This window comes from Bacillus sp. SYZHCR11 (assembly GCF_057196865.1).
This window is the reverse complement of record NZ_JBXUND010000004.1, coordinates 1-55,562: the sequence shown is the minus strand read 5'-3', so window position 1 is coordinate 55,562 and position 55,562 is coordinate 1. Positions and strand designations below refer to the sequence as shown.

The window sequence follows — 55,562 nt, the reverse complement described above, 5'->3', positions numbered from 1 at the left end:
ACAAGCGGATTGAATGCTCTTTCCTGCCACGCTGTTGTTAACGATCAGCTGACCATTTCTGAAAGTGAAAGTATTTTACGCAAAATTGAACATGAACTTGGAGATCAAGGCATTACACATGTAACCATTCAAATGGAAACGGCAGCGCATAATCACGACAATACGATTCTTTGTCAGGCCCAAACTGAGAATCCGCGTGACCATCATCATCATTAAAGGAGGAGATAGGGACTCACTTTGTCTGCTGACAATTAAGATAAAACCGGAGGGGGGATTCATATGTACGACACGATAGTAATCGGAGCCGGTCAGGCAGGAATCTCAGTAGGATATTATCTAAGAAAGTCGAAACAAAAGTTTATCATTTTAGATAAAAGTCATGAAGTGGGGGAAAGCTGGAAAAACCGGTATGACTCATTGGTCTTATTTACTTCTCGAATGTACAGCTCTTTGCCGGGAATGCAGCTTGAAGGAGACCAGCATGGACTCCCTTCAAAAAATGAAATTGCTGCTTATCTGAAAAAATATGTTGAAAGATTTGAAATCCCGATCCAATTACGGACAGAAGTAATAAGTGTCCAAAAATTAAACAACTATTTCTTAATTAAAACAAACCGGGAAGAATATCAAACGAAGAATCTGGTGGTGGCCGCAGGTCCTTTTCATACCCCTAACATTCCATCAATATCAAAGGATGTAGCCGGTCATATTCGTCAATTACATTCTTCACAATATAAACATTCAAAAAAACTGGCGCCTGGGAATGTACTGGTAGTCGGCGGCGGGAATAGCGGGGCTCAGATAGCTGTTGAGTTATCCAAAGAAAGAGTTACATATTTGGCTTGCAGTAAAAAACCGGTTTATTTCCCTTTATGGATTGGAAAAAGAAGCATCTTTTGGTGGTTTGATAAATTAGGAGTTTTACAAGCAAGTCATACATCAATATTAGGCAAGTTCATTCAAAAGAAAGGCGACCCCATATTTGGGTATGAATTAAAACATGCAATAAGACAGAAGAAGATCATCTTAAAACAAAGAGTCATAGCCGGAAAGCAAAATGAAGTCATTTTTAAAGATTCATCTTCATTAGAAGTAAACAATGTTATTTGGGCAACTGGTTTTAAGAATCCGCTTTGGTGGATGAAAATAGAAGGTGTTTTGGATAAGGAAGGCCGAATTATACATCACCGGGGTGTTTCAGCTGCGGAGGGATTGTACTTTATTGGTTTGCCTTGGCAGCATAGGCGAGGTTCAGCGCTGCTTCAAGGTGTAGGAAATGATGCTGAATACATTGTAAAACAAATGAACGGCGGATAGACTGTGGAGAGCAGTAACTTACGGGTTTACTGCTCTTTTTTGTGTTGAATAAGTCCATCAGTGCAACTATTTTAGTCCGCGCATATTCAGTTTGAACTAAATGGATTCACATGGAGCGCGTGCTTCACTCCTCGTTCAGACTCTCTAATTTAATTCTTCAAGTAAAAGTCGAAATAGCTCAAATAACAAGAAGTTAAAAAACTGCAAACCCCGCCGTATACGTATCCGCCCACTATAGAGTTCATTAATTACTTGGGACCATAGAAGAATTGTCAATGTCACTTCCGATAGTTGTAACCAGCCAAAAAAAGAAAATGGGGAGGGTGTGCTTAATTTGCACAATCTTTTATGTAGAAGTGGCCCAAGGAGCCATCCTGCATTTTGCATTCGATTGAACCTGTCGTAAAAAATTGAGAGCAGACTTAAATATCTGCTCAACTCGCTGTTATTTCTCAATGTTGAATCGGTCTTTGATCTTTTCAGGCAGTTTCTCGGCCTTAATAGCTTCAGATTCTCCGGTATAACCCTCATAGCTCCTCGGAACGCGTACAATGTCACCTTCTTGATAAGGCTTTTCAACAAAGAAAGAAACCATCTTTTTCTTACCTTTCTCGTTATACCCTTCTAAATTGTAAACGTAGTTGCTATTATTTTTGTTTTTTTCCGCTTTTCCGTGAATTTGTACGTAATAATCGCTTTCCAGCACGGCGCCTTGATCAGCGCAGCCTCCTAATATGAAAACCGATAGGCAGCCTAATATAATAATGAAAATGCTCATGTTTTTCATTCTTCATCACTCCTTTTATATTTCTTATTCTAATGAACACTGCATATCGAATAAATGCGGATACCTTACACTTACCTTACTTTTTTGTAAGAATTCCTGATATAAAAGATAATGATTCAGTTGCAGAATAACAAATAATGGGTAAATGCAATCTCGTTTGGAAGGAGACTGATATGATCATTAAAATGACTCCATTTTTTAATATGAAAGAATTCAATAAACCAAACAACCATTTGCTGTTTCAAGGAGAATTGCACCTGCATTTGAAAGCAATGTGTGGAATATACCGAGGAACGATTTGCTGAACCTTATGTTAAGAAAAATGAAGATGATGATGTCAGTTACGTTGAAGAAGAGGGGAAAGCGGTCTTTTTTTTATTACAACTGCGCCGGCCGGATTAAGATACGTTGCAAATGTAATAGCGATTTTTTGTCTGACCATTTTAATTGATTGGCAGTCAGTGAAAATAGACATTTGTAATGAATTTATCGTTGCTCCTCCTAATAAGCGGCTTTAACTGCCAAGTTTCTGTTTCTCTTCATACCATTTGCGAAGCTGATGAATATGAGCTTGATGATATCTATTATGGTCTGCCATATGCCATATTCCCCATTGAATGGTTGATGATTTGGTCCTTTATAATCAATCTCCTGCTGTGACATGTCTGACACAATGGATATTAAGCGGCTGTCATTTTCATTAACGGCAGAATACAGCGTTCCCACAAGATGATCCATGTGCGTTTCACCTTTTAAATCTAAAATCATTAACCCCACCTCATTAGCACAATTTTTATATCAGTTTGCCTTATTACTCATATTTGTCAAGCCATCCGGGGAATGGGCCGCTGTAAGACGAAGCTATGAAGCAGGCTCTCTTTGCCTGCTTTTTTTGTGTGTCGGCTTTACATCTGACATGTTGCGTTATCTGAAACTGTACCTTTTTAAATGTCAGACAGTGTTATATGATACTCTGCAGATATTCAAGAATATGTACTTGGAGGACATTCTCATGCGAAATTTTAATGTTGCTATCCCTACGCCTTTTCATGAAGATGAAAGTTTATATTTAGAAGGATTTGATGCTATTGTCGAACATTTGAAAAACAGCGGTATCCATTCGTTACTCATATGCGGCACGACTGGTGAACAGCATTCACTCAGCATAGATGAGCGTCTTCAGATCATTGAGTATGTTAATCAGCGAAAATTTGAAGATGTTGAACTGATGTTCGGTGTTTCAGCCGTAAGAACCAGTGATGCCGTCAAACTGATGAAACACATCGAGAAAACCAATATTGATTCTGTACTGATTGGTTTTCCTCCTTATATAAGACCGACACAGCAGCAAGCCGTTTATTACGTTGACGAACTTCTCAGTCATACCTCTAAAGAGGCTGTGCTTTATAATAACCCCGGCCGGACCGGTTTTAATCTGAGTGAGAAAGCGCTTAAAGACTTAATAAGCCGGCATCCCGGGATAAGGGGGCTGAAAGAAGGAGGAGACGTTCTGCGTCATAAACAAACAGAGTTCCCTGATCACTTTATTTTGTTTGCGGCAGGAGACGTTGAATTTCCGAAGATGCTGAGTAACGGGTGTAACGGCCTGTCAAGCATGGCCGGAAATGTCTATCCTGAAGAAATCAGAGAAAGCTTCAGCAGCTTATCAGAAAATAAACCGATTAATCTGGATCGAATAAACGATCTGATTGCTGAAGTGACAAATCATCATACTGTCATGAATATAAAAAATCACTATAAGAAGATTGGGATTCAAGCAGGCAGCTGCCGGTCACCCATTATATAAGAAATGTTCCGTCGCGGATAAGTGAAACATGTGATCAGCGCGCTTTCTGTACTTGGATTAGGCTTAATAAGCAAGTTTTATAATACTGTCATTAGCGGGGGCGTAAGCATTTGTTTAACTTTACATAAGGGAACCCTTATGATATGGTGATTATTGTTAATATTGACAAGAAAGAGGTGAAAGCGATGATAACGATTTATGGAATTTTGTATGGTGAAAATGCAAAAATTGGAAACATCTTGGCGGATAAAGGGAGCAGTCTGTCCTTTTTTAAGCCAAATCATCATACAAAAACAGTTATCGGTGCTTTTTCTCTATGTCAAATAAACGATAATCCAATGACATAATGTCCTTGTTTATTTGTGCATGATGTTATTTAAGCGTAACACCGATAATTGTGTCGGTGTTTTTTTGTGCCTGATTTTAAAAAAAGGTTAGATGATCACTCCCTTCTATTTACTCAAACAAACCAGAGTTTTATGGAAGGATGAGAAAACATGCAACAAAAAAACAAGTATATAAGAATTCAAGAGTTCCTGAAACAAAATAAGTTTCCTGATTTTAGAATGAATCAAATCAAAAATGCTGTGTTCAAAGGGAGAATAAATCATTTTAATGAAATAACGGTTCTTCCTAAATCCTTGAGAAAATTGTTAATGAATGAGTTTGGAGAGTCAATTTTAAATATTGCTGCTTTAAAAGTGCAGCATTCTGAGCAAGTAACAAAAGTCTTATTTGAAATTTCAGGAGACGAAAAAATAGAAACGGTCAATATGAAATATAAAGCTGGCTGGGAGTCATTTTGTATATCCTCGCAGTGCGGCTGTCATTTTGGCTGTGCATTTTGTGCAACAGGAGATATTGGTTTAAAACGCAGCTTAACATCAGATGAAATGACTGACCAAATTTTGTACTTTCACTTAAAAGGACATTCAATTGATAGTATTTCTTTTATGGGAATGGGAGAAGCATTAGCGAATGTACAAGTTTTTGATGCTTTACATGTGCTTACAAATCCGGAGTTGTTTGCTTTAAGCCCTCGTCGGTTATCTATTTCGACCATAGGTATTATTCCGGGCATTAAAAAAATCACTCAGGATTATCCGCAGGTCAACCTGACGTTTTCATTACATTCTCCTTTTAATGAACAGCGAAGCAAGTTAATGCCGATAAATGAACGCTTCCCGTTATTGGAGGTAATGGACACATTAGATGAGCATATACGTGTGACCTCAAGAAAAGTTTATATTGCTTATATTATGCTGCCGGGAGTTAATGATTCTATTGATCATGCGAATGAAGTAGTACGTCTTTTAAGAAGCAGATATAAGAGAGGGAACTTGTTCCATGTAAACATCATTAGATATAACCCGACTGTTAGTTCACCTATGAGATTTGAAGAAGTAAATGAGAAACAAGTTGTAAACTTCTATAAAAAATTAAAGTCAGCAGGAATTAACGTGACCGTCAGAAGTCAATTTGGCATTGATATAGATGCTGCTTGCGGACAATTATATGGAAATTATCAAAAAAATAAGAACCGATAAATCAGGTGCAGAACTCGGTTTGACTTCATATTATTTCATTTGATAACATAAAATGGTTATCGTGATTAAAAAAAAGATACCCGTTTTTATAAAAAAGGAGTCATAACGTTGCTGAAAAGGTTTTTTCTTGTTTTTCTTACGCTGATAATGTCTATATTTGCTGTATTCGCGGCTGCTGAAGAGTCTCCCGGCGATCGTGTCATTTCTTTTGACGAGCCTATGATTTTATTGATCTCGCTCGGAATCATCTTATGTTTGTTCATTCCGCCAATCGTCATGTCCTTTTTTGGCAGCTTGGTTGTGAGAATCATATCCGGAGTCTATCAATGTTTTATCGTCCTCACGTTTGCGGGGCTCATTCCGATTGGATTTCTGATCCCCAATGGCTTTTTGACAATTCTTGCTGCCGTCCTGGGAACTTTGGTCAGTTCAGCCAGTGTTGCGGTCACCTTATTCGTTGGCAGGACAGAGAACACAAGTAAGCTTTCGTAAGCGGTTTTGACAACAATAACACGTCCTGAAAACACCAAGTGTCACAGACCCTTGGTGTTTTTTAATTCCGGCAGAAAAGAAGGTATAATGGGCGGGGAAGAGGTGTCAGCCAATGAAAATAACCAGAGAGACATTAGAAAAACAGCAAATTTGGATATATGGTGCAACTCTTGTGATCGGCGGATTAGCGGGGATCGCCGGGAAAGATTCAGGACTTCGCTGGGGATGGACGATATCACCGCTTATCGCTGTTCTCATGTATGCCATGTTTGCCCAAATCCCATTCTTAAAGCTGAGGGAAGCCATGTCAAACCTCAAGTTTATGGCGGCTTTACTGATCGGTAATTTCTTAGCTGTACCTGTCGTTGTATGGGTGTTAACCGCCATTTTTCCTCAATCTCCTCCTATATTATCAGGGGTTTGTTTGGTATTGCTTACACCTTGTATTGATTACGTCATCGTCTTTACTCAGCTCGGCAAAGGAAATGAGAGATTAATATTGGCTTCCACGCCGGTTTTGTTCGCCGTTCAGATGGTATTGCTTCCGTTATACCTGTGGCTGTTTATCGGGAAAGAAGTGATAGGGGCTGTTCATGCGGGACCGTTTCTGGAAGCATTCTCATTGTTAATAGCGGTGCCGCTGCTGGCGGCGGTGATGACTCAATTATGGGCTGATAAGAAACCGGCGGGAGAAAAGGTGTTGGAATGGACGGCGTGGCTGCCTGTTCCTTTTATGGCTCTGGTTTTATTGGCGGTCGTCGCCACACAAATCGGCAAAGTCATCAATGATGCTGACATCATTATACGTGTGATTCCGATCTATCTGCTATTCCTGCTCATTATGCCGTTTGTCTCCCGTTTTATCGCATATGCGTTCCGTCTGGATACAGGTGAAGGAAGAGCATTGATCTTCAGCACGGGCACAAGGAATTCACTCGCAGTCCTTCCGCTAGCGCTGGCTCTGCCGGATGCTTGGGCCTCATTAGCCGCTGCTGTTATCGTCACACAGACGATCGTTGAATTGATAGGCGAATTGGTTTATATCAAAGCGGTGCCCGGATGGCTGCTGAAATAAAAAATAATCTGAACAGAAAAAAACATACCAACAAATATTGGTATGTTTTTTATGAGAATTATAAAGTTGCAATATCAATGACGAAACGGTAGCGGACATCGCTTTGGAGAACCCGTTCGTACGCTTCGTCGACTTGATCGGCCGGTATCACTTCAATTTTAGGAGCAATGCCGTGCTCGGCGGCGAAATCAAGCATCTCCTGAGTCTGCGGAATACCGCCGACGAGTGAACCCGCAATGCTGCGGCGGCCCGTGATTAAGGAGAACACACTGTATGAGTCCGGCTTAGCGGGCGCTCCCACATTTACCAATGTACCGTCAATGCGAAGCAGGGATAAGTAGGCATCTACGTCAAGGTTCGCGGATACTGTATTTAAAATAAGATCAAATCGTCCGGCCAGCTCAGTAAATGTATCCGGATCGCTTGTCGCAAAGTAATGATCGGCTCCAAATTCAAGCGCTTCGTCTTTTTTGTTCATTGAGCGGCTGAGGACGGTGACCTCTGCGCCCAAAGCGTGCGCGAATTGAACGGCTAAATGTCCGAGCCCGCCCATTCCGACAATCGCCACTTTTTTGCCGTGACCGGCATTCCAGTGTTTCAGCGGAGAATAGGTGGTAATGCCCGCGCACAATAGCGGACTGGCAGCATCCAAATCCAGCTGATCGGGAATACGGACAACGAATCTGTCAGTGACAACTATTTTCTGGCTGTAGCCTCCGTACGTAGGGTTTCCGTCGTAGTCCAGGTTATTATAGGTCTGAACAACGCCTTTTGTGCAATATTGTTCGTCTCCGTTCAGGCAGTATTCACATTCCCCGCAGGAGTCTACAAAACAGCCGACACCCACACGGTCGCCGGCGGCAAATGTGGTGACTTCTTCACCCACGGCTTCCACAACTCCGGCAATTTCGTGCCCGGGAACCATCGGAAAGATTCCGCCGCCCCATTCATCGAATGCACTGTGGATGTCTGAGTGACAAATCCCGCTGTACTTAATATCAATCAGGATATCGTGCGGCCGTAATGCTCTTCTCTCAATCGTCGTCCGCTCAAATTTAGCTTTGGCATGCGGAGCGCTTAATACACGAGTCGGATGATTATTGCACATGGTTATCTTCCTTTCCAAGATAAAGTGATGAATCCTCTGTTCGGTTTTACTTTAAATGTTAAAGCGGACTTTAAGTCAAGGGGTTTGGTTTATTTTTTTATGAAATGATATTCTATAATGGCACGCTTATGAAAGGTATGAAGGATGGGTGGTAAGAATATGAAGATTGCGCAGGCTGCAAAGCAGGTTGAGTTATCAGCCGCGACGCTTAGGTATTATGAAAGTATAGGACTGATTCCTCCGGTAAAACGCGATGAAAGCGGCATCCGCGATTATGACGAAGGTGATGTGAATTGGATTCAATTTATAAAATGCATGAGAAGTGCCGGGCTGTCGATTGAGGCTCTGATTGAATATACCGCTTTATTTATTGAAGGAGCCGATCATACGATCGAACCCCGAAAAAACATCCTTATAAATGAAAGGAAAAGGCTGACGGAGAAACAGAGGGAAATTGATGAAACCATAAAACGATTAAACAGGAAGATTGAGGATTACGAAGATATCCTGGAAAATGAAGCGAAACTTAAAAACAGATTGAAAGCTGAATGTATTTCTGAATGAAGAGAAGGTGTCCCGGGCGCCGGGCCGCATGAAATGTACCAAGGGAAACGAGCCTTGGTTTTTTTATTTTCTAAAGAGAGGAAACAAAACAGCTTTTTCTATCTTATCAATCATTACTTATCCTTTTTTCAGCTTGACTTTTTTACTGCAGACTTTTAAAGTGTGAAATGTTGCTTAGACTGTGATAGCGACTTTAATGCTGAAAAGAGGTGGTTTACCCAGATGAACAATCATAAGAATCCTTGGGCGTTATTGCCTTTAGTCTTATTCGTAGGGCTTTTTGTCGGCTCTGGTCTGGTGACCGGAGATTTTTATAAATTGCCGATCTTGATTGCCGCGATCATTGCGTCAGCTTTTGCGCTGTTATTTAACCGGAAGAAATCGCTCAATCAAAAAATAGAATGGTTCGCTTCCGGTGCGGGACATCCTGATATTATCATTATGGTTATGATTTTTATATTGGCAGGTGCCTTTGCTTCAGCGGCTGAGGCGATGGGAGCGGTGCATTCAACTGTCAATCTTGCTTTGAGCATTATTCCGCAGCAGTTTTTGCTGCCGGGGCTGTTTATCATTGCTTGTTTCATTTCTATATCGATGGGAACATCAATGGGCACGATTGCGGCGGTTGCGCCGATCAGCGCGGGTTTGAGCGGAGAGCTTGGCATCTCCAGCGCGATACCGATTGCGGCTGTGGTCGGCGGAGCTATGTTCGGAGATAATCTTTCTTTTATTTCAGATACGACCATTGCGGCAGTCCGGACGCAAAAAACACAAATGAGGGATAAATTCAAAACGAACTTTCTGATTGTTTTGCCCGCTGCCATTGTGACTGTTATTATCTTATTTTTTATTCCGGCAGGCCACGCCCTCCATACGGATGCTGCATCTTACAGCTGGATTAAGGTGCTTCCTTATGTCGCCGTGTTAGTTTTTGCGTTAATCGGTATTAATGTGATGGCTGTCATATTCGGCGGATTGGTTTTGACGGGAATCATCGGATTGGCGGGCGGGAGCCTGACGTTTGATTCTTATTTTAAAGCGATTACGGATGGAGTTGCCGGAATGAGCGACCTTATCATCCTGTCCATGCTGATCGGCGGAATGGTCGGTGTGATGAAACAAAACGGCGGGATCGACTTTTTACTGGAGTTCATCACGAAACGAATCCGTTCCAAAAAAGGCGCCGAAGCCGGCATTGCCGGATTGGTCAGCGTGACGAATCTGGCTGCGGCCAATAATACGATCTCGATTATCGCAGCCGGGCCGATTGCAAAGAATATTGCTGATAAATTCAACATCGACAACAGAAAATCGGCAAGTATTCTGGATATCTTTTCGTGTATGATACAAGGATTGATTCCTTACGGCGCGCAGCTGTTATCAGCCGGGAAATTCGGGAATATTTCACCCGTCAGCATCCTGCCATACTCTTTCTATCCCGTTTTAATCGGAATCTGCGGCATCGCCGCCATTATATTTGGACTGCCGAAATTCACAAGAAATACGAAATAAAAGATAAAAAAAGGCGCCGTTCGGCGCCTTTTTTCTTTCATGACAGCCAAGCTTTTCTCAAAAGCTGTACGCCCTGTGTGATCTGATCCGTATCAAGGTGGGCGAAACCTAACTTTATGATCGGCGGTTCGGGTTTTCCGGCAACGAAATAAACAGCGGTAGGATATACCTTCACTCCGTACTGAAAAGCGCGTTCGATTAATGTTTCTTCTGTATAGTTCAGGTGAACTCTCACCAATATATACAATCCCGACTGCTCGCCGATGATCGTCACTTGCTCGCCGAACTGCTGCTTAATATGTGAAGTCAAGTGCTGCATCTTACGCTTGTAGACAGTGCGCATGCGCTTAATATGGCGGGTCCATTCACCGGCCTTCATCAATTCAGCCATGGTCAGCTGGTTAAGCGAAGAAGCGGTGCTTTCGAAATGAATAAACCGTTTTTTATACCGGTGCAAAAGGCGCTGCGGCAAAACCATATAGCTTATGCGGATGCCCGGTAGAAAGGATTTTGAGAAATTCCCTAAATAAATCACCCGGTCTGATTGAATGGAAGCAAGAGCGGGAAACGGCTGCTGTGTATAACGGAATTCACTGTCATAATCATCTTCAAGAATATAACCCTCTCTATGATTCACCCAATTGATCAGTGTTTGGCGCTGCTGAATGGACATGCTTACGCCGTAAGGGCTGTGATGGGATGGGGTCACATAGATTAATTTTTCTTTCATTGCATGCAATTGAGAAAAATCAGCTCCGTTTTCACAGACAGGCATCGTTTCCAGAGATAGCCCGTGAAATTGAAATGCCGCTCTGGCCCCGTCAAACCCAGGGTCTTCAACGATAATTCCGGAAAAATCCTCTTTCAGAATCCGGCTGAGATATATCAGCATCTGCTGGGTGCTGCTGCCGATGATAACCGAATCCGCATCTGTTTTCACTCCGCGTGATTCCAAGAGATAAGCGGCAATTTGTTCACGCAGGTCTCTCTCGCCGAACGGTTCACCGTAAAGGAAGCTTTTCTCTGATGCCAAAACTTGATTGTATAATTTTCTCCATGTTTTCAGAGGAAAATGCTTTTGATCGACGGCTCCGGCGCGAAAATCAATCAGGGCCGGCTGAGTTGATTCGGTTTTCTCAGCGTAAACAACATCATGTTCTTGTTGAAATAAAGAGGGTTCTATTTCATTAGCAAAATATCCTTTGCGTGTTTCTCCGCGAATGTATCCCTCCGCTAAAAGAAGATCATAGGCCATCAGCGTTGTATTGCGGCTTACCCGCAGGGAATCTGCCAGCTCCCGAATTGAAGGCAGCCGCTCATCTGCCTGAATATTTCCCTGCTCAATCAATGTTTTAAATTGCTCGTAAATTTGTTTGTATTTCGGGGTGCCGCTTCTGAAAGCGAAAATCAAATTTTTCATCAGATGTTCTCCTCTGACATGTGTATTTATTTGAAACTGTATCTTTTTAAATGTCAGTTGATATTTTATTATAGCGGAAAGCGCTTTATCAATCCATGTTCAGAGAGGAGAGTTTTGTATGTATATTCCGGCTCCATTTCAGCTGAGTGAAGCTGAAGCGTGCGATGTAATCAAAGAGTATGGTTTCGCAGCATTGTTTTCAACGGCGGGGGGCATGCCGTATGCAACCCACCTGCCATTGATGATGAGTAAGGGTAACGAATGCTTATACGGTCATTTTGCATTGCCGAACCCCCAATGGAAAGAGATTGATGGCCAAAACGTATTAGCCGTTTTTCAAGGGCCTCATTGTTATATCTCGCCTAAATGGTATGAGACGAATCAGGCTGTTCCCACATGGAATTATGTGGCGGTTCATGTTTACGGAGAGGCGGAGCTTTTGGATGAGGAAGAAACCGTGCAGTCGATGAGTGATCTCGTATTGAAATACGAAAGCCCCGACAGCCCGTACAAATTAGAGGATGTCGATGCGAAATTGCTGGCAGGCATGAACAAAGGGGTAAAAGGTTTTAAAATCAAAATCAGCAAAATAGAGGGGCAGGCGAAGCTTAGTCAAAATCATTCAGCCGCAAGACAAGGGCTGGTTGTACAACAGCTCAAACAGATTCCTCATACAAACGAACAGCTCATTTCCGGCTTGATGGAAGAAAACATCAAACGGATCACCGCAAAAAACTGATAAGCATGTTAAAAACATACCGGCAGCATGCGGTATGTTTTTTTCTGATTATGAAGCTTTTCTCAGGATGAATAACGACTCGAACAGCACATAAATCAAAGGCGCCATTAAAATGAAGAAAGAATGAAAAATAGCATACGGTATGAGTAAGTAAACGATAAGTTTTAATAGAATGGAAGACGTTTTATTCAATGTCCAGCGGTTTTTCAAGATATCAGTCATACAGGCTGAAACAAGGCCGACCGTCAAATATCCGGCTGCTATGTAAAGATAAATAAAAAGGTAAAACGGGTAAGAAGACAACGGGGGTGTGTCTTCCTGTGTCATTTTTAAACCCACATAAAAGACCAATAAAAAGCAAACGGACGAAACGAGAGCTAAAAAAAGGTGTTTATATAAATACTTCTTCATGTGTTTCACCTGCCTATGGACAATTATTTCTAAACATATTATGACATGGTTTTACCGCTGCTGAAAGAATCGGCAGCGGGCATGCGCCCGTCTATATGAGCGGGGCGTAAAGAATCAATATCATCTTTTCATGAATCCGGATGTTTTGTTCGGATGGATGTAAAGAAGAATACACCCCAAAAAAAGCTGTCAGCTTGGCCCTGACGGCTTATTTTTGGTGAAAGGCTTATTTCTCCGTGGTGAAATAAAGCAATGCTATGACCGGAAAAGCGATTCCAATCCATAATGTGATACTCCACCCGCCTGAGGCGTATGCCCATCCTCCGATTGATGATCCTATAGCGCCGCCCAGAAAGAAGATTGCCATAAATAATCCGTTTAATCGGCTGCGGAATTCAGGTGCCAACGAAAAAATGGCACGCTGACTGAGTACGAGATTGGCAGATACCCCCATATCCAACAGGATAGCTGCGGCCACCAGAACTGCTATTCCGACGGGGGAACTGCTCTGAATCATGAGCGGGAGTAATAAAGAAACGATGACAACACCGAGAGCGATTCCGGTGGCAAGCCGGGTCAAGCCGCGATCAGCCAGACGGCCGCCTATCGGTGCAGCCGCTGCACCCGCAATGCCAGCTAATGCATACAGCGCGATTGCCTTTTGAGAAAAATGAAAAGCAGGACCGGACAATAGTAAAGGTACAGTCGTCCAGAATAAGCTGAAAGCTCCAAATACAAACGCATGATAAATGGCACGGCGGCGTAAGACCGGAGTCGTGCGCAGCAGCTTCCACATTGAACCGAGTAAGACGGTGTAGCTTGTGTTTGCTGTTGGTTTTCTGGCAGGAAGCACTTTTGATAAGACGATTGCCAGGACAACACTTAACGCGGCGGATAAAGCAAATATGGCATTCCACCCCCATATATCAGCGACCAGACTGGATATCGGACGGGAAAGCATAATACCGAGAAGCAGGCCGCTCATCACATTGCCGACAACCCGGCCGCGTGCGGCATCTGGTGCAAGGTATGATGCGAACGGAACTAGCACTTGGGCCGCGATGGATCCCAGTCCGATGAAAAACGCAGCGGCTAAAAACAGTGTTCCATGCTTCACACATGCTGTCAGAGTTAGAGCGGCTGCGCTTAGTAGGAGCGATACCACGACAAGTTTTCTGTTTTCGATAATATCTCCCAAAGGGACGAGAAACAGTAGGCCGGCAACGTATCCGATTTGAGTCAGCGTGACAATCAATCCGGCACTGCTTGGAGAAAGCCCGATTGCCGCACTAATGAATCCTGCCAAGGGCTGTGCATAATAAAGATTAGCGACAATGATACCGCATGCCGTTGCGAGAAGAAGGGTTAAACCAGTTGAAATCCCCTGATCCGCTGTTTGTTTATTTTCTTTAGCCATATGAATGAACTCCTTTTTAATGATTTTATGAGGTTTGATACATATTTTGCTGATTCATCTCCTTTACGCAGAGGCTTTTGGAGTCTGCATTTCATCAAGACTTCCCTCAAGTTATTTTATAAACTAAACGTTCAGTTTTGTTTATAAGTGAATAATATACTAAACGTTCAGTTTTGTAAATGGGTTTCTGTTTTCTTTTTTTATACAGGTTAAGTATACTGAACGTATCGTTTATAATTCGGGAAGGAATGATTCATGTGCAGAGTAAACGAGGACGGCCGCGTGATGAAGGAACACATAAGGCGATTCTTTCTGCTGCCTATGACCTATTGTTGGAAAATGGCTTTGACGCGGTGACAGTCGATAAAATTGCAGAGCGTGCCAAAGTGAGTAAGGCAACGATTTATAAATGGTGGTCAAACAAGGCTGCCGTTATCATGGACAGCTTTCTTTCGACCGCTACGGACAGACTGCCTGTGCCCGATACAGGATCAACAGTGCAAGATATATTGACCCACGCCGCGAATTTAGCAAGGTTTTTGACGAGCCGGGAAGGAACCGTTATTAAGGAATTAATCGGTGCGGGACAGCTGGATGCAAAATTGGCGGAAGAATATCGCACGCGATTTTTCCAGCCCCGCCGCCTCCAAGCGAAAGGCCTTCTGGAAAAGGGAATTCAGAAAGGTGAATTAAGAGAGAATCTTGATATTGACGTAAGCATCGATCTCATTTACGGACCGATTTTCTATCGCCTGTTGATCACAGGTGATGAGGTGAATGATTCCTATGTGCATGATCTTGTGATGAGTGCGTTTAAGGGAGTTCAAGCTACGTGAATAACCGCCGCTCGAATCGGGTGAAAAGTATTTGTGCCTATGGGGCAGAAAATAATGAAAAGGCAGAACAAATTGTTCTGCCTTCTTCGCTCTATTTGCGAACCGCCCGGCGGCCGCCACGCACGTAATCACCGCCGCAAGCCCCAATAACAGCCCGAAGAAAGGCTGGAGAAGCTGCAGAGCTGATTCGCGGGAGTTTCGTTGCCTGGGCGCTGTAAAGGCAGTTCTCAGTTTGACATACTGAAGATTGAGCCAGAGGTGCTGTCTCAGCAGGAAAACATTTATAGGACGGGCAGGCGGAGCGCCGTATCAATATTTTGCAAATTAAACCGGACTTGTTCATCTGTGTTCCACGGATGATACCAGCCTTTTTCCATCATATAGCGTGAGATTTGCTCATGCATGTCGATGGCTTCTTCTAAGTGACGGGTGAGGATCGCTTTCACTTCAGGCGTTCCGGCTTCCGTCGCCGCCATCGCATAGTTTCTGACTCCGCTTTTTGCCGAATTCAATAAATCCATAGCGACAATTTGGTCTGTCAGTGCATCCATCCCCGTCAGGTATTCAATAATCGGATTCATTCGTCATTCATCTCCTATTCGTGCTTTGCATCAGATAAAATCGAGGCAAATTCCTGCAATTGCCTTGTTGATGTATCCGCATCCTGCTGCATGATTTCTTTCAGCTGCGGATCGGATACGAGCGCTTTCATGGTTTTGGATTTCGTCAGGCAAAGTGACTTAAAAGAAGCCATCTCCTGAATTTCGAGTAATTCATGTAAGGCGCTGGCCATTTCTGTAGCCTCCGTTCTCTAAGGTTTGAGTACAACTTTAATACAATCATCTGTTTTCGTGTCAAACATCTCATAGCCGTTCTTCGCTTCACTGAGCGGAATGACATGGCTTACAACATCACCCGGGTCAATTTTGCCGGTTGACACCAGTTCAAACATATACGGCATATAATGGATAACCGGAGCTTGTCCTGATCGGATATTGACGTTCCGCTGCATGATATCGCCAAGGGGAAACCCGTTGTATCTGCCGCCGTACACACCCGTAATCTGGATCGTTCCGCCTTTTCGCACCGCTTGGGACGCGATGACCAATGCGCTCATGGCCCCGCCTTGAAGTTTTAATCCGCTGGCGAGGAACTCCAGGTCCGTCATTTTTCCGTCCATGCCGACGGCGTCAATGACAACGTCGGCGCCGCCTTTGGTGATTTCCTTCAGGTAGCTGCCCGTATTTTCGTGGTCTTCGAAGTTCACGATTTCCACTTTATTCGTCCGTTTCGCATGCTGGAGACGGTAGTTGACATAGTCTACGGCTATGACGCGTTTCGCTCCCTTTAACCAGCAGAATTTTTGAGCGAAAAGGCCCACGGGCCCGCAGCCGAGAACGATGACCGTATCGCCTGCTTTTACGCCGGCATTGTCAACGCTCCAAAAACCGGTTGTCATCGCATCGGCAATAACACTCAATTTCTCATCCGGTTCTTCGCATGTTTCGGGGACTTTAAAATGGGTAAAGTTCGCAAAAGGGACGCGCAAATATTCGGCCTGGCCGCCCGGATAGCCGCCGGTACTCCCTGAATAGCCGAAATAAGCGCCCATATCGCCGTTTTCATTTGATTGATCACATTGGCTTTCCAGGTGATTTTTACAATAAGTGCATTCTCCGCAGGCGATATTAAAAGGAATAATGACGCGGTCGCCTTTTTTGACTTTCGTCACGCCGGGACCGGTTTCTTCCACAATGCCCATCGGTTCATGCCCGATAATATAGTCTTCCTGCAAGTTCGGAATGAGTCCGTGGATTAAATGTAAATCTGATCCGCAAATTGCCGTACTTGTGACTTTTATAATCATGTCATCGTGTTTTTCAATCTTCGGATCAGGCACGTCTTTGACGACGACGTTTTTCACTCCTTGATACGTTACGGCCTTCATGCTGTAATACCTCCAGTGTTAGTGTTCATCAGGTGTGCGGTCAAACATCCCTTTTCTGTTCGTTTCAACGGGAAACAGATTCATGTTTCCGACCATGAGGGTATTTTTCGCAGAGAGCTGGTCCAGTTTATACTGTTCGCTCAGATCATGCGGGTGAAACCACTTTTTGCTGACCATCAAGTCTGTAATTTCCTGATGCATCGCGATTCCTTGCATGAGCTGTTTGCGCAGCAAAGCTCTTACATCTGGCGAGGCGGTTTCTGTTAAAGCAACGGCGGTATTTCTGACGCCTTCTTTTGCGCGTATGAGAAAATCCATTGCGAATGTCATATCTGCGAGTTCAGGGACGTGTAATGAATTGATTGGATCTAAATGGTCATGGTTCAATGATGCTTACCTTCCTTTCAATTGATGATCGAAGTCGGCCGATTTTGAGGAACAGGAGCCTGAAACGTTGCCCGTTCATAAACCGTCTGCAGATCAGCAAGGTTTTGCGAGGCTTGCTGAACGTCTTTTTCCATTAACGTTTTCAGATCCTGATCAAACACAAGCCCTTGCATGAGCTTGGATTTCGCTACACAAAGCGTCTTGAAGTTAATGATTTCATGTAAGTCCAGCGACTCGTGAGCCGCTAATTCACGCTTTTCCATAATCGTTTTTTAAACCTCCTCTTCTCAATTACATAATTAATTTCCCCTGAGAAAAGAGCTCTAGTCTTACAAATTTTGTTTATAAAAAAGAGAGAAAAAACCTGACGGTACATTAAAAAAGAGGAAGCACAATCGCTTCCTCTTGTTCACATGGAATGGCTGTCGGTGTCCTGAACGTTTTTCTGATGCGCGGGCGGTTTTGCCGCGCGGGAGACAGACCGCTGAAACCCGGGAAAGGTCATAAAAAAGATATGAACAAAAGCAGCTTGCGAACAATCCCGCAGGCTGTTTTTTCTTTCACCCGTCATGCAGGACAGAAGGGGAAGGTGAGAAGCAGGCGATTATGGTATGATGACAAATAGAATAAAACATCGTGAGGCCGGTCGGCTAAAAGGAAGTGGACAGAGATTGTTTGGTACAAAACATCAAGAAGACTATGTCTCCCGTGACAGACGCTCATTGCATATGCTTGCGCTTCGGGTGCCCGGTCTGGCGTTTATTTTTATGGTATATGCCGCATCAGTCTCTTTGCAGTACATTTATGAAAGCTGGACGGTTTTATTGCTGCTGTTATTCACGATATTGATCGTCATTTTTGCTGTGCTGCACTGGCATTCCTATCGCTGGGTCAAGAAAAAAACGTTTCTTTATTTCATCATACAGGGATTTATCATATATACATCGGCTAACTTGATGACCGGCGGCTATATCGCGGCGGTCATCGGTCTCTATGCCTTTTTAATCGGGCAGATTATCGGAATGGCGGATAAGGGAAAAACGCCGCTCATACTCTATCTTTTCATTTTAATGTCCATAGCAGCCCTGCACCAGGAGCATCCGCATCATCTGCTTCGTTTCATCGTTATCGCCGCTCCCATCATGATCGTGATTATCACATATGCGGCAACATTTTTCGCGCAAGTTGATGAAAAAATCAAAACACAGATGACGCTTGAAAAATTAGAGCTCGCTCACCGGCAAGTGAAACAGCTGACGCTTCAAAACGAAAGGCAGCGGATGGCGAGAGACTTGCACGATACACTTGCACAAGGGCTGGTCAGCTTGCATATGCAGCTTGAAGCGGTGCATGTTCATCTTTCAAAGGGTAACACTGACAGAGCGAAAGACATCATCAGCCAGTCAATGGACAGAGTGAAGGGCACATTGGCTGATGCGCGCTCGGCCATTGACAACCTTCGCAGCAAATCAGAAGAGATCGGGTTCTTAAAAGAAAGCATCACTGAACAAATCAACCATTTTACAGAAGCCTCCGGGCTGTCTTGTTTTTTAGATTACAGCGTGCATCATGTGCTTGACGTTCATACGGCGGAGAATTGCCTTTACATGATTGGCGAAGGCCTGACTAACGCCGCCAAGCATGCAGAAGCAAAGAATGTCTGGGTGTCCGTTCAGGAAGAAGAGGGACAGATCTGCATAACCGTCAAAGATGACGGGAAAGGCTTTGATGCCGGAACAGAAATGAGAAAAAGCGGACATTACGGGCTGCTGGGGATACAAGAACGCGTCAATATGATGAACGGCACTTTCCGTATAACAAGCGCCAGATCAGCGGGAACTCAAATTGAGATCATCATACCAATTCAAGGAGAAGCGGAACATGTATAAAGTGTTAATAGCAGATGACCATCTTGTCGTCAGAGAAGGTCTGAAGCTTTTGATAGAAACAAATGACCATTACACCATAACGGGAGAGGCGGAAAACGGGAAAACCGCCGTCCGCCTCGCAGCGGAACTAAAGCCCGATGTCATTCTCATGGATCTGTACATGCCGGAAATGAGCGGGCTGGAAGCCATTAAACAGATAAAAGAGCATTCTGATGTGCCGATTATTATTTTGACGACCTATAATGAAGATCATCTGATGATAGAAGGCATTGAATCAGGCGCGAACGGTTATCTGCTGAAGGACACAAGCTCAGAAACCTTATTTCATACGATGGATGCGGCGGTCAGGGGAGAAGTGCTTCTGCAGCCGGACATCTTGCGGCGTTTCCGGGAAAAGAAAATGGAACGGGCAAATGCCAATGAAACACAGCTGACGGACAAGGAAATCATAGTTTTGCAAGCCGTTGCGAAAGGACATAAAAGCAAAGCGATCGCCTTCGATTTAGGAATCTCAGAGCGGACGGTAAAAGCGAGATTAACATCGATTTATAACAAATTAGGCGCTGATTCGCGGACGGAAGCCGTCACCATTGCCATGCAAAAAGGCATTCTGAAACTGAATATATAATGAAAAACTGCCCAAACGTACATGCCCCTATGTACGTTTTTTTTATGTGAATGTGAACTACAATTAGGCAGAAAGTAATGATTGGAGAGGAGTATTCGATGTCTGGTTTTTTATATAAATTAGGGGGATGGTCTGCCCGCAACCGATTCAAAATGATCAGTGCGTGGCTCGTGATACTGATCGCTTCGATTGTGATCGCCATCTCGTTAAAACCTGCTTTTTCTGAGGATATGTCAATTCCCGACACACCTTCTGAAAAGGCGATGGATGTGATTCAAAAAGAATTTTCAAAGGGGCCCGATAAAGGAAGCATACGGGTTATTTTCGGAGCTGAAGACGGGAAGAAATTGACGTCAAAACCGGAAAAACAAGCGATTGAAGAGACATTAAAGAAGATCAAAACAGATCATTCGGTCGCTTCGATTGCAAATCCTTTTGAAACAGGAACCATTTCTAAAGACGGGTCAGTGGCATATGCCGATATTACGTACAAAAAAGCGGCGGATGACATTACGGATGCGTCTGTTTCACATATTAAACACAGTCTGTCCGCCGCCGGAGACAAGGGCCTGCAGACGGAGCTCAGCGGCGATGTGCCGGGGGCCGGTGTTGAAGCCGGCGGTGTATCTGAAATTGTCGGCGTTGTGCTGGCTTTCGCCGTTCTGGCCATTACATTTGGTTCATTAGTCATAGCGGGGCTGCCGATTGTCACGGCCCTGATCGGGTTAGGTGTAAGCGTCGCGCTGACGTTAATTGGGACACAAATCTTTACGATAGCCTCGGTCAGTCTCTCATTATCAGGAATGATCGGCCTGGCCGTCGGGATTGATTATGCGCTGTTTATCTTTACGAAGCATCGTCAGTTTTTGGGCGAAGGTGTACAAAAAAATGAATCGATCGCTAAAGCTGCGGGAACGGCTGGCAGCGCCGTCGTTTTTGCGGGACTGACCGTGATCGTCGCGCTTTGCGGATTGACCGTTGTCGGCATTCCGTTCATGTCTGCGATGGGATTGACTGCGGCACTCAGTGTGCTGATGGCTGTATTGGCATCAGTAACGCTGGTTCCTGCGGTGTTGTCAATCGCAGGAAAACGGATGATTCCGAAATCAAACAAGAAGAAAGAAAAGAAAAGCGCCGACACGAATGCCTGGGGACGCTTCGTTACAAAGAAGCCTATTCTGTTAAGCATTTTCAGCATTATTCTTTTAGCTGTCATCAGTCTGCCGGCCATGCATTTAGAACTGGGGCTGCCTGATGCGGGAATGAAAGCGAAAGACAGCCCGGACCGCCGCGCCTATGATCTGTTGTCTAAAGGATTCGGCGAAGGCTTTAACGGCAAGCTGACAATTGTTGCCGATGCAAAGGGAGTCAAGGGGAATAAAAGTGAAGCATTTCAAGACGCCGTGAAAGAAATAAAGGACTTGCACAATGTGGCGAGCGTCACACCTGCCATGCCGAATCAAAAAGGGGATTATGCCATCATTACGGCAGTGCCTGAAACCGGGCCGAATGATAAGGCAACGAAAGAGTTAGTGCAGGATATACGGAAACGATCAGACAAAAACGGCACCCGCCTGCTCGTCACCGGGTCAACAGCGGTGAATATTGATATTTCAGACCGGTTAAACGATGCGATTCCGGAATTCGCCATTCTTATTGTCGGGTTTGCGTTTGTATTGCTGACCGTTGTTTTCCGCTCGCTTCTCGTGCCGCTTGCCGCCGTCGTCGGCTTTTTGCTGACGATGACCGCTACACTCGGGTTATCGGTATTCGTTCTGCAGGATGGGAATTTCACCGGCTTGCTCAGCATTCCGGAAAAAGGTCCGATTCTCGCCTTCCTGCCTATTTTAGCCATCGGTATTCTTTTCGGGCTGGCGATGGACTATCAAGTATTCCTTGTCAGCAGAATGAGAGAAGAATATGTCAAAACAAAAAATCCGGTACAAGCCATCCATGCCGGATTGAAACATAGCGGACCTGTCGTAACAGCGGCGGGACTGATCATGATTTTCGTCTTTGCGGGATTCATCTTCGCGGGGGACTCTACGATCAAATCCATGGGGTTGGCAATGACCTTCGGTGTTCTTTTCGATGCGTTCATTGTAAGAATGACCATCATTCCGAGTGTCATGAAGCTGATGGGACATGCGGCCTGGTACTTGCCGAAGTGGCTGGATAAAATCATTCCGAACGTGGATATCGAAGGCCATAAGCTGACACAAGGCAAAACACCGGAGAAACCGGAAGAATAAAATGAAAAAGCAGATCGTTATGATCTGCTTTTTTTATGTGCTGACCGCATTCATGAACAGAGAAAAAAGCTTTTTCATGTCTTCATGTTTTTTTGTCAGCATTTCGGGATGCCATTGCACGCCGACGACAAATAATTCACCCGTTCGTTCAATCGCTTCAATGGCCCCGTCTTTCGCATAAGCCGCGGCTTTAAATGAAGGCGCCGTCTCTTTTATGATCTGGTGATGGAATGAATTCACCCGCGCTGAATCGCCAAACAAGGTATGGAGACGTGTCCCTTTTTCAAAAGAAACATGATGGGTTTTTAACGGCGGATCTTTTTCTTGGTCATGCTTAATGTCAGCAAACGAAGCGTGTGCCAGGTCTTGATATAAAGTTCCCCCGTAAGTAACGTTTAACATATGCATCCCCCGGCAGATGGCCAGTATCGGCTTTTCTAAAGCAACCGCCGTGAGAATCAGCTCCTTTTCGTAGGCGTCCCGATCAGGAAAGGTCTTTCTTAAAGCCTGTAAAGGTTCTTCGCCGTAAAACAGCGGGTCTATATCCTGGCCGCCGGACAGAATGATGCCGTCAACATGAGAGACCTGTTCCTTTAAAAGCGCCGTCTCTTGAATCACCGGCAATATAAACGGCACACCGCCGGCCTCAGAAACAGACTGAATATAATCATTATTGACATATGCCCGATTATAACCCGGGAAAGGGCCGGATTGATCAGCCATAATGTTTCCCGTAATTCCGATGCGTTTGGCCATTCTGCGTTCACCTGAACCTTTCTTTCTGAACCTTCTCGTATGAATCTGAACGTAGGTTGTACAAATCAGTTTGAAATTATTCTTCATAATACGTGAACTTTCCAAAACAAAACCCGTGACAATCACGGGTTTTTACATTCATTTCAACTTCTTGATTTCTTCCGTCAGCTCTTTGAACTTTTGATCAAGCTCACGATATTGTTTATCAGCCGGAGTCATGAAGCTGAGTTTTCCGAGGACTTCCTGCCGTTCGGTTTCAAGCTTTAATCGCAGTTCTTCAGCATCATCCCTGACGGAGGGAGATTCTTTCCATTGTTTTCGGACGCTGCCGTTTGAGATATCAAGCCGGATGTCCGTCGTCTTTTCGACAAAGTAACGATCATGCGATACGATGATGAGCGTTCCGTCGTATCGGGCCAAAGTGTCTTCAAGCTGCTCGCGTGACGGCAGATCAAGGTGGTTTGTCGGCTCATCCAGAATCAGCACATCTTTCTCCCCCAGAATAAACGCCATCAGCTTGCATTTGACCCGCTCTCCCATGCTCATCTTGCCGATGGGTTCCGTCCATTGCGCTGCGGTAAATCCTAAATGCTTCATGAGGGATTGAACATTTCCCCTTGCTTCGAACGTTTCTTTGTAAAAAAGCTGTTCGGGGGTTTTATCAAGCGGAAGGTCGAATACTTCCTGGGTTAAATAGCCGACGTTTGCAGACGGAGAAATCCATATGCCGCCCTGCGCTTTTTCCTGACCGAGGATGACCTTCAATAATGTTGTTTTCCCGCTGCCGTTCGGGCCTGTAATCGCGATCTTTTCACCGTGCATCACAGTGAAATTCACGTTTTTAAAAAGCGTTCGGCCTTCATATGACTTTGTGACATCACTTACTTCTAAAAAACGCTTTCCCGCTTTTTTGCGGTGCTCAATGGAAAAACGGACTTCATACTCCGCTTCAACCGGTTCTGCTTTCGCTTTTTCAAGCTCTTTTTCAAGACGCTTCTGCTTTGATTTAATCTGGGCGTCCGTGCGTTTTGCTTTTACGCGGTGATATTCTTTAAAGCCTTCTATTTTCGTTGATTGGGCGTGGGCTTTTTTTGACCAGGCGCTCAGCTCGTTCATTTGAGCTTCAATCCGTCTGATCATATGCTGCTGATTCTCATATTCCCGCTGCTGTGTCAGCCTTCTCTGTTTGCGGACCTCCATATAGCTTGAATAATTCCCTTTATGTTCAATGAGTTTCTTTCCTTCGATGGCCCAGATTTTTGTCGCCGCCGCATCTATAAAAGCACGATCATGTGAAACGAAAATAATGGTGCCTTTGTAATTCTTGATCTGATTCAGCAGTATTTCTAAACTGTGCTGATCGAGGTGGTTCGTCGGCTCATCTAATAACAAAAGGCCGCTTGAGGAGGAGAAACCTTTGGCAAGACGGGCTTTCAATTTTTCTCCGCCGCTTAATTGCGAAAAGGCGCGTGCGGGCACGTTCCACTTTTCTAACAAGGCTGCCTCCGCAGGCTCCGGATGGCCGGAATCATAAGCTTCCGTTTCTTGTTCCACCATATATATGTTCACATCTTGCATCATCTGGATCTGTCCTTGTGACGGCGCTTTTTTATTGCAGATCAATTGCAGCAATAAAGATTTGCCGGCGCCGTTTTTACCGATAACACCGATGATGTCGCCTTGCTGAACACTTGCGCTGATCTGTTCAAAAAGGGGAACGCTGTTGATTTCGTAACTGATGCCGCTTATTTTTAACATTTCTTTCATATGTCAATCCCTCGCTTTAAAGGGAGGACAAAAAAATCCTCCCAATTGATTTGGAAGGATTAGCCGTACCTGTGCGTGATCAAATAAGCTATTTTTACATAGCTTTCTCGTATCGTATAGAAAATGGGCAGACTAATCCTATTTTTTCTGATTTGAAATATTTGATTTCAAACGGTCAAAATAAGATTAGTTAATCATTGTCCACCCATCATCCCTTCGTATTTGTTACGAACAGTGTAGCACACACTTATCTGTAAAAGCAAAGGGTATAAGCCTTTTTATTCCAGATCGGAGGCTTCCCACTCTTCTTCTAAAACGGCATAATAATATTCATCCCACCATTCATTATCATGGGGGATGCATTTTTTAAACAAGCCTTCCCGCCTCATCCCGATCTTTTCCATCACCCGGTGCGAAGCCATGTTTTCCGGCTGACATGTCGCAATGATCCGGTGTAATTTCATCTTGTTAAACCCGAATGCCAGCACGGCGCGCGCCGCCTCTGAAGCATATCCTTTGCCATGGTATTCCGGGTGAAACACCCAGCCGATTTCATACGTATGATCGCCAAAATACTGAAAAAAAACAATGTGGCCAATGACCGTTTTCTCATCCTTCAATAAAACGGGAAACTTCCCGGCATGTTCACCGCTGTTTTCAGTAACGAATTTCCTGGCATCTTCTGCGGTAAAGACACCCTCTGGTATATATTTCATGACACTCGGATTCGAGGTGTACGCATAGACATCCTGCCAATCTTCCGGTTCAAATGTCCGAATGACGAGCCTTTCAGTTTTGATATTCATTTTTTTATGTTCCTCCATCAAAAAAGGTTTCATTTACTACTTCGATTGAAAGATGTAAAAAACCTTTGAGCGGGGAAGAGCCGAATAAAAAAAGCCTGCAGCTATACACTGCAGGCGGTTATTTTTCATTTGCGGCGGCGGGCAGGTTTGTAAACCCGAATTGCCCTCCGACAGCTTCTTTTACTTCATGAATAACGATAAATGATTTCGGATCAATTTTTTGAACATGTTTTTTGATTTTCAGCAATTCGTTCTTTTTAATGACAACATAGATAATGCGCTTGTCTTTGCTGCCGTAATACCCGTATCCGTAAAATATCGTCGCCGCGTTGCCGTACTCGGAGGTGATGGCTTTGGCGATTTCTTCGTATTGGTCAGACATAATGGTGAGGGCTTTTTTATTATGGAAACCCTCAATGACAATATCGACGATTTTGGCGCACAGATAAACGAATATAAACGTATACAGCATATGATTGATTCCGATCGCTAAAACGGATGCGAAAATGATGACACAATCCATATAAAACATGCTTTTGGAGATGTTAAAGCCCTTTGTGTAATTCAATAAATACGCCAAAAGCGTGGTCCCGCCGGTAGATCCGTCAGCGATAAAGATCAATGCCAGCCCCGCTCCCATCAGCAGAGCGCCGAATACAATCCCGAGCACCATGTCGTGCACGCCGAACGGAATAAAGCTGACGATGCTGAGAAAAACAGAAGTCATTCCCGTACCGAGTATCGTGTATAAAATCGTTTTTTTCGTTAAAAATTTATAAGCCAGCCCGATAAAAATCAAATTTACAACCAGAGTCGTAATACTTGCAGGTATATGGAAAAGATAATATAAAACGAGAGCGATTCCCACGGTGCTGCCGTCCCCTAAATGATTCGGGATGACGAAAAATTCCACGGACGCCGCGATAAGAAAGGCTCCGGCCATAATCATCAGTATATCCTTGCAAATGTTCTTCATGTGCAAACCTCCTCCGCAGTCAAAAATATATATAAAACAAAAACGCCTCAAAAATTATCCAGCAGAACTAAATAATTTTTAAGACGAATCATTCACAATCTCGTTTGTTCATTCAGTAAAGAATGATCAGCTTCAATATCGAAGATTATATAGACACCTTCACATCTTGTCAATGCCGTGAAAATTGATTTTCTGCAGTGTATATGAGGTTTAAACCAAGTTAAAACGAGGAATTATATCAGAAGAGTTTTCATTTCTGCTCTATCAATAAGAGAAATGTAATGAGAGACAACGAAGAAGGGATGATGACATTGGAACGAATTTTTATCAGTCCGGCCAAATACGTGCAGGGAAAAAACGCCATTGAAACGATCGGCGGACATCTGGAGGGCGTTGGTGAAAAAGCCGTCGTCATCGCGGACAAAACCGTATGGGATATCGCGGGCCACAAGGTGACGGCTGAATTAAAGAAAAGCAATATCTCTTCTGAAGAGGCGGTTTTCAACGGCGAAGCCTCCCAGGAAGAAATGAAAAGAATTGCCGGCATCGCAGAAAAAGCAGGGGCGACTATTGTCATCGGAGTCGGCGGCGGTAAAACGCTTGATACGGCCAAAGCCGTATCAGATGAAATAAACGGCTACACCGTTATCGTGCCGACGGCCGCTTCAACGGATGCTCCGACAAGCGGGCTGTCTGTCGTGTATTCTGAACAAGGCGCGTTCGAAAACTATCGTTTTTATCATAAGAATCCTGACTTAGTTCTTGTCGATACGAAAATCGTCGCGGAAGCTCCGCCGCGCTTTTTAGCATCAGGGATTGCCGATGCGATGGCGACGTGGATAGAGGCGCGCAGTGTCATCGCCAATGGCGGTAAAACGATGGCAGGCGGAATTCCGACAATCGCCGGAGAGGCTATCGCGGAAAAATGTGAAGCGGTATTATTCAAATACGGCCGTCTCGCTTATGAGTCTGTGAAAGCGAAAGCCGTTACGCCCGCATTGGAAGCGGTGGTTGAAGCCAATACACTTCTGAGCGGACTGGGATTTGAAAGCGGCGGCTTAGCTGCGGCACATGCCATTCATAACGGATTTACCGCGCTTGAAGGTGAAATCCATCACTTGACCCATGGTGAAAAAGTGGCATTCGGCACGCTCGTTCAATTGGCGCTGGAAAAACGTTCGCTTGAGGAAATTGAGCGGTATATCGCGTTTTATATCAGCTTGGGGCTGCCTGTCACACTTGAAGACATCAAATTGAAAGACGCATCTAAAGAGGACATTATGAAAGTGGCAGAAGCCGCGACGATTGAAGAAGAAACGATTCATGCCGCTTTTGACGTGACGGCTGACGACGTGGCGGACGCCATTATAGCGGCTGATCAATACGCAAAAGCATTTAAAGAAAAACACGCGTAAAACCTTTTACCGCGTGACCCGGAACCAAGGGCTGTTACAGCCCTTGGTTTTTTTTATGCCCTTTGAAAACTTTTAAAAATAAAGAAAAAATTATGATACAATATACAAATGTTTTGAGAGATTGACAAAGGAAAGGTGGGAACGATATGCTGCATAATCCGACCGGTAAGGAGCGGCTTGCGCTGGCTTTTCTTCTCGGAATGCTTGCGATACTGGGGCCGCTCAATATAGATATGTATCTGCCGAGTTTCCCTGAAATCGCCGAAGATTTAAGCGCCCGCGCTTCGCTTGTCCAGCTCAGTTTAACCGCTTGTCTGATCGGACTGACAATCGGACAGGTTGTTGTCGGCCCGTTAAGTGACGCGAAGGGAAGAAGAAAACCGTTATTGCTATGTATTTTTTTATTTGCTTTGTTTTCTCTGTTTTGCGCGCTTGCACCGAACATTTCAACACTGGTGATTGCCCGTTTTCTTCAAGGATTCACCGCTTCGGCGGGACTCGTTTTATCACGTGCAATCGTCAGAGATGTGTTTACGGGAAGAGAGCTTTCTAAATTTTTCTCGCTGCTGATGGTCATTACCGCCGTCGCGCCGATGGTGGCGCCGATGACGGGAGGCGCGATTTTATTGCTTCCGTTTGCATCATGGCATACGATTTTTCTGTTTTTAACCTTTATCGGGTTTTTGCTTGTTCTCATCATTGCGCTCAAGCTGACAGAAACCCTGCCGCCGGAAAAGCGGATTCCGAGCTCCATCGGAAATTCCGTGCGGACAATGGGAAGCCTGCTGAAGGATCGGTCATTTATCGGCTATGCGCTGACGGTCGGTTTTATTCACGGCGGGAGCTTTGCGTATGTCTCCGGAACGCCTTTCGTGTATCAGGATATTTACGGAGTATCGCCTCAGGTATTCAGTGTTTTATTCGGCATAAACGGTCTGGCGATCATTACCGGAAGCTTTATCATCGGCCGTTTCGGCGGGATCATTCACGAAAAAAGCCTGCTGAAAATCGGCGTGATTACAGCGATGACGGCGACTGCCGTTCTGCTCGTCATGACGATCATTCACGGACCGCTGGCGGCACTGGTGATTTCCATTTTTATTTATATGATTACGATCGGCATGACGCTGACAAGCACCTTTACATTGGCGATGGAAAAGCAGGGACACCGCGCGGGAAGCGCAAGCGCACTGCTCGGCATGCTTCCGCTTCTTCTCGGTTCCATCGTGTCGCCGCTTGTGGGGATGAATGAAGCGACGGCCGTGCCGATGGGGGCAATTATGTTCACGACATCCGTTATCGGTTCCATCGCTTTTTTCGCCTTAACAACAAAACCGGAGAAAGCAAAAAAGGAGTGAAATGATTCACTCCTTTTTTTGATGCCCGCTATTCATATTTCTTCAGCACGATCGCCGAATTATGTCCGCCAAAGCCGAATGAGTTGGAAAGGCCGATCGTTAACGATTGATGGCGGGGCCCGTCTGACACATAGTCCAAATCACATGCCGAATCAGGGTGCTGCAGATTGATCGTCGGCGGGATGATGCCGTGTCTCAGGCTTTCTGTCAGAGCGATGGCTTCAACGCCGCCTGCCGCGCCAAGCATGTGGCCGAGCATTGATTTGTTGGCCGTAACCGGAATGTCATACGCAAGCTCCCCGAATAATGTTTTGATTGCCAATGTTTCAGAAAGATCTCCGGCTTTTGTGCTTGTCGCGTGGGCGCTTACGACATCAATGTCTTCCGCTGAAACGTTCGCCTTTTTCAAAGCATTTTTCATCGCCAGGTATGCGCCCGTCCCTTCCGGATGGGAGGCCACCATATGATACGCGTCAGAGCTTGCGCCGTAGCCGAGCACCTCACAGAGGATCGGGGCGTTTCTGCCGATTGCGCTATCCAATGATTCCAATACTAAGATGCCCGCGCCTTCACTCATGACAAACCCATCGCGATCAGCGTCAAACGGCCGGCTTGCCGCGGCGGGGTCTTCGTTTCTCGCTGACAGCGCGTGGGCATTGCCGAAGCTGGCTAATGACAAATTCGTAATCGCCGCTTCCGCTCCCCCGGCAAACATAATATCTGCGTCATCATTCCGAATGGCGTTGAATGCTTCCCCGATCGACGTATTGCCGATGGAACACGCGGTGACGGGAGAAAGTGAGGGGCCGAGCGCGCCTAATCTGATGCTGATTTGAGCGGCGGCCGCGTTTGAGATCATCATGGGGACAAGGCTCGGGCTCACTTTTCGCGCTCCCCGTTCATTTAAAGTATGAACGTTATCAATCAAAGTCGTGATGCCGCCGATTCCAGAGCCGACGTACACGCCGAGGCGTTCACGGTCAATCTGATCGAGCTGAATCCCGGAGCTTTCAAGCGCCTGTTCCGCTGCCGCTAAAGCAAACTGGCTGAAACGGTCAAGCCGTCTCGCTTCTTTTCTGCCCCATCTTTCTTCTGCGTCAAAATCACGGACGGTGCCGGCTATTTTTGTCTTGGAGCCGGAGACATCAAACGAATCGATGAGAGAGATTCCCGATGTTCCTTCCGTCAGGTGTTTCCAAAATGTATGCACATCATTGCCGAGAGGTGAAATCACTCCCATTCCGGTGATCACAACTCTTTTCATGGTCATTCCTCCTTCGGTATGTATTTATTGTAACTCGCAATTATCCTATTACAAGTTGTTGATTATCCTAGTATAATGAATACCAGGGTAAGAGAGGAGAGATTCGGTATGATACCAGAAGGAAGATTGCAGGCGCTCTCAGAGTTTTTAAAAACGCAGCGGGCCAAAATTTCTCCGCAGATGGCCGGGCTGCCGATGGGCACACGGAGAAGAACGCCCGGGCTCCGAAGAGAAGAGGTCGCGCAATTAGCAGGCGTAAGCACCACGTGGTATACGTGGCTGGAGCAGGGCAGAGACATTAAAGTGTCCGCAGCCGTATTGGACGCGGTTTCCGATGCGCTGCAGCTCAACAAAGATGAGAGAAATTATTTATACGCGCTTGCCATTGAGGAGGGCGTGAAGCAGCCGTTTGCCGCGGAGGAAGAAGCGGTTATCAGCCCGTCGCTTTCAAAAATCCTGCATGAGCTCCGTTATTGTCCCACCATTATCTCGGACAGGCGCTGTCATATCGTGGGATGGAATCAGGCCGCGGCTCACGTGTTTTTAGATTTTGAACAAATTCCTCCTGAAAAACGGAATCTCATAGAGCTATTGTTTTCCAGAAAAGAATTAAGAAGTTTAGCCGTGAACTGGGAGCACTTTGTGAAAGGATTCATCGCCATTTTCAGAACGTATTACGGCCAGTATGTAGCTGATACGTGGTATTCTCAGTTTATAGAAGAAATGGAGAAAACGTATTCGGAATTTCATACGCTGTGGAATGAGAGCGAAGTCAGCTCGGCACCCGAAGTATTAATTGAGTTCCGCCACGCGAAGGCGGGAAAAATGGTCTTTAACCTGACTTCATTTCAGGTTCAGGGCAACAGTGATCTGCGCTGCAGTGTGTATACGCCGGTAGATCATACCGAAACGGAAGCAAAGCTGAAAAAGCTCTTCGAAAACAGGTGAAGAACAGAAAAAAACGGGATGCGGCCGCCTCCCGTTTCAGTTTAAAATAAAAGCATGAGACCGGCGATGGCCGGTGTTAAAAAGATGGCTGATTTCAGAATGACTTTCGGCACGTGGTTGGTGAATTTCGCTCCGACATATGCGCCGCACATCGTGCCGATCAGCACTTTGACCAACAGTATATAATCGACAAATCCTTCCGTCACATAACCGAGTCCTCCGCCGACCGCAAGCGGGATAATGACAAGCATGGTGGTGCCGACCGACTGGCGGATGGATAAGCGCAAAAGAATCATTAAGCCGATCTGGATGAAAGGGGCAGAGCCGATCCCGAACGTTCCGGACAAGATTCCTGCGATGATACCGAGTACAACGGCTTTCACCCATATGTTCAGATTGCTTTGCCGTCCGGAATCTTCATGTGTTTCTTTTACAATAAATAACCGGACTAAAATAAGCAGAGCGGATAAAAACAGCATGCCCGCCGTCAAGTAATGCAGCAAATCTGCAGGGATAAGGGAAGTAAGCCTTGCCCCGAAAAACGAACCGAATGCCGCAAAAACGCCGACGATGAGGCCGATTTTCATCTGAATATTGCCTTCACGGTAGTGGCTGAAAGCCCCCGATAAACTTGTGAAAGCCATTCCGGCGAGGGAGGTGCCCAAAGCCGTATGAATCGGTACGTGAAACAGTATAGTTAAAAGTGCAATGACAAAACCGGCTCCCCCCGCGCCGATAAACCCTAGAATAATCCCGAGAAGGAACATAACGAGTATAATAAGCACAATCTTCTCCTCCATTTAGATGCCTGATCACCATGTTCAGATCCGCTTTATCAGGTTTTTAACAATCGATCGTCGTCCGTCGACCGTCGTCCATTATCTTTATGTTACCTCAAATTTGAGGGATTGGCAAGAAGCCGAATCGCTTTTATACAGAGGGTTTACAGCTCTTTCACCATCACTTTTTCCCCGTTTGAGTCCAGCTCTCCATTGAATAAGAAGCCGAATTTTTGATAAAGCCGCAATGCGTGCACGTTATCTTCAAACAGACTTAAATAAATCCGTCTGCACTCATATATTCGAACGAGATGGCGGATAAGAGCATCAAGCAACAGCCTGCCCAATCCACGTCCCTGATAACGTTCATCAATAAAAAAACGGTCAAGCCACACTCTGCCGTTTTCATTTTCCTCATCATATTCCGGAAACCATCCGTACATGGCAAAGCCGACCAATTCCCCGTTAACATAAAGACCGGCCGGCTGATAATGCCGGCAATCCTCAGCATCTTGTAAGCACTCTTCCGCGGTTTCAATAAATGAAGTCTGGCTTTCCCTTACATGAAGCGCCAGTAAATCGGCACGGTTTTCTTCCGTGACTGCTCTGATTTCAATCGTCATACTTGATACTCCTCTTCTGCTTTTTCTGAGACGGTAAAGCTTTCATTGCGTAAGCCATTTGTGAATCAGCCTTCTCTCGGATACAATGATCATCATAAAGGATATGGTTACCGTATAGTCAAGGAGGCATTATGAGCGAAGACGTCAGAAAATACTTCACAACGGGTGAATTTGCAAAACTGTGCCACGTAAAAAAACAAACCCTGTTTCATTATGACGAGATCGGCCTGCTTTCTCCGGAAATCAAAAAAGCGAACGGATACAGATACTATTCCTATCATCAATTCGAACTGTTCCAGGTTATCGGTCTGTTTAAGGAGGTCGGCGTGCCCTTGAAGCAGATCAAACCGCTCTTAACAGACAAAACCCCTGAGGGTATCATCACGCTTTTAAAAGAGAAATCATCAGAAATCGAAAGCAAAATCAAAAAGCTGGAGCACCTGCAAAGAATGATTCAGACAAAGGTGAAGCTGACCGAACAAGCTTTGGAGACAGACTTCTCCTCCGTCTCATTGCAGCGATTAGATGAAGAGACACTTATGATAGGACGACCCGTACTCCATTTGCCAGAACGGCAATACACTGCGGCCATTTCCGAATTGATCCGCTATATGCGGGTACATGAACTCGATCAGGGGCATCCGGTCGGCGGACTGTTTGCGCGGGAGCAGATTCTGAAAAAAGAATTCTACAACTACACCCATTTTTATATGAAGACAGAAGAAGGCATAGAGAATAATGACCTCCATATCAAGCCGAAAGGGCTTTATGCCGTCGGGTACCAAATAGGGGATGAAGCGGAAGCGGCTTACCGCAGCATCATGCAGTTTATTGAAGAGTATGGGCTGGAAATGGGCGATTATGCATATGAAGAATATTTGCTTGATGAGGTTGTGGCGGACGGGTTTGACAATCAGATCACAAGAATCCAGCTGCAAGTCCGCAATCGATAAAGCCGATGCCGCCGTTCGTTTACGTCTTCTGACAAACCTTGTATAATGAGAAAAATCAGATTGCAATTGAGGTGAAAAACGATATGTTTCTAGCGCCCTTATTTGAACATGATGTACCGGCAGCACTTCTCCGCCCTTAATGGAGGAAAGTGACTGCGCTTCTCTCCGTTAGGGCATATGACGTGACCTAATATGATAACGGAGGGTGCATCAAATTGAAAAATACATTGTTCGGTTCGATTTATTTGGCATTGGCCGCCAGTATCTGGGGCGGTATGTATGTCGTCGTTAAAGTAGTGGTAGCGGTCATTCCGCCGCTTGAACTGGTATGGCTGAGATATGCGGTGGCGCTTTTTTCGCTTTTGATTCTCAGTTTATTTACACGCCAATCCTGGAAAGTTCATAAACGTGATTTATTACTGATCGCTGCGATCGGATTGATCGGCAACACGATTTCGATCGTCACGCAGGAAATCGGCACGAAATTATCAACCGCGCAGATGGGTGCGATTATTACGGCATCCACTCCCGCATTTATGGTTGTATTTGCCCGGCTGATTTTGAAAGAACGGTTAACGCTGAAAAAAGGAATATCGACAGGGCTGGCGACGATCGGAGTATTGCTCATTGTGGGGAACGGAGATCTCAATATGTCGAGCCAGTTCGGCGGTCTCTCGCTTCTGGCTGCGGCGCTGACATGGGCTTTGATGTCCGTGCTGATGAAACGGGTTCCCGGCCATTACTCACCGCTTGTCGTCACAACGTATTCCATTTGCGTCGCATTTGTCATCCTGACCCCGTTTACAGCGGGCCCGCTTCGGGAGATTCCTTTGTCTCAGCTTGCCCGGCCTGAGATATGGGGCGGACTTTTATATCTGGGTGTGATCTCAACCGCCTGCGCGTTCATGCTTTGGAATCGCGGATTACAATTGCTGAATGCGGCAAGCGGCGGTCTGTTTTTCTTCTTTCAGCCGCTTTCCGGGACATTGCTCGGCTGGCTGCTGCTGGGAGAGACGATCGGAGGAACCTTCTGGATCGGGGCGGCCCTTATTGTTTCAGGCGTCGTTCTCGTCATGAAAGAAAAATAGAAAATGAAAAAAAGCCATTCAGCAAATGAATGGCTTTTTCTGATTTCCCGGCAGGATTCGCTCCGCCATAAACAGAAAACAAGGAGCAGAAACGGGGTACTCTCAAGGTGCAATTCGGGTTTCGTTTAATTAACATAACGGGCGGTGGAAAAAATGGAGCCAAAATGGCTTGAATGGGCAAAACAGCTTCAATCCGCGGCGCAAGCGGGGCTGGCTTATTCCAAAGACATATATGATATTGAGAGATTTGAAGAAATAAGAAAAATAAGCGTGGATATCATGGCGCAACATACCGGCATCGACAAAAGCATCATCAAAGACGTATTCGCCGGTGACACGGGCTATCCCACTCCGAAAGTTGATATCAGAGCGGCAGTTTTTAAAGATCAGAGCATATTAATGGTAAGAGAGAAAAGCGACGGCAGATGGGCGCTGCCGGGCGGATGGGCTGATATCGGGATTTCACCGGGCGAGACCGCTGTCAAAGAAGTAAAAGAGGAGTCGGGAATCGACGTAAAGCCCGTTAAACTGTTAGCTGTAATGGATAAGAAATGCCATTCCCACCCGCCGTCCGCCGCCCACGTTTACAAAGTGTTTATCCGATGCGAGATCATCGGCGGCCGGCTCAGGGAGGGAACGGAAACAAGCGCGGCCGGCTTTTTTGCGGAAACGGAACTGCCGCTGCTATCTGAAGCCCGCAATACGGAAAGTCAGATTAAAAAGATGTTCGCATATCTCAAACATCCGGACGAACCCGTTTATTTTGATTAAGGCAGCAAGCAGAAAGAAAAGGGGGCCCAAGTATAATGGAGGATTCAATTAAACAGCAGGCGCAGCGGCAATTTGCTAAAAACGCCGCGAAATATGTAACTAGTCCCGGATACGCCGCAGGAGAGGATTTGGCATATCTCATTTCAGCTTCCGGTGCCGAAAAGCATATGGACGTGCTGGATATCGCGACGGGAGGCGGACATACGGCTAACGCTCTCGCTCCTCTCGTACGCTCTGTTATCGCATATGACCTCACGGAAGAAATGTTAGCAGCCGCTGAAGCATTTATAACCGGAAACGGATGGACGAACGTGTCATTCGAAAAAGGCGATGCTGAAAAGATGCCGTTTTCCGATGCTGCTTTCGATATCGTCACATGCAGAATCGCGGCGCATCATTTTCCCGATGTCAGAGCCTTTGTTCATGAAGCGTTTCGGGTTGTCAAACCGGGCGGCAGACTGCTTCTCATTGACAATACCGCACCTGAAAAGGATGAATATGACCATTTTTATAATGACATTGAAAAGAAACGGGATCAGAGCCACTTTCGGGCGTGGAAAAAAACAGAATGGCTTCGTTTTCTGGAGACAGCCGGCTTCCGGATTGAATCCGCTGTCTGCTTTTTGAAACCATTTCAATTTACCGTCTGGTGTGAACGGGCAAGCCTGACTGAAGAGAAAGCCGCATTACTGGAAAAACAGATGCTGGATGCTCCTTGTGATATACAGCGGTTTTTTTCTGTAGAAAAGGATCAATCAGGCCGTATTGCGGGCTTCACAGGTGAATCGGCCTGTTTCTGCGCGCTCCGTCCCGTCTGAGACGAAAAAACCGCTGTGCAGTTTTCCTGCCCGCGGTTTTTTCGTATTATCTGTTCTTGATTTGAGAAATAATAGCGGAAGTGACATCTTCCGTTGAATGTTTTCCGCCGGCATCAGGAGTCAGAATACCGCTGTTTGTGACCGTTTCAATAGATTGTAAGAGGAGATGGCCCAGTTCCTCTTCTCCGAATGAATCGAGCATTAATTTCGCCGTCCATATTTGGCCGATAGGATTGGCTATTCCTTTTCCGACAATATCCGGGGCGGAGCCGTGAACAGGCTCAAACATGGAAGGATATTTGCCGTTTACATTGATGTTGGCTGCGGGAGCGATTCCGACGCTTCCCATAATCGCCGCGCCGATATCTGTCAGCACATCTCCGAACAGATTCGAAGCGACAATGACATCAAAGCGTTCGGGCTGCGTGACAAAGAAGGCCGCCAGTGCATCGATGTGCTGGGAATCCGTCTCGATCCCGGCGTACTCCCGGCTGACCTCTTTAAAGATGTCATCCCAGAACGGCATCGAGTGAACAATACCGTTTGATTTCGTCGCGCTTGTGACGTGTTTCCGCCGACTTGCCGCCAGTTCGAAAGCATACCGCATCACTCTTTCTGTACCCCGGCGGGAAAAGACCGCGTTTTGTATGGCGATTTCGTCCTCACCCTGATAAATTCTGCCGCCGACAGAGCTGTACTCGCCCTCACTGTTTTCGCGGACGACTATCAGATCAAAATCTTTCGGGTTTACGAGGGGGGAAGTGATTCCCGGCAGGAGCTTCGCCGGCCGTACATTAATCACCTGTTCAAATTCCCGGCGTATCTTGATGAGCAGCCCCCACAGCGAAACATGATCGGGGACGAGTTTTTGATTCCCCACCGCTCCCAAAAACAAAGCATCAAAGTGCTGTAACGTTTCTAATCCATCATCCGGCATCATAGTCCCGTGCTCCAAGTAATACTCGCAGCTCCACGGAAATGAAGTGAAATCAAAGGCAATGCCTCCATGTAATTCGGCGATCGCGTTCAACACCCGCTCCGCTTGCGGAACGACTTCTTTCCCCACACCGTCCCCCGGTATGCTGGCAATCTTGTATGTTTTCATGTTTCCGTCACCTCTGAATGAATTGTTTTCGGTTTACGGAAGACCGTCGACCGTCGTTCGCTATAATTCCATATTACGCCACCTCCGTTATGCTGACAAGCTCTGGAATGTTGCTTCCATAGATAAACTGTTATATGATCTTGGTAACAATAAGGCCTAAATTGTATGAAGAGGTAGGAAAGATGGATAATTTTAAATTAGATAAGCCAATCCCGTATTATCTGCAGTTTTATTCCCAATTGAAAAAAATGATATTTGACGGGATTTTTAAACCGGGTGAACGGCTGAATGAGACTCAGCTGGCGAAGGATTTCGGAGTCAGCCGGTCGCCGGTCAGAGAAGCCATGCGGCTCCTTGAAAAGGACGGGCTTCTGACGGCAGACGATCGAAACGGCTTTGTCATTTATTCTTTGTCCGTTAAGGATGTTGAAGAGATTTATCAAATCAGAATGTCACTTGAATCATTGGCGGTCGAACTGGTTATTGATGAAGCGGCTGAGAGTGAAATTGACCTCATTGAAAAACAGCTGCGGGAGACGGAAGAAGCCATCAATAAAGGCGTCAAAGAGACTGAGATTATTTCCTTAAACGAGTCGTTTCATCGGCTCCTTGTGGATTTCAGCCGCAACAGCCGGCTGGCCATGCTGCTTGAGCATGTCAATGTGCTGATTCATTTTTGCAGAGTTCTTAATTTTAAAGGAGATGACCGTGCGGAGGTTATCCTGCATGAGCACCGGAAAGTCTTTGAAGAAATAAAAAAGGGCGATAAAACAAAAGCCGTGCAATATATGACGGAGCATCTCAAGCATGATGAAGAACATCTGAAAGGTGTGCTCAAAGCGGGTGAAACAGACGAATCATCACGATAGACAAGGTGAAAAGCCTTGTCTTTTTTTGCCGATGTCATCGAACCGTCATAAAGACCTGACGAATGTTCCTTGCATGATTTTTTCCGCGTCATTTATGATGGGTATGGAAGAGACGCAAAAAAGGCAAAGGAGTTTGAAAAATGGCGAAACATATTCTGATGATCAATTTTCCCGCAGAAGGACACGTAAACCCGACTTTGGGTATGACAAAGGCCTTCAGCGAACGGGGCGATCACGTTCATTATATCTCAACGGAAAAATACAAAAGCAGACTGGAAGGAGTAGGAGCGAAAGTTCATCTTCATAGCGATCTGCTCAGAATGACACCCATTGATCCCGGCAGTCCGTCCGGCATACTTGCATTTTTAAAGGTTCATATCAAAACGTCACTGGAGATTTTACATATTGTGCAGCGGCTGGCAGAGGACATTCAATTCGACGCCGTCTATTATGATAAATTCGGTGCGGGAGAGCTGGTGCGGGATTATCTCAACATTCCCGGCATCTCTTCTTCAGCATCCTTCCTGTTCAATGAAGACCGTCTGAAAATACTGCCGCTCCATCCGGAATCGGGCGTGCCGTTTCAGCCGGACAGGGAATGTGAAGAGCTGTTGGCGGAGATGAAAGACAAATACGGTGTCGCCCCTGACAGCATGGTTCAATTTATGAACAACACAGGTGAATTGAACGTCGTCTATACAAGCAGATATTTTCAGCCCGAAAGTGAGACATTCGGAGATGAGTATTTATTTATCGGTCCGAGTTTTCCGAAGAGAAAAGGGCGCGTCGACTTCCCGATTGACTCATTAAAGAATGAAAAAGTCATTTATATCTCAATGGGGACGGTGCTCGGGGACACGGAAGCGTTTTTCAATCTGTGCATAGACGCGTTCTCAGATTTTGAAGGAAAAGTAGTCATTGCCGCCGGGGAAAAAGCCGATCTGTCGAAAATCAAACAGGCGCCGGAAAACTTTATCATCGCCCCGTACGTGCCGCAGCTTGAAGTGCTGGAGCAGGCCGACGTGTTTGTCACGCATGGCGGAATGAACAGTGTAAATGAAGGCATTCATTATCAAGTGCCGCTGGTCGTTATTCCGCATGATAAAGACCAGCCGATGGTTGCGCGCCGCCTGACTGAATTGGATGCAGGCTGTACAGTGCAAAAAGATGAAGTGAGCGCTGAAAAGGTAAAGCTTGCCGCGGAAGAAGTGCTGCATAACGGAAAATACAAACAAGGCATTCAAGCCATTAATGAAAGCTTTAAAGAATGTATGGACATGAAGGATGTTCTGGCCCGGATCGACCGGTTTATTGAACAAAAACATGCTCAATAATACATGGAAAAAGCCTGTTTCCTCTGCCAAAGGGAAACAGGCTTTTTATAATGGCTTTTAGATGATGTGATGTTCTTCATTTGCAAGTTTCACAAGAGTCAGAAGAGATTCTGCCTCATGTGCGTTGAGTGTTTTTGCCAGACGGTCTTTTTCAAAGATCTGCTGGCCGAAGACATTCACTGACGCCTGGTCAACCGCCGTGTGCCAGTTCTTTTGTGAATGATTCTCGGAAAAAGAGAAAACAAACACGGCAAAGACCGCTATAAGCATCGCCATGACCCAAAATTTTTGCCGTTTTCCTGCTGCTGACATAGGCCGCCTCCTAACGTTCATTTTACTGGTATTAGATCATATATGAGCTGTTTTTCATAGAGTAAAGAAGTCATTATTTCAGGTAGTCCAAATGAAACGGAGCACAGCCGAAAGCCCGCCGGTCAGGCCGATGAGCCAATTCATATTTTGTTCATATTTTATTAAAAGTTTATCCAAGCCTGTCCTTTACAGTGGATATAACCATAAAACGCTGCTGAAAGGGGCCTTGAAAAATGCATATTCATATGATCAACAAAAACCAGTTTGAGAGTGACTTGGAGGCGGCCGGCTTCATCCGTCAGGCAGATGATATTATCGGCAAAATGAAAGAATACGTAACGGAATACGCCGCTTCATCCGAACGGTTTCTGATTGAAATTCAAACCGTCATGAACGAATACAAAGCCGTCGTCTGTGCGATGTTTTCGACTATGGAAATTGCCGGCGCAAAAAAAGACGAGAAGCATGTTGAGTTCGAAGCCTGCACAGTGTTGTGCGAATAAAAGACCTTCATTAAACCTCCGCGGCTGCCTGAACGGCAGTTTACTGACTGGTGTTCCGGGAAGGAAAAATATTGAAACTTCTAAAGCGGCTGTTCGTATAAAAGAGTAAATCAGCTTGTATATGGAGGTTCGTGAAATGAACGATAAGAAAAAACAAGCTTTTGAACAGCTTTTCAGCACTTTAGACGAAAGACATGAAATAAACGGAGCTGTATTGGCAGCGGAAAACGGCCGCATCTTATATCAGGGTTCATTCGGCGCTGCGGAACTGAAAACAAAGAGGATGCTGAATGACCAATCGGTCTTTGAATTGGCCTCAGTATCGAAGCCGTTTACAGCTTTAGGCGTTATCATTTTAGAGCAGCAAGGGAAGCTGCGTTATGACGATATGATAGAGCCGTGGCTTCCTGATTTTCCTTATCCGGGCATTACCATTCGGCATTTACTCCATCATACGTCAGGATTGCCGGACTATATGGAGTTATTTTTAACACATTGGGACCGGGACAGAATTGCCGTTAATCAAGATGTGATCGATATGCTTAAGCAGCATAAACCGGATGCTTATTTCCCGCCGGGCAAGGAGTGGCTATACAGTAATACGGGGTATGCGGTGTTAGCGGTTATTATAGAAATTGTATCAGGCATGAGTTTTGCTGAATTTATGAAACAAGCCGTATTTCATCCGCTTCGTATGCACGATACGCGGATTTATAACAGAAGGCTGAGTAAAGAAAACATTCCAAACTATGCATATGGCTATGTGTATGATGTTCATTCCGGAGAATATGTGCTGCCGGATGAACTTGAGGAAACCGATTATGTCGTCTTTCTTGACGGGATTCAAGGTGACGGAACCGTTAACTCCACTATTAGAGATTTATATCTGTTTGATCAGGCTCTTTATAAGGAAGAAATCATCGGCAAAGAGTCTAAAGATCAAGCGTTTACACCGGGCTATTGGAATGAAGAAGAGCAATTCGGATACGGATTTGGCTGGATGATTCAAAACAGCGCCCAAAAAGGGAAGGTTATCAGTCACGACGGAGGCTGGCCGGGCTATTCAACTCTGATGATCCGGTATATTGACCAGAACAAAACACTGATTTATCTCAGCAATATGGAACAATCGTATCAATTTGAACAAGCTGTGATTGCCGCGGCCGTAAACATCTTATTTGATCAGCCGTACGTGATTCCGAAACGTCCGGCGGATCAGAAAAAAGCAGATATCGATCCTGCGATTTACAGCAGATTTACCGGCAATTACTCATTTCAGGATGACACACATGCATCGGTGACGGTAAAAGAAAACCGATTGTATCTTGCAATAGACGGGCAGACACCATTCGAATTATTCCCAATGACGGAAACCCGTTATTTTGTCAGGGCGCTGCCGCTTGAAATTGAATTTACAGGTGATAAAGCACAAACTGCCCCGCATTTCGTTTTATATCAGGACGGCACAGAAGAAACGGCTTTGCGGATAGACTGACTGACATGCAAAACAAAACCGCCGTCCTGAGAAGACGGCGGTAATAGAAAAGTCAAACCCCTTTAATGACGCGAAATTTTCTTTTCGGCTCTGACATAAATATAGAAGAAAAAATCATAGCTCCGACCATTGTGATGTATTCCATATAAAGCGAAACTTCTGCCAAAACCAACCCCGCAATCATTAAAACAGCGCCCAATACCACCGCAAAAACCTTCGTTTTCATGATGAGTTCCCCCTATTATCTGATAATTAAATTATACTGCATCTCTATTAATGTGTACATTTTGTGAACAATTTCACCTGATAAAAGGCAATAAAGAGAGAGTTGAAGAATTAGGAGAAATGACAGGCCATCTTTTTGTTTTACCGAAGAAACGAAAGGGAAAATGAAAAATCAAAAAGGCAAAGGAGTTCTTGAAATGAAAGCGAGACTATTTTTATTCAGCATGTTTCTCCTGATCCCCGTTCTGGCGCTTGCCGGATGCAACGGTCAATCTTCAGGAGGAAGCGAAAAAGCGAAAGACAAAGAAACGCACTCTCACGAAGACATGAATCACTCAGGTTCATCCGAGGTGCCGAAAGGTTTAAAGAAAGCCGAAAATCCGACTTATAAAGTCGGCAGTGACGTCATGATTTTAGCTTCTCATATGAAAGGCATGAAAAATGCGCAAGGAACCGTAAAAGGTGCTTATGATACAACGGTTTACAGTGTATCTTACACTCCGGAAACGGGAGGAAAGCGCGTCGAAGATCACAAATGGGTCATTCAGGAAGAGCTGAAGGGCGCCGGTGATAAAACGTTAAAACCGGGTGACAAGGCCGTGATCGAGGCATCCCATATGAAAGGCATGAAGGGTGCCGAAGCCGTTATTGATTCAGCCAAAAAGACAACCGTTTATATGGTCGACTATACACCGACTGACGGCGGCCAAAAAGTAACCAATCATAAATGGGTGACAGAAGACGAGCTTGCTGCCGCAAAATAAAAAGACCGCCAAAGCCGAAGGAACTCCTTTGGCTTTTTTGCGGTCTCACATTTATGCGGATTTTCTTTTCAAGGCAGGTCTCGTTAAAGAGAATACAGCTAACGCGACAGCGATAATGACAATCAAACCGCCGCACCAGGCTGTTGCTGTGACAGAACCGGTTTGTCCGATCACGCCGCCGCCGATGGCTGACCCGAGCGCGATGCCGATCTGCAAAGCGGACGTGTTGAAGCTTTGCTGAATATCGGAAGACTCAGGCGCAATTTTGATTAAATAGCTTTGCTGCGCCGGCGCAAGGCTCCAGCTGAGCAATCCCCAGATCACCATCGCAGGCAGGAAAATGATTAAAGAAACCGTTGTCAGCGGAAGAATAAACAGGATCAGAGCGAAAGAAACGGTCACAAGCATGATGCTTTTAAATGCTCCTAAACGGTCATACAGCCAGCCTCCGAACGGGCCGCCGCATACCGCTGACAGACCGAACAAAAAGTAGCATACACTGACCCAAACGGAACTCAAATGAAGCGTTCTTTCCAAAAAAGGCGCAAAGTAGGCATAGAGTGTGTAATGCCCCGCCAATGTAAACAAGGTGACAAGGTGTGCGCTGGCAATTTTGGCGGTCCCGATCGTCTTGATCTGCTCACGAAACGGAATCATTTTTTCAGCAGGTATTTTTTCGAAAAAGACGCTGATAATCAGCATGGAAATGAGAGATAATACGCCGATTCCCAAGAACAGAACACGCCATCCGAAGGCATTGCTGATGATAATGCCGACAGGCACGCCTAAAGCGATTGCGGAGCTGAACCCCATGAAAATGATGCCGATCGCCCGCGCTCTGTATTCAGGCGCCACGATTTTAGGAGCAATCGTTAAAGAAAGGACGACAATCAGCCCTGTGCTCATGGAAGCGAGCACCCGTGACACCATAAGAACGGCGAAATTGGGACTGAAATAAGCGACCAGATTACTTAGGAAGAAAATAAACAGTGCGATTAAATAAAGCCGCTTTCGTTCAGCCTTTGCCGTCACTGCCAAAAGCAGCGGGCCGGATACCGCGTAACCGAGCGCAAACACGCTGATCAGCTGCCCCGCGCTGACAATGGATATATCTAAGTCGGAAGCGATTTGCGGAAGAATACCGCCCACAATTAATTCAACCAATCCGACTGCGATGGTAGATGCTGCAAGCAGAAATACTTTGAAATTCATGTACAGATACTCCTTTTTTTATTTTTTAGAAAATAAAAAATCCTGATTACAAAAAGTGTACGGGACAATTTTTGTAATCAGGATTTTACGGTTCCTGGTAGACACCCTCAAACCATATCATTGAGGTTATACAATATATTGCAATATTCGGTTGTGTCCGTTTCTGCAAAAAATTCTACCATAATAGTGAGGGAGATTCCATAGAAAATTCGAGGAAATCCTTTCAATTTCAATATCGGCGGCTGTAACGTCATTGATGAAGCAGGGAAAAAAATTTATGATAACCGTAAGGAGTCTATACAGATCAAACATTACACAGCCGGAGGAAACCGATGAATAAGTACGAAAAAATCGCCAACGAAATGAGAAAGAGGATTAAAAGCAGTGTATATGACATAGATCAGCCGATCCCGGATGAAAAGACGCTCGCTGCGGAGTTCGGGTGCAGCCGGATGACGATGAAGCGGGCGCTTGATACACTTGCGGCTGAAGGGATGCTTTTCAGAAAAAGAGGGCACGGCACATTTATCATTCAATCAGCCATGCAGGATGAGCACGTTCACGTAGTCAGCAACGAAATTCTCGGCTTAAGCAATTTGTTAAAAGGCAAAAATATCAAGAGCAAGGTCATCCGGTTTGAAGTGCAGTTTCCGTCTCAAGATGTCGCCGCACATTTGGCTATCGATGAAAAGACTCCCGTCTATTATGTAGTGAGGCTCAGAATCGTTGAAGGCGAACCGTACGTTCTTGAAAAAACGTACATGCCGGCGAGCCTTATACCCGGCATTAATGACGAGGTGCTCAACCATTCCATCTACGATCATATTACGCGGGGATTGCAGCTCAAAATCGCGGGCACACACAGAAAAATCAGAGCGTGCAAGTCGGATGATATGGATCAGCAATATCTCGGCTGCCGGCCGGATGACCCGATACTTGAAGTCGAGCATGTAGGCTTTTTGGACAACGGCACTCCCTTTGAATATTCATTTTCCCGCCACCGTCATGACAAGTTTGTCGTGACCTCAGTCAATATAAAACGTTCATAAAAGCGCCGAAGAGTGAGAGAAAAACTCACTCTTTTTTTGTTGCCGCTGATTTACATCGTCGCTTCTTTTATGTTATATTACCCAATGATAGAATCATCCTACAAATTTCAGAGGTGTTTTGATGGAGATATCCAAAACAAGCAGACTGTCGCTCGTAGAACAAGTGGTGGCGCAAATTGAATCGTTAATTCAATCGGATAAATGGCCGGTCGGGACGCGCATTCCCCCTGAGCTGGATTTAATGAAGCAATTTGATGTGAGCCGAAACACGTTGCGTGAGGCCATTCGGGCGCTCGTACATGCCGGCCTGCTTCAGACAAGGCAGGGGAGCGGTACGTATGTCAGCTCATCCAGTGTTCTCGGCGCGGCATTTTACCGCCATATTAAAAAATCAAATTTGCTTGAAACATTAGAAGTCAGATACGCACTCGAAAGAGAAGCTGCACGATTGGCGGCGGAAAGGCGTAATGACGAAGACCTGAAAGCACTGAAGGCATGCTTGGATGAATGTGAAGCGGCCTTGCAAAATGAAGATCGAAAACGGTATGCCGAAGCCGACATTAAGCTGCACAAAACAATTGTACAGGCGGCCCATAACAATATGCTTTCTGATCTATACGAGCATATGACGGAGGCGCTTTGTGCGTCAGTCCATAACCTGTTGGAAATCACCCCTGCTATCCGGATCCACACCCAGCTTGCCGCCGCAATTATCGGACAGAAACCGGATCAGGCCATGGAGGCCGTCAACCAATACATCACAGTATTTAAAGATACAATACACATGGAGGATGAACATGAAAATTAAAGACGAACATCAAGTTCTGCAAGCAAGTCAGCGTAAAAAACTGATATTGCTGGTCATCGGAGTCATATTGATAGGGGCCAACCTCAGAGCGCCTCTGACATCGGTCGGACCGCTCGTTTCCTCAATTCGGGACAGCCTCGGCATGACCAATGCGGCTGCCGGCACCATTACGACAGTGCCGCTTTTGGCCTTTGCATGTCTGTCGCCGTTTGTTCCTTTATTGTCCCGGCGCTTCGGGACCGAGATTGTCTTACTGTCATCATTAATTGTCCTGACAGCCGGAACTCTGCTGCGCTCCATCGCCGGAATCGGCACTCTCTTTTTCGGAACGATCCTGTTGGGATTGTCGATCGCCGTATGCAACGTCCTGCTGCCGAGTCTCATTAAACATAAGTTTCCCGGAAATTTAGGCATCATGACCGGCGTCTACTCGGTTTCTATGAATCTGTGCGGCGCGATTGCATCCGGCATCAGCGTGCCGATCGCCTCTTCAGCGGGGGTAGGCTGGAAAGGCGCGCTCGGCTGCTGGGCTATCCTTTCTTTTATTGCGTTCGTCATGTGGATTCCGCAAATGCGAGGACGCGAACTGCCCGTCCGCACGACTGGGACAAACGGAGAGAAAAAAAACAGTCTGATGCGGTCTCCGCTGGCTTGGAAGGTAACGATGTTCATGGGGCTGCAATCCCTTATTTTTTACACCGTCATCGCTTGGCTGCCGGAAATTCTTCAGCAGAATGGACTCAGCTCAAGTAAGGCGGGATGGATGCTTTCATTAATGCAATTCTCAGTCCTGCCGATTACTTTTATCGTGCCGATCGCTGCCGCTAAAATGAAAAATCAGCGCGCACTCGCCGGACTGACGGCTTTATTTTTCCTTATCGGCATTGCCGGCGTTCTTTTCGGAAGCCCGGCTCTCACTCCGCTATGGGTCATTTTGATCGGAATTGCGGGAGGCTGTGCGTTCAGTCTGGCGATGATGTTCTTCAGCCTGCGGACCCGGCATGTTCATGAAGCCGCGGCGCTTTCCGGCATGGCCCAGTCATTCGGATACCTGCTTGCTGCGTTCGGGCCGCTTGTATTCGGTTTGCTGCATGACATCACGCACGGCTGGACGGTTCCGTTATTCATGCTGATCGCAGTCTCTGTTCTGATTTTCATTTTCGGAGTCGGAGCGGGAAAAGCGGAACAGATCAAAACAGCATAAAAAAACAAAGGACCCGTTTAGGGTCCTTTGTTTTTTATTTAAAAAGCTGTCTCAGGCCGTTACGCTGTCAGTTTTAAGCCGATGACACCGATGAGGATAAGCCCCAGAGACACCAATTGTGACAGATTGAATTTTTCTTTAAACCAAAGTATGCCTACGGCCGAAACGCCGATGCTTCCCATGCCGGTCCAAGCCGCATACGCGACACCTGTGGGAAGAACCTGCATCGCTCCGGAAAGGCAAAAGAATGAAAGCATAAAGCCTGTTACCATGACAATCAGCGGCCACTTTTTTTTAAAACCGTCAATATGTTTCATGGCAACGGCCGCTACAACTTCCTCCGCTCCGGCAATAAATAACAGCAGCCATGCCATTAATGTTCACCCCTTGTTTCAGTTTCTTTCGTAAATACCTTCATTCCTAAAATGCCGGACAACAGCAAAGCCAAAAAGAATATTTGTCCGATTGAAAACGATTCGCCTAAAATGACGCCCGTTACATATGTGCCGACGGTGCCTATTCCGACAAAAACGGTATATGCGGCAGCCATCGGAATTTTTTTATAAGAGCGGATCAGCATCAGAAAGCTGACGGCAATCAAAAGGAAAATACCAATCCAATCAAAGAGCGAATCCGCATGCTTCAGGGCGGACGCCCAAACTACTTCTAACAATCCGGCTATCAATACAAGCAGCCAATACATGATACAGTCACCTCAGTTATGAATGAATGTCAGTCATTTTTACGGCGGTCAAAAATGATCGGTCTCCGCCAATCATTTCTGCAAGCTTCTTTTGAGAAAGCTGAATATTTCTTTTTTATATACTTCGAGATCGACATCCTGTTCACAGCCGATATAAAACCGTTCAGCCGCGTTCTCGACAACGTTGATAATCGTTCTGGCCGTCCATCTGACATGAATGCCGCTGATGACCTCACCCTGTTCAATGGCCGTATTGATCATGCCTTCCAGCCAGGAATAATAAGGCTGATAAATGGCTTCCCATTTCTCCATTGAATGATCGATGGCAAGACCGGAATAACAGAGAACGATAATATCTTTATGAAGCCGGGTGATGTGAAATGTCTCATCTACCAAAATGTCCAGCAACGTCCAAAAATCTTCAGAACCGTCCGTTTTCCCTTTTATTCTGTCCAGCGTAGTGTCGAGCAGGTTTTCTGCAATCGCGGATATCAGTGCGTTTTTAGAAGAAAAATATAAGTAAAACGTACCTTGGGCCGTTCCGGCTTTTTTGACGATTTCTGAAATGGATGCTTTGTCTAATCCTTTTTCAGAAATGACTTCAATCGCGGCTTGCAGGATCTTTTCGTATTTTCCCGAGCTTTGTTTTGCCAATAGAGGGGTTCCTCCTTTTATGAATGACTGTCATTCATTTTATCGCATGTTCGCTTTTTTGTCATCCCTTAACATAAAAATACCGGAAAGAAGACCATACTTCTTTCCGGCATTCGTCATTTATCACTGTCGATCATAGCCTTCGGCAGACCTGTATATTTTGCCCAGTAATAAATACCGAGCGAACCGATGGCGATCAGAATCAGGTCAAGCGGATTGCTGATAATGCCCAATCCGTGGCCGAACGAGCCGAGATAGGAGAAAATCAGCATCATGACATAAAAGCCGACGATCCACCATGCTGATTTCAGCTGCTGGCGTATGCTGACATCATCTTTGGGAGCATATTTACTGAAACAGAGATAGATCAGAAACATGACAATTTGAGAACCGAGAAGCCAGGATACGGTGCGCCATCCGGACCAATATACAATATAAGAGGTAAAAATAAACGACAGCGGCCCGATGATGCTCATCCCTTTTAAATAAAACGGTCTGTTAATGTTCTTTGCGTTGACTCTCAGCGCCGCAGAAGAAATCGGCGCAATCGCATAAGACAGAATCAATGCGACGGAGCATACGTTAACAAGAGCGTTCCAAGAAGGGAACGGAAGCGTCCAAAAAACAGCCAGACCGAACGAAAGCCAAAGGGAGGCACGCGGTGTCCCGGTTTCTTTGTTGACTTTAGAAAAAATGCTGAATAATGTTCCGTTTCTGGCCCAGGCATAGACGAGACGTGAAGTCGTATTCATAAAGATATTTCCGTTACCGCCCGGTGATAAAATCGCATCTAAAATGACCAATGTCGCCAGCCACCCCAAACCGAGCAAGACGGCGATATCTTTGAACGGAAGGGAGAATTCAGTCCCGATAGCCGGCCATCCGTGCTTCAGGGTATCCCCCGGGATCGCCCCGATAAAAGTGAGCTGCAGTACGGTGTAAATAATAGTAGAAACGATAATACAAACAATCAATGCAATCGGAATGTTCCGCTTCGGATTCTGCACTTCACTCGCGACAGCCACAATCGGATGCAGCCCAAGGTATGCAAACATGACGCCGCCTGTGGAAATCGCGGCCTGAATTCCGGTGAAACCAAAAGGCGCGAATCCGTGAACGGTCATATTGCCCGGGTGAAAATGAAAAATCAGTACAACAATTACCGTAATCGGTACGACATATTTAAAAATCGAAATAATGAAGTTTGCTTTCGCAAAGGTTTTGACACTCCAGTAATTGAGGAGGAAGAACAGGCAGAGCAGCGCAAATTGCAATATCCATCCGGCAATTGTCGGAGAATCAGAGCCTTTTACGGTCAAACCGGGAAACCAATACGCCACGTATTGGCGGACTGCCGTGACTTCTATAGAAATAAGACTCGTGTATGCCACAATGGTGACAAAGGAAATTAAATATCCGACCAGGTGTCCGTGTGAATATACGGGATACCGGATAATTCCCCCGGTCCGCGGCAGCGCGGCGCCCAGTTCCGCATAAACCAAGCCGATCAATAAGATGATTCCCCCGCCGATCAGCCAGGAAAAAACGCCTGACGGGCCCGCTTTAGAGGCGACGTTACTGACGGCAAACAGCCATGCCGAACCGAATATGGCTCCCATGCCGATTAAAATAAGATCAAAAAGTGACATAGTTTTCTGGAAGTTTCCTTGCTTAGACATTCGCTGCCTCCTTAAAAAAGACATTGTTCTCTTTACATAATTCCCATTATCATTCAAACATACCCAGCCGGCCGGCTGGAAAATTAGGACAACTTTCGAAACGAAGTATGTACAGAAATTTGCTCACATCAAAATCACGGCCGTATGGCAAGATCTCCCGGCTTATATTCCCCGTTTTGAACACATTCAAACCTCATATTCAGAAAAACAAAAAACGCCCGAAACAGGCGTTTTTTGTTACAAGTTCATATCTTTCAGTCCGGGGCTGTGCTCATTCGGAAGCTCGGGAAGTTCCGGGACGGGGAAACCTTTAGGAGGCTCTGACACACTTAATTTGCCGCCGTTTCGGCTCGGCGTCGTTCCCTGCAGAATTTCTCCGATCCGTGTCGGATCCAGTCTGAAATTAAATTGGGTATTATGATAACCCATTTCAACGAATTTCCGGCATTCCGGGTATTTTTCAATATCATAATTCGGCACGGGAAATAATTTGCCCCATTCGACACCCAGTGTTTCCAGCGCTTTTGTAAATGCATTTTGATGGGCGTTGTCACGGACGATCAGAAAACCGAGTGTTTCTCTGAACGTCTGGTTTGAGCTCATTTCATAAATGCGCGTCTTTTGCAGCACGCCGGTTGATTCCAGCACGACATTGTCCAATAGATCGGAAATCAGATTCCCGTGGTTGTATACCCAAGACCCGTTCCATGGATTGCCGCTTGCATCGGCAGGAAGAGAACTTTGCGCCCCGATAATATAATGGTGCGGATTGGCGTGTTTAACCGCTTCGTCTAGCGGCGCCTGATCTGCTGCCTGATTTCCGGCGCCCTCAGCGCCGCTTTCATCCAGCAGCGCATTAATCGTATGCTGGACGAGCTCAACGTGTGCAATTTCTTCTAAAAATACGCCGCGAAGCAGGTCGCGGAACTGCTTTTCTTTTCCTCTGAAATTAGAGCTTTGGAAAAAGTATTGCATCATCGTCCGCATTTCCCCGTAATGCCCGCCTAAAATTTCCTGAAGCACCTTGGCCGCGGCCGGGTCCGGCTTGTCCGGTTTAATGATATTGATCAGCTCTTCTTTGTAATAATACATAAACAGCGCCCCCTGAAAGAAGTTTTCGGTTCTTCTGTTAGTGTCTTTGCAAAGTCAGTTTTTATGTATCGGCATCAAAAAAAGGACGGAAAGCGTGTCCGTCCTTTTGTGTTAAGCCTCAACCGCCCCGCGAAGTTTCGTGTTGACAAGCCCGTTCCATCCTTGATCCATCGTACTGTGAATCTCGGAGCTTTTCCGATTGACTTTATTGATGACGGCTTCCGGCTCTTTCCATCCGCCGTGAATGAGAGTGAATTCCGTATCTCCGCTTTCCGTTTCCTTTAAGACAAAAGAGACGATCCAGCCTTCCGTATCCCACGAAAAAGAAAGGCGGTACGGCGCTTCAATATCCAGCAGCTTGCACGGAGACGGACCGAACGGAGATTCCAGCTGAAACTCACTGTCTTCTTGAGGTGTGAAATCATTCGGCATAAACCAGAGAGACAGGCCGTCCGCCGTAGAGACCGTATCCCAGACAACTTGTATCGGCGCCTTGAAAACGGCGGTATGAATAATGTCCGGTAATGGCTGATTGCTGTTGTTGTTTTTGTTATCTTTGTTTTGTTTATCAGACATGATGCGTAACCACTCTTTCGCTGTTTTTACTTTTGATCATACTACACAGGGCAGGACATTTGAAAACAAATCAAACTTATTTTATGCTTTTCCAAAGCCATTCAATTCATTTTAAGGAGACGTAGTGATGACAGATCAATTTAAAGCGTTAGTAGTCGATCAGCGTGAAGACCGGTTTTCAGTCAGCGTACGGGAGCTGGCGGTTCAGGACCTTCCCGAGGGTGAAGTGCTGATTAAGGTTTGCTACTCAGGGGTGAATTATAAAGACAGCTTGGCTGCCATTCCTGACGGCAAGATCGTAACCTCGTATCCTTTCGTGCCGGGAATTGATTTAGCAGGAATCGTCGTTTCTTCAGATGACGCCCGTTTTAAAGAAGGGGACAAAGTCATTGCGACAAGCTACGGCATAGGCGTTTCCCATTTTGGCGGCTATAGCGGGATGGCCCGCATTCCGGCAGATTGGATCGTGCCGCTGCCTGAAGGTCTGACACTTAAAGAAGCCATGACGATCGGAACCGCCGGCTTCACTGCCGCATTGTCCGTCCAGCGTCTTGAAGAAAACCATGCCGCTCCTGAAAAAGGGAAGGTGCTGGTGACGGGAGCGACAGGCGGCGTCGGAAGCTTTGCCGTCTCCATTCTTTCAACCTTAGGTTATGAGGTCGAGGCCAGTACGGGAAAAGAAGAAGAAAGCGGGTATTTGAAGAGCCTCGGAGCAAAGACGGTCATTCACCGTGACGAAGTGTATAACGGCACGTTAAAACCAATGCAAAAACAAAAATGGGCAGCGGCCGTCGATCCGGTCGGAGGTGAGCCGCTTGCTTCAGTTCTCAGTCAGATTCAGTACGGCGGATCAGTTGCTGTGAGCGGACTGACAGCGGGAACGAAACTCCCGGCTACAGTCTTTCCGTTTATATTGCGCGGCGTCAGTCTCTTGGGAATTGATTCCGTATTCTGTCCGATGGAGACAAGAAAGAAAACATGGCAGCGTTTAGCTGATGACTTCAAGCCTGCAGATCTGGAGGCCTTTATTCAAAAGGAAATTACTCTTGAAGAGCTGCCGGATACGCTTCCTGCCCTTTTAAAAGGAGAAGCGAGAGGGAGAACGATTGTTACAATAAACGAAGAATAAAACAAAAACCCCCAATCAGCAGTTGGGGGTTTTCAATATGTAATCAATTATTGATTATAATAGGGGCAATTCATTGAGTATGTTATGAAAATAAATTGATATAAAACGAAAATTGATTATATATAGGTAATATAAAGGTGAGTTATAAAATTTTCTGAAATATTTATTGACTGAAAGCGCTTTTAAAATTATGATATTAACATAAGTACCAATAATATCATTATAACTTCACTACAAAGTAACTATAAAATAACAATATGACGAGAGGGGGAGAGCGAATAATCACTATAAATGATAACGCTTTCGGAACATTTTCTTCTTATATAACTGTTTTGGACGGTCAGACCTTGTATGCAGACGTTAGAGGTGTAAATATTGATAACTGAATATTCCGATATTATCTCTGTGTAAAAACTAGGAGGATTTGAAGATGAATAAAAATAGCAGCCAGCATTCATTTTTGAGAACCATCATTTTAGTATCGACATTCGGGGGGCTTCTTTTCGGCTACGATACCGGTGTGATTAATGGGGCGCTGCCGTTTATGGCGGAAGCTGACCAGCTTAATCTTACCGCTTTGACTGAAGGGATGGTGGCGAGCTCCCTGCTCTTGGGCGCTGCGATCGGCGCGGTTTTCGGAGGGAGATTGTCGGACTATAACGGCAGACGTAAAAATATCCTTATCCTTGCCGTTTTGTTCTTTGCAGCGACGCTTGGATGTACACTGGCGCCTAACGTATCGGTTATGATCATCTCCCGTTTTCTGCTGGGGCTTGCCGTCGGGGGAGCATCCGTAACCGTTCCGGCATATTTGGCTGAAATGTCGCCGGCGGAAAGCCGAGGGAGAATGGTTACCCAAAATGAATTGATGATTGTAACGGGCCAGCTGCTTGCCTTCACGTGTAATGCTATCATCGGCAATGTGCTTGGTGATACCTCTCACGCTTGGCGTTATATGCTCGTTATCGCGGCCCTTCCGGCGGTATTCTTGTTTTTCGGTATGCTGAAAGTTCCTGAAAGTCCGCGCTGGCTGGTTTCTAAAGGAAGAAAAGAAGATGCTTTGCACGTTCTCCGGCGAATAAGGAATGAAGAGAAAGCGAAGTCTGAGCTCGCTGAGATTGAATCTGCCTTTCATAAGGAAGCTCAGATGGAGCAGGCGACCTTTAAGGATCTTGCCGTTCCGTGGGTGCGCCGCATTGTGTTTATCGGGATCGGAATTGCGGTAGTGCAGCAGCTCACCGGCGTGAATTCAATTATGTATTATGGAACTCAAATTTTAAAAGATGCCGGTTTTGAGACAAAAGCCGCATTAATCGGCAATATCGCTAACGGTGTGGTTTCGGTGCTCGCGACTTTTGTGGGAATATGGCTTCTCGGCAAAGTCGGCCGCCGCCCGATGCTGATGACGGGGCTGATCGGAACGACTGCGGTGCTGCTTTTGATCGGAGTTCTGTCTGTCGTGCTGAAAGGATCGCCTGCTCTTCCTTATGTGGTTCTTTCATTAACAGTCACTTTCCTTGCGTTTCAGCAGGGGGCTGTCTCTCCGGTGACCTGGCTGATGCTGTCGGAGATATTCCCGCTGCGATTGCGGGGGCTTGGTATGGGGGTCACTGTCTTCTGCCTCTGGATCGTGAACTTCATTGTTGGTTTAACTTTTCCGGTCATGCTCGCAAACATCGGATTGTCTGCAACCTTCTTCATTTTTGTCCTGTTAGGGATAGCGTCCGTTATATTTGTGAAAAGGTTCCTTCCGGAAACGAAAGGTCTTTCGCTCGAACAGCTTGAACAAAACTTCCGTACCTATGAAAAAACAGATCGTAATAGCGCAGAAGCCGAGGTGAGCGGGTAATCTGAATAGACGCGGGGTTCCTGGGAATCCTGCTTTTTATTTATTATATAGAAGGGAATAATAAGCGGGAAAAAAGTTTCGTAAAAGTGTTGACCTAATTTAAAGTGCGTGGTATATTATTAAACGTCGCTGATGAACAAAGCGATAACGACAAATGAGAAAATGATCTTTTTAAAAAAAGACTTTACAAATTCTCGAAAGCGTGTATAATAAATGAGGTCGAGAAAAAAGACTTCGAAAAGAAATGAAATAACACTTGACATCATAACTGATTGGTAGTATGATAGTTAAGTCGCCTGATAAGCGCCCGTAGCTCAATTGGATAGAGCGTTTGACTACGGATCAAAAGGTTAGGGGTTCGACTCCTCTCGGGCGCGCCAATTCAAATGCGGGTGTAGTTTAGTGGTAAAACCTCAGCCTTCCAAGCTGATGTCGTGAGTTCGATTCTCATCACCCGCTCCATTATAATGATCTTTGAAAACTAAACAAGACAAAACGTACCTGTTAATTCAAAGTTTTAAATAAATCGCACAGCGATGTGC

General features: G+C 45.6%; 58 protein-coding genes, 2 tRNA genes, 3 pseudogenes and 1 riboswitch (1 of these 64 running past the window's edge). Of the genes and pseudogenes, 34 read left to right on the top strand and 29 right to left on the bottom strand.

The window, feature by feature from the left end:
• Together AC2CGA_RS15015 and AC2CGA_RS15010 are read left to right on the top strand one after the other, a co-directional pair.
• On the top strand, positions 1-216 hold the 3' portion of the coding sequence (locus tag AC2CGA_RS15015) for a cation diffusion facilitator family transporter (RefSeq protein WP_043866859.1). The gene continues 726 nt to the left of window position 1, outside the view; only the last 216 of its 942 coding nucleotides appear in the window; its start codon lies beyond the left edge, outside the window; it ends in the stop codon at positions 214-216.
• Between the two features lie 63 nt (positions 217-279).
• A complete protein-coding gene (locus AC2CGA_RS15010; RefSeq protein ID WP_069473167.1) occupies positions 280-1,317 on the top strand; it encodes a flavin-containing monooxygenase in 1,038 nt (345 codons plus the stop codon).
• A gap of 445 nt (positions 1,318-1,762) precedes the next feature.
• Here AC2CGA_RS15010 and AC2CGA_RS15005 read toward each other — a convergent pair whose 3' ends face one another.
• Entirely contained in the window at positions 1,763-2,104 is a 342-nt protein-coding gene (locus AC2CGA_RS15005; protein WP_003156104.1) for a YxeA family protein, read from the bottom strand.
• A gap of 173 nt (positions 2,105-2,277) precedes the next feature.
• On the opposite strand from AC2CGA_RS15005, the pseudogene AC2CGA_RS15000 reads away from it, so the two are divergent.
• Positions 2,278-2,525, top strand: a pseudogene (locus AC2CGA_RS15000) (GNAT family N-acetyltransferase); the annotation flags it as partial.
• 93 nt (positions 2,526-2,618) lie between these two features.
• Here the strand turns inward: AC2CGA_RS15000 and AC2CGA_RS14995 are convergent.
• Positions 2,619-2,872 (bottom strand): annotated as a pseudogene (locus tag AC2CGA_RS14995) (hypothetical protein).
• Between the two features lie 244 nt (positions 2,873-3,116).
• Between AC2CGA_RS14995 and AC2CGA_RS14990 the strand changes: the two are divergent.
• The 5 genes from AC2CGA_RS14990 (at position 3,117) to AC2CGA_RS14970 (ending at position 7,025) form a co-directional block, all read left to right on the top strand.
• Entirely contained in the window at positions 3,117-3,911 is a 795-nt protein-coding gene (locus AC2CGA_RS14990) for a dihydrodipicolinate synthase family protein (RefSeq protein WP_003156098.1), read from the top strand.
• A 143-nt stretch (positions 3,912-4,054) separates the two neighbouring features.
• Positions 4,055-4,258 (top strand): hypothetical protein, encoded by a 204-nt coding sequence (locus AC2CGA_RS14985; protein WP_003156096.1) that lies wholly within the window; start codon positions 4,055-4,057, stop codon positions 4,256-4,258.
• 150 nt (positions 4,259-4,408) lie between these two features.
• Positions 4,409-5,458: a Cfr family 23S rRNA (adenine(2503)-C(8))-methyltransferase gene (locus AC2CGA_RS14980; RefSeq protein ID WP_003156095.1), complete on the top strand. Its 1,050-nt coding sequence runs from the start codon at positions 4,409-4,411 to the stop codon at positions 5,456-5,458.
• Positions 5,459-5,566: 108 nt separating this feature from the next.
• Entirely contained in the window at positions 5,567-5,950 is a 384-nt protein-coding gene (locus AC2CGA_RS14975) for a hypothetical protein (RefSeq protein WP_003156093.1), read from the top strand.
• A gap of 112 nt (positions 5,951-6,062) precedes the next feature.
• Positions 6,063-7,025: an arsenic resistance protein gene (locus AC2CGA_RS14970; RefSeq protein WP_003156091.1), complete on the top strand. Its 963-nt coding sequence runs from the start codon at positions 6,063-6,065 to the stop codon at positions 7,023-7,025.
• Between the two features lie 58 nt (positions 7,026-7,083).
• On the opposite strand, the gene AC2CGA_RS14965 is transcribed toward AC2CGA_RS14970, so the two are convergent.
• A complete protein-coding gene (locus AC2CGA_RS14965) occupies positions 7,084-8,133 on the bottom strand; it encodes an NAD(P)-dependent alcohol dehydrogenase (RefSeq protein ID WP_015388640.1) in 1,050 nt (349 codons plus the stop codon).
• Between the two features lie 159 nt (positions 8,134-8,292).
• Between AC2CGA_RS14965 and AC2CGA_RS14960 the strand changes: the two genes are divergently transcribed.
• Together AC2CGA_RS14960 and AC2CGA_RS14955 are read left to right on the top strand one after the other, a co-directional pair.
• Complete coding sequence (locus AC2CGA_RS14960; RefSeq protein ID WP_015388639.1) at positions 8,293-8,697, top strand: MerR family transcriptional regulator; 405 nt, start codon at positions 8,293-8,295, stop codon at positions 8,695-8,697.
• Positions 8,698-8,919: 222 nt separating this feature from the next.
• Entirely contained in the window at positions 8,920-10,209 is a 1,290-nt protein-coding gene (locus AC2CGA_RS14955) for a Na+/H+ antiporter NhaC family protein (protein ID WP_014304433.1), read from the top strand.
• 37 nt (positions 10,210-10,246) lie between these two features.
• Here AC2CGA_RS14955 and pdxR read toward each other — a convergent pair whose 3' ends face one another.
• On the bottom strand, positions 10,247-11,629 hold the full coding sequence (gene pdxR / locus AC2CGA_RS14950; RefSeq protein WP_159164869.1) for a MocR-like pyridoxine biosynthesis transcription factor PdxR: 1,383 nt from the start codon (positions 11,627-11,629) through the stop codon (positions 10,247-10,249).
• A gap of 118 nt (positions 11,630-11,747) precedes the next feature.
• Here pdxR and AC2CGA_RS14945 point away from each other — a divergent pair, with 118 nt between their 5' ends.
• On the top strand, positions 11,748-12,368 hold the full coding sequence (locus tag AC2CGA_RS14945; protein ID WP_159164870.1) for an FMN-binding negative transcriptional regulator: 621 nt from the start codon (positions 11,748-11,750) through the stop codon (positions 12,366-12,368).
• A gap of 48 nt (positions 12,369-12,416) precedes the next feature.
• Here AC2CGA_RS14945 and AC2CGA_RS14940 read toward each other — a convergent pair whose 3' ends face one another.
• A complete protein-coding gene (locus AC2CGA_RS14940; RefSeq protein WP_015388637.1) occupies positions 12,417-12,779 on the bottom strand; it encodes a hypothetical protein in 363 nt (120 codons plus the stop codon).
• A gap of 226 nt (positions 12,780-13,005) precedes the next feature.
• A complete protein-coding gene (locus AC2CGA_RS14935; RefSeq protein ID WP_014304437.1) occupies positions 13,006-14,196 on the bottom strand; it encodes an MFS transporter in 1,191 nt (396 codons plus the stop codon).
• A gap of 257 nt (positions 14,197-14,453) precedes the next feature.
• On the opposite strand from AC2CGA_RS14935, the gene AC2CGA_RS14930 reads away from it, so the two are divergent.
• Positions 14,454-15,032 (top strand): TetR/AcrR family transcriptional regulator, encoded by a 579-nt coding sequence (locus tag AC2CGA_RS14930; protein WP_003156075.1) that lies wholly within the window; start codon positions 14,454-14,456, stop codon positions 15,030-15,032.
• A gap of 93 nt (positions 15,033-15,125) precedes the next feature.
• Here the strand turns inward: AC2CGA_RS14930 and AC2CGA_RS14925 are convergent.
• The 6 genes and pseudogenes from AC2CGA_RS14925 to AC2CGA_RS14900 form a co-directional block, all read right to left on the bottom strand.
• A pseudogene (locus AC2CGA_RS14925) lies at positions 15,126-15,212 on the bottom strand (hypothetical protein); the annotation flags it as partial.
• Between the two features lie 101 nt (positions 15,213-15,313).
• The gene (locus AC2CGA_RS14920) at positions 15,314-15,613 is read right to left on the bottom strand and encodes a spore coat protein (protein ID WP_003156074.1); all 300 of its coding nucleotides are present in this window, start codon (positions 15,611-15,613) and stop codon (positions 15,314-15,316) included.
• A 14-nt stretch (positions 15,614-15,627) separates the two neighbouring features.
• Positions 15,628-15,825, bottom strand: a complete 198-nt coding sequence (locus AC2CGA_RS14915) for a hypothetical protein (RefSeq protein WP_003156073.1) — start codon at positions 15,823-15,825, stop codon at positions 15,628-15,630.
• Between the two features lie 18 nt (positions 15,826-15,843).
• Positions 15,844-16,980, bottom strand: coding sequence for a zinc-dependent alcohol dehydrogenase (locus AC2CGA_RS14910; protein ID WP_014304439.1), 1,137 nt, complete (start codon positions 16,978-16,980; stop codon positions 15,844-15,846).
• Between the two features lie 18 nt (positions 16,981-16,998).
• Positions 16,999-17,367, bottom strand: a complete 369-nt coding sequence (locus tag AC2CGA_RS14905) for a spore coat protein (RefSeq protein WP_003156070.1) — start codon at positions 17,365-17,367, stop codon at positions 16,999-17,001.
• Positions 17,368-17,384: 17 nt separating this feature from the next.
• Positions 17,385-17,630 carry a spore gernimation protein GerQ gene (locus tag AC2CGA_RS14900; protein WP_072588282.1) on the bottom strand — a complete coding sequence of 82 codons (246 nt, stop codon included), beginning with the start codon at positions 17,628-17,630 and terminating at the stop codon, positions 17,385-17,387.
• Positions 17,631-18,095: 465 nt separating this feature from the next.
• On the opposite strand from AC2CGA_RS14900, the gene AC2CGA_RS14895 reads away from it, so the two are divergent.
• The 3 genes from AC2CGA_RS14895 to AC2CGA_RS14885 all read left to right on the top strand — a co-directional run bounded on the left by AC2CGA_RS14895 (position 18,096) and on the right by AC2CGA_RS14885 (position 22,136).
• Complete coding sequence (locus AC2CGA_RS14895; RefSeq protein WP_069449138.1) at positions 18,096-19,256, top strand: sensor histidine kinase; 1,161 nt, start codon at positions 18,096-18,098, stop codon at positions 19,254-19,256.
• On the top strand, positions 19,249-19,884 hold the full coding sequence (ydfI, locus tag AC2CGA_RS14890; RefSeq protein WP_015388630.1) for a two-component system response regulator YdfI: 636 nt from the start codon (positions 19,249-19,251) through the stop codon (positions 19,882-19,884). Before AC2CGA_RS14895 ends, ydfI begins: the two co-directional genes overlap by 8 nt.
• A 98-nt stretch (positions 19,885-19,982) precedes the next feature.
• A complete protein-coding gene (locus tag AC2CGA_RS14885; RefSeq protein ID WP_349686279.1) occupies positions 19,983-22,136 on the top strand; it encodes an MMPL family transporter in 2,154 nt (717 codons plus the stop codon).
• A 33-nt stretch (positions 22,137-22,169) separates the two neighbouring features.
• On the opposite strand, the gene AC2CGA_RS14880 is transcribed toward AC2CGA_RS14885, so the two are convergent.
• From AC2CGA_RS14880 to AC2CGA_RS14865, 4 genes are all read right to left on the bottom strand, one after another.
• Positions 22,170-22,892 (bottom strand): gamma-glutamyl-gamma-aminobutyrate hydrolase family protein, encoded by a 723-nt coding sequence (locus AC2CGA_RS14880; RefSeq protein WP_024084943.1) that lies wholly within the window; start codon positions 22,890-22,892, stop codon positions 22,170-22,172.
• A gap of 138 nt (positions 22,893-23,030) precedes the next feature.
• Positions 23,031-24,659: a ribosomal protection-like ABC-F family protein gene (gene abc-f / locus AC2CGA_RS14875; protein WP_024084944.1), complete on the bottom strand. Its 1,629-nt coding sequence runs from the start codon at positions 24,657-24,659 to the stop codon at positions 23,031-23,033.
• A gap of 278 nt (positions 24,660-24,937) precedes the next feature.
• Positions 24,938-25,465, bottom strand: a complete 528-nt coding sequence (locus tag AC2CGA_RS14870; protein ID WP_024084945.1) for a GNAT family N-acetyltransferase — start codon at positions 25,463-25,465, stop codon at positions 24,938-24,940.
• A gap of 118 nt (positions 25,466-25,583) precedes the next feature.
• Complete coding sequence (locus tag AC2CGA_RS14865) at positions 25,584-26,441, bottom strand: YitT family protein (protein WP_003156057.1); 858 nt, start codon at positions 26,439-26,441, stop codon at positions 25,584-25,586.
• 281 nt (positions 26,442-26,722) lie between these two features.
• On the opposite strand from AC2CGA_RS14865, the gene AC2CGA_RS14860 reads away from it, so the two are divergent.
• Positions 26,723-27,856: a glycerol dehydrogenase gene (locus tag AC2CGA_RS14860; RefSeq protein ID WP_014304447.1), complete on the top strand. Its 1,134-nt coding sequence runs from the start codon at positions 26,723-26,725 to the stop codon at positions 27,854-27,856.
• A 146-nt stretch (positions 27,857-28,002) separates the two neighbouring features.
• Positions 28,003-29,214 (top strand): Bcr/CflA family efflux MFS transporter, encoded by a 1,212-nt coding sequence (locus AC2CGA_RS14855; protein WP_003156055.1) that lies wholly within the window; start codon positions 28,003-28,005, stop codon positions 29,212-29,214.
• A gap of 28 nt (positions 29,215-29,242) precedes the next feature.
• On the opposite strand, the gene fabF is transcribed toward AC2CGA_RS14855, so the two are convergent.
• Positions 29,243-30,478 carry a beta-ketoacyl-ACP synthase II gene (gene fabF / locus AC2CGA_RS14850; protein WP_043866871.1) on the bottom strand — a complete coding sequence of 412 codons (1,236 nt, stop codon included), beginning with the start codon at positions 30,476-30,478 and terminating at the stop codon, positions 29,243-29,245.
• Positions 30,479-30,586: 108 nt separating this feature from the next.
• On the opposite strand from fabF, the gene AC2CGA_RS14845 reads away from it, so the two are divergent.
• Positions 30,587-31,426, top strand: a complete 840-nt coding sequence (locus tag AC2CGA_RS14845; protein WP_003156053.1) for a helix-turn-helix transcriptional regulator — start codon at positions 30,587-30,589, stop codon at positions 31,424-31,426.
• A gap of 41 nt (positions 31,427-31,467) precedes the next feature.
• Here the strand turns inward: AC2CGA_RS14845 and AC2CGA_RS14840 are convergent, their stop codons facing one another.
• Together AC2CGA_RS14840 and AC2CGA_RS14835 are read right to left on the bottom strand one after the other, a co-directional pair.
• On the bottom strand, positions 31,468-32,211 hold the full coding sequence (locus AC2CGA_RS14840) for a sulfite exporter TauE/SafE family protein (RefSeq protein ID WP_003156052.1): 744 nt from the start codon (positions 32,209-32,211) through the stop codon (positions 31,468-31,470).
• Between the two features lie 158 nt (positions 32,212-32,369).
• A complete protein-coding gene (locus tag AC2CGA_RS14835; protein ID WP_188155768.1) occupies positions 32,370-32,828 on the bottom strand; it encodes a GNAT family N-acetyltransferase in 459 nt (152 codons plus the stop codon).
• A 131-nt stretch (positions 32,829-32,959) separates the two neighbouring features.
• On the opposite strand from AC2CGA_RS14835, the gene AC2CGA_RS14830 reads away from it, so the two are divergent.
• The 4 genes from AC2CGA_RS14830 to AC2CGA_RS14815 all read left to right on the top strand — a co-directional run bounded on the left by AC2CGA_RS14830 (position 32,960) and on the right by AC2CGA_RS14815 (position 36,458).
• Entirely contained in the window at positions 32,960-33,781 is an 822-nt protein-coding gene (locus tag AC2CGA_RS14830) for a MerR family transcriptional regulator (RefSeq protein WP_024084947.1), read from the top strand.
• Between the two features lie 215 nt (positions 33,782-33,996).
• Positions 33,997-34,869, top strand: a complete 873-nt coding sequence (locus tag AC2CGA_RS14825) for a DMT family transporter (RefSeq protein ID WP_025853708.1) — start codon at positions 33,997-33,999, stop codon at positions 34,867-34,869.
• Positions 34,870-35,022: 153 nt separating this feature from the next.
• On the top strand, positions 35,023-35,640 hold the full coding sequence (locus AC2CGA_RS14820) for an NUDIX hydrolase (protein WP_024084949.1): 618 nt from the start codon (positions 35,023-35,025) through the stop codon (positions 35,638-35,640).
• A 35-nt stretch (positions 35,641-35,675) separates the two neighbouring features.
• Positions 35,676-36,458 (top strand): class I SAM-dependent methyltransferase, encoded by a 783-nt coding sequence (locus AC2CGA_RS14815; protein WP_024084950.1) that lies wholly within the window; start codon positions 35,676-35,678, stop codon positions 36,456-36,458.
• Between the two features lie 46 nt (positions 36,459-36,504).
• Here the strand turns inward: AC2CGA_RS14815 and AC2CGA_RS14810 are convergent, their stop codons facing one another.
• A complete protein-coding gene (locus AC2CGA_RS14810) occupies positions 36,505-37,563 on the bottom strand; it encodes a tartrate dehydrogenase (protein WP_024084951.1) in 1,059 nt (352 codons plus the stop codon).
• A 182-nt stretch (positions 37,564-37,745) separates the two neighbouring features.
• On the opposite strand from AC2CGA_RS14810, the gene AC2CGA_RS14805 reads away from it, so the two are divergent.
• Complete coding sequence (locus AC2CGA_RS14805) at positions 37,746-38,432, top strand: GntR family transcriptional regulator (protein ID WP_060386780.1); 687 nt, start codon at positions 37,746-37,748, stop codon at positions 38,430-38,432.
• Positions 38,433-38,572: 140 nt separating this feature from the next.
• Positions 38,573-39,766 carry a macrolide family glycosyltransferase gene (locus AC2CGA_RS14800; RefSeq protein ID WP_025853703.1) on the top strand — a complete coding sequence of 398 codons (1,194 nt, stop codon included), beginning with the start codon at positions 38,573-38,575 and terminating at the stop codon, positions 39,764-39,766.
• 57 nt (positions 39,767-39,823) lie between these two features.
• Here the strand turns inward: AC2CGA_RS14800 and AC2CGA_RS14795 are convergent, their stop codons facing one another.
• The gene (locus tag AC2CGA_RS14795; RefSeq protein WP_032857014.1) at positions 39,824-40,078 is read right to left on the bottom strand and encodes a hypothetical protein; all 255 of its coding nucleotides are present in this window, start codon (positions 40,076-40,078) and stop codon (positions 39,824-39,826) included.
• A gap of 233 nt (positions 40,079-40,311) precedes the next feature.
• Here AC2CGA_RS14795 and AC2CGA_RS14790 point away from each other — a divergent pair, with 233 nt between their 5' ends.
• Together AC2CGA_RS14790 and AC2CGA_RS14785 are read left to right on the top strand one after the other, a co-directional pair.
• Positions 40,312-40,581, top strand: coding sequence for a hypothetical protein (locus AC2CGA_RS14790; protein ID WP_015388621.1), 270 nt, complete (start codon positions 40,312-40,314; stop codon positions 40,579-40,581).
• Between the two features lie 136 nt (positions 40,582-40,717).
• Entirely contained in the window at positions 40,718-42,076 is a 1,359-nt protein-coding gene (locus AC2CGA_RS14785; RefSeq protein WP_032857015.1) for a serine hydrolase, read from the top strand.
• 52 nt (positions 42,077-42,128) lie between these two features.
• Here the strand turns inward: AC2CGA_RS14785 and AC2CGA_RS14780 are convergent, their stop codons facing one another.
• A complete protein-coding gene (locus AC2CGA_RS14780) occupies positions 42,129-42,302 on the bottom strand; it encodes a hypothetical protein (RefSeq protein ID WP_003156030.1) in 174 nt (57 codons plus the stop codon).
• A gap of 196 nt (positions 42,303-42,498) precedes the next feature.
• Here AC2CGA_RS14780 and AC2CGA_RS14775 point away from each other — a divergent pair, with 196 nt between their 5' ends.
• Entirely contained in the window at positions 42,499-43,065 is a 567-nt protein-coding gene (locus AC2CGA_RS14775; protein WP_024084955.1) for a YdhK family protein, read from the top strand.
• Positions 43,066-43,116: 51 nt separating this feature from the next.
• Here AC2CGA_RS14775 and AC2CGA_RS14770 read toward each other — a convergent pair whose 3' ends face one another.
• Positions 43,117-44,277 carry an MFS transporter gene (locus tag AC2CGA_RS14770; protein ID WP_015388619.1) on the bottom strand — a complete coding sequence of 387 codons (1,161 nt, stop codon included), beginning with the start codon at positions 44,275-44,277 and terminating at the stop codon, positions 43,117-43,119.
• 54 nt (positions 44,278-44,331) lie between these two features.
• Positions 44,332-44,431, bottom strand: a riboswitch (purine riboswitch).
• 178 nt (positions 44,432-44,609) lie between these two features.
• Here AC2CGA_RS14770 and AC2CGA_RS14765 point away from each other — a divergent pair.
• From AC2CGA_RS14765 to AC2CGA_RS14755, 3 genes are all read left to right on the top strand, one after another.
• Positions 44,610-45,326: a GntR family transcriptional regulator gene (locus AC2CGA_RS14765; RefSeq protein WP_014304459.1), complete on the top strand. Its 717-nt coding sequence runs from the start codon at positions 44,610-44,612 to the stop codon at positions 45,324-45,326.
• Positions 45,327-45,447: 121 nt separating this feature from the next.
• Entirely contained in the window at positions 45,448-46,134 is a 687-nt protein-coding gene (locus tag AC2CGA_RS14760) for a FadR/GntR family transcriptional regulator (RefSeq protein ID WP_003156026.1), read from the top strand.
• Positions 46,124-47,338, top strand: coding sequence for a CynX/NimT family MFS transporter (locus tag AC2CGA_RS14755; RefSeq protein ID WP_014304460.1), 1,215 nt, complete (start codon positions 46,124-46,126; stop codon positions 47,336-47,338). Before AC2CGA_RS14760 ends, AC2CGA_RS14755 begins: the two co-directional genes overlap by 11 nt.
• 59 nt (positions 47,339-47,397) lie before the next feature.
• Here AC2CGA_RS14755 and AC2CGA_RS14750 read toward each other — a convergent pair whose 3' ends face one another.
• From AC2CGA_RS14750 to AC2CGA_RS14725, 6 genes are all read right to left on the bottom strand, one after another.
• Positions 47,398-47,712 (bottom strand): DMT family transporter, encoded by a 315-nt coding sequence (locus AC2CGA_RS14750; RefSeq protein WP_003156024.1) that lies wholly within the window; start codon positions 47,710-47,712, stop codon positions 47,398-47,400.
• Positions 47,712-48,041, bottom strand: a complete 330-nt coding sequence (locus tag AC2CGA_RS14745; protein ID WP_003156023.1) for a DMT family transporter — start codon at positions 48,039-48,041, stop codon at positions 47,712-47,714. The genes AC2CGA_RS14750 and AC2CGA_RS14745 overlap by 1 nt, the downstream gene beginning before the upstream one ends.
• A gap of 72 nt (positions 48,042-48,113) precedes the next feature.
• On the bottom strand, positions 48,114-48,695 hold the full coding sequence (locus AC2CGA_RS14740) for a TetR/AcrR family transcriptional regulator (RefSeq protein WP_003156022.1): 582 nt from the start codon (positions 48,693-48,695) through the stop codon (positions 48,114-48,116).
• Positions 48,696-48,811: 116 nt separating this feature from the next.
• The gene (locus AC2CGA_RS14735) at positions 48,812-50,374 is read right to left on the bottom strand and encodes an APC family permease (RefSeq protein ID WP_003156021.1); all 1,563 of its coding nucleotides are present in this window, start codon (positions 50,372-50,374) and stop codon (positions 48,812-48,814) included.
• Positions 50,375-50,611: 237 nt separating this feature from the next.
• Positions 50,612-51,466, bottom strand: a complete 855-nt coding sequence (locus AC2CGA_RS14730) for a manganese catalase family protein (RefSeq protein WP_069013115.1) — start codon at positions 51,464-51,466, stop codon at positions 50,612-50,614.
• 111 nt (positions 51,467-51,577) lie between these two features.
• Positions 51,578-52,042: an SRPBCC family protein gene (locus tag AC2CGA_RS14725; protein ID WP_003156017.1), complete on the bottom strand. Its 465-nt coding sequence runs from the start codon at positions 52,040-52,042 to the stop codon at positions 51,578-51,580.
• Positions 52,043-52,169: 127 nt separating this feature from the next.
• Between AC2CGA_RS14725 and AC2CGA_RS14720 the strand changes: the two genes are divergently transcribed.
• The 4 genes from AC2CGA_RS14720 (at position 52,170) to AC2CGA_RS14705 (ending at position 55,482) form a co-directional block, all read left to right on the top strand.
• Positions 52,170-53,171 carry an NADPH:quinone oxidoreductase family protein gene (locus AC2CGA_RS14720; protein WP_003156015.1) on the top strand — a complete coding sequence of 334 codons (1,002 nt, stop codon included), beginning with the start codon at positions 52,170-52,172 and terminating at the stop codon, positions 53,169-53,171.
• A gap of 430 nt (positions 53,172-53,601) precedes the next feature.
• On the top strand, positions 53,602-55,020 hold the full coding sequence (locus tag AC2CGA_RS14715; protein ID WP_139885518.1) for a sugar porter family MFS transporter: 1,419 nt from the start codon (positions 53,602-53,604) through the stop codon (positions 55,018-55,020).
• Between the two features lie 303 nt (positions 55,021-55,323).
• Positions 55,324-55,400 (top strand) — tRNA-Arg (locus tag AC2CGA_RS14710).
• A gap of 8 nt (positions 55,401-55,408) precedes the next feature.
• Positions 55,409-55,482 (top strand) — tRNA-Gly (locus AC2CGA_RS14705).
• The last annotated feature ends 80 nt before the right edge of the window (positions 55,483-55,562 follow it).

Bases quoted from the DNA above. Each gene is read 5' to 3' on its own strand.
- AC2CGA_RS14910 (WP_014304439.1), bottom strand. From the start codon at position 16,980: ATGAAGGCCGTAACGTATCAAGGAGTGAAAAACGTCGTCGTCAAAGAC.
- AC2CGA_RS14885 (WP_349686279.1), top strand. From the start codon at position 19,983: ATGTCTGGTTTTTTATATAAATTAGGGGGATGGTCTGCCCGCAACCGA.
- AC2CGA_RS14965 (WP_015388640.1), bottom strand. From the start codon at position 8,133: ATGTGCAATAATCATCCGACTCGTGTATTAAGCGCTCCGCATGCCAAA.
- AC2CGA_RS14775 (WP_024084955.1), top strand. From the start codon at position 42,499: ATGAAAGCGAGACTATTTTTATTCAGCATGTTTCTCCTGATCCCCGTT.
- AC2CGA_RS14860 (WP_014304447.1), top strand. From the start codon at position 26,723: ATGAGAGACAACGAAGAAGGGATGATGACATTGGAACGAATTTTTATC.
- AC2CGA_RS14830 (WP_024084947.1), top strand. From the start codon at position 32,960: ATGAGCGAAGACGTCAGAAAATACTTCACAACGGGTGAATTTGCAAAA.
- AC2CGA_RS14725 (WP_003156017.1), bottom strand. From the start codon at position 52,042: ATGTCTGATAAACAAAACAAAGATAACAAAAACAACAACAGCAATCAG.
- fabF (WP_043866871.1), bottom strand. From the start codon at position 30,478: ATGAAAAGAGTTGTGATCACCGGAATGGGAGTGATTTCACCTCTCGGC.
- AC2CGA_RS14880 (WP_024084943.1), bottom strand. From the start codon at position 22,892: ATGGCCAAACGCATCGGAATTACGGGAAACATTATGGCTGATCAATCC.
- AC2CGA_RS14960 (WP_015388639.1), top strand. From the start codon at position 8,293: ATGAAGATTGCGCAGGCTGCAAAGCAGGTTGAGTTATCAGCCGCGACG.
- AC2CGA_RS14855 (WP_003156055.1), top strand. From the start codon at position 28,003: ATGCTGCATAATCCGACCGGTAAGGAGCGGCTTGCGCTGGCTTTTCTT.
- abc-f (WP_024084944.1), bottom strand. From the start codon at position 24,659: ATGAAAGAAATGTTAAAAATAAGCGGCATCAGTTACGAAATCAACAGC.
- AC2CGA_RS14870 (WP_024084945.1), bottom strand. From the start codon at position 25,465: ATGAATATCAAAACTGAAAGGCTCGTCATTCGGACATTTGAACCGGAA.
- AC2CGA_RS14935 (WP_014304437.1), bottom strand. From the start codon at position 14,196: ATGGCTAAAGAAAATAAACAAACAGCGGATCAGGGGATTTCAACTGGT.
- AC2CGA_RS14755 (WP_014304460.1), top strand. From the start codon at position 46,124: ATGAAAATTAAAGACGAACATCAAGTTCTGCAAGCAAGTCAGCGTAAA.
- AC2CGA_RS14805 (WP_060386780.1), top strand. From the start codon at position 37,746: ATGGATAATTTTAAATTAGATAAGCCAATCCCGTATTATCTGCAGTTT.
- AC2CGA_RS14750 (WP_003156024.1), bottom strand. From the start codon at position 47,712: ATGGCATGGCTGCTGTTATTTATTGCCGGAGCGGAGGAAGTTGTAGCG.
- AC2CGA_RS14780 (WP_003156030.1), bottom strand. From the start codon at position 42,302: ATGAAAACGAAGGTTTTTGCGGTGGTATTGGGCGCTGTTTTAATGATT.
- AC2CGA_RS14985 (WP_003156096.1), top strand. From the start codon at position 4,055: ATGGTGATTATTGTTAATATTGACAAGAAAGAGGTGAAAGCGATGATA.
- AC2CGA_RS14790 (WP_015388621.1), top strand. From the start codon at position 40,312: ATGCATATTCATATGATCAACAAAAACCAGTTTGAGAGTGACTTGGAG.
- AC2CGA_RS14785 (WP_032857015.1), top strand. From the start codon at position 40,718: ATGAACGATAAGAAAAAACAAGCTTTTGAACAGCTTTTCAGCACTTTA.
- AC2CGA_RS14940 (WP_015388637.1), bottom strand. From the start codon at position 12,779: ATGAAGAAGTATTTATATAAACACCTTTTTTTAGCTCTCGTTTCGTCC.
- AC2CGA_RS14990 (WP_003156098.1), top strand. From the start codon at position 3,117: ATGCGAAATTTTAATGTTGCTATCCCTACGCCTTTTCATGAAGATGAA.
- AC2CGA_RS14835 (WP_188155768.1), bottom strand. From the start codon at position 32,828: ATGACGATTGAAATCAGAGCAGTCACGGAAGAAAACCGTGCCGATTTA.
- AC2CGA_RS15010 (WP_069473167.1), top strand. From the start codon at position 280: ATGTACGACACGATAGTAATCGGAGCCGGTCAGGCAGGAATCTCAGTA.
- AC2CGA_RS14900 (WP_072588282.1), bottom strand. From the start codon at position 17,630: ATGGAAAAGCGTGAATTAGCGGCTCACGAGTCGCTGGACTTACATGAA.
- AC2CGA_RS14810 (WP_024084951.1), bottom strand. From the start codon at position 37,563: ATGAAAACATACAAGATTGCCAGCATACCGGGGGACGGTGTGGGGAAA.
- AC2CGA_RS15005 (WP_003156104.1), bottom strand. From the start codon at position 2,104: ATGAAAAACATGAGCATTTTCATTATTATATTAGGCTGCCTATCGGTT.
- AC2CGA_RS14915 (WP_003156073.1), bottom strand. From the start codon at position 15,825: ATGGCCAGCGCCTTACATGAATTACTCGAAATTCAGGAGATGGCTTCT.
- AC2CGA_RS14820 (WP_024084949.1), top strand. From the start codon at position 35,023: ATGGAGCCAAAATGGCTTGAATGGGCAAAACAGCTTCAATCCGCGGCG.
- AC2CGA_RS14815 (WP_024084950.1), top strand. From the start codon at position 35,676: ATGGAGGATTCAATTAAACAGCAGGCGCAGCGGCAATTTGCTAAAAAC.
- AC2CGA_RS14720 (WP_003156015.1), top strand. From the start codon at position 52,170: ATGACAGATCAATTTAAAGCGTTAGTAGTCGATCAGCGTGAAGACCGG.
- AC2CGA_RS14760 (WP_003156026.1), top strand. From the start codon at position 45,448: ATGGAGATATCCAAAACAAGCAGACTGTCGCTCGTAGAACAAGTGGTG.
- AC2CGA_RS14745 (WP_003156023.1), bottom strand. From the start codon at position 48,041: ATGTATTGGCTGCTTGTATTGATAGCCGGATTGTTAGAAGTAGTTTGG.
- AC2CGA_RS14730 (WP_069013115.1), bottom strand. From the start codon at position 51,466: ATGTATTATTACAAAGAAGAGCTGATCAATATCATTAAACCGGACAAG.
- AC2CGA_RS14735 (WP_003156021.1), bottom strand. From the start codon at position 50,374: ATGTCTAAGCAAGGAAACTTCCAGAAAACTATGTCACTTTTTGATCTT.
- AC2CGA_RS14945 (WP_159164870.1), top strand. From the start codon at position 11,748: ATGTATATTCCGGCTCCATTTCAGCTGAGTGAAGCTGAAGCGTGCGAT.
- AC2CGA_RS14955 (WP_014304433.1), top strand. From the start codon at position 8,920: ATGAACAATCATAAGAATCCTTGGGCGTTATTGCCTTTAGTCTTATTC.
- AC2CGA_RS14795 (WP_032857014.1), bottom strand. From the start codon at position 40,078: ATGTCAGCAGCAGGAAAACGGCAAAAATTTTGGGTCATGGCGATGCTT.
- AC2CGA_RS14800 (WP_025853703.1), top strand. From the start codon at position 38,573: ATGGCGAAACATATTCTGATGATCAATTTTCCCGCAGAAGGACACGTA.
- AC2CGA_RS14845 (WP_003156053.1), top strand. From the start codon at position 30,587: ATGATACCAGAAGGAAGATTGCAGGCGCTCTCAGAGTTTTTAAAAACG.
- AC2CGA_RS14980 (WP_003156095.1), top strand. From the start codon at position 4,409: ATGCAACAAAAAAACAAGTATATAAGAATTCAAGAGTTCCTGAAACAA.
- AC2CGA_RS14970 (WP_003156091.1), top strand. From the start codon at position 6,063: ATGAAAATAACCAGAGAGACATTAGAAAAACAGCAAATTTGGATATAT.
- AC2CGA_RS14865 (WP_003156057.1), bottom strand. From the start codon at position 26,441: ATGAAGAACATTTGCAAGGATATACTGATGATTATGGCCGGAGCCTTT.
- AC2CGA_RS14765 (WP_014304459.1), top strand. From the start codon at position 44,610: ATGAATAAGTACGAAAAAATCGCCAACGAAATGAGAAAGAGGATTAAA.
- AC2CGA_RS14920 (WP_003156074.1), bottom strand. From the start codon at position 15,613: ATGAATCCGATTATTGAATACCTGACGGGGATGGATGCACTGACAGAC.
- AC2CGA_RS14715 (WP_139885518.1), top strand. From the start codon at position 53,602: ATGAATAAAAATAGCAGCCAGCATTCATTTTTGAGAACCATCATTTTA.
- AC2CGA_RS14770 (WP_015388619.1), bottom strand. From the start codon at position 44,277: ATGAATTTCAAAGTATTTCTGCTTGCAGCATCTACCATCGCAGTCGGA.
- ydfI (WP_015388630.1), top strand. From the start codon at position 19,249: ATGTATAAAGTGTTAATAGCAGATGACCATCTTGTCGTCAGAGAAGGT.
- pdxR (WP_159164869.1), bottom strand. From the start codon at position 11,629: ATGAAAAATTTGATTTTCGCTTTCAGAAGCGGCACCCCGAAATACAAA.
- AC2CGA_RS14895 (WP_069449138.1), top strand. From the start codon at position 18,096: ATGCTTGCGCTTCGGGTGCCCGGTCTGGCGTTTATTTTTATGGTATAT.